Source organism: Thermoanaerobacterium thermosaccharolyticum DSM 571 (assembly GCF_000145615.1).
Taxonomy (GTDB): Bacteria; Bacillota; Thermoanaerobacteria; order Thermoanaerobacterales; family Thermoanaerobacteraceae; genus Thermoanaerobacterium; species Thermoanaerobacterium thermosaccharolyticum.
Window position 1 is genome coordinate 2,460,243 of sequence record NC_014410.1, and the last position, 57,671, is coordinate 2,517,913.

General features: G+C 34.3%; 50 protein-coding genes (1 of these 50 only partly in view). 9 read left to right on the forward strand and 41 right to left on the reverse strand.

From position 1 onward, the window contains the following. Positions 1–95: 95 nt before the first annotated feature. Positions 96–686 (reverse strand): TetR/AcrR family transcriptional regulator, encoded by a 591-nt coding sequence (locus TTHE_RS12200; protein ID WP_013298873.1) that lies wholly within the window; start codon positions 684–686, stop codon positions 96–98. Between the two features lie 23 nt (positions 687–709). Beyond that, a complete protein-coding gene (locus TTHE_RS12205; RefSeq protein WP_013298874.1) occupies positions 710–2,707 on the reverse strand; it encodes an oxidoreductase in 1,998 nt (665 codons plus the stop codon). A gap of 296 nt (positions 2,708–3,003) precedes the next feature. Between TTHE_RS12205 and TTHE_RS12210 the strand changes: the two genes are divergently transcribed. The 4 genes from TTHE_RS12210 to TTHE_RS14715 all read left to right on the forward strand — a co-directional run bounded on the left by TTHE_RS12210 (position 3,004) and on the right by TTHE_RS14715 (position 6,682). After that, positions 3,004–3,510: an RNA polymerase sigma factor gene (locus TTHE_RS12210; protein WP_013298875.1), complete on the forward strand. Its 507-nt coding sequence runs from the start codon at positions 3,004–3,006 to the stop codon at positions 3,508–3,510. After that, entirely contained in the window at positions 3,500–4,606 is a 1,107-nt protein-coding gene (locus TTHE_RS12215; RefSeq protein ID WP_013298876.1) for an anti sigma factor C-terminal domain-containing protein, read from the forward strand. The genes TTHE_RS12210 and TTHE_RS12215 overlap by 11 nt, the downstream gene beginning before the upstream one ends. 419 nt (positions 4,607–5,025) lie before the next feature. Further along, positions 5,026–5,919, forward strand: coding sequence for a transposase (locus TTHE_RS14710; protein WP_231292664.1), 894 nt, complete (start codon positions 5,026–5,028; stop codon positions 5,917–5,919). Next, positions 5,882–6,682 (forward strand): transposase, encoded by an 801-nt coding sequence (locus TTHE_RS14715; protein ID WP_231292665.1) that lies wholly within the window; start codon positions 5,882–5,884, stop codon positions 6,680–6,682. The genes TTHE_RS14710 and TTHE_RS14715 overlap by 38 nt, the downstream gene beginning before the upstream one ends. 114 nt (positions 6,683–6,796) lie before the next feature. Here the strand turns inward: TTHE_RS14715 and TTHE_RS12230 are convergent, their stop codons facing one another. Further along, positions 6,797–7,771, reverse strand: a complete 975-nt coding sequence (locus TTHE_RS12230; protein WP_013298877.1) for a D-isomer specific 2-hydroxyacid dehydrogenase family protein — start codon at positions 7,769–7,771, stop codon at positions 6,797–6,799. Positions 7,772–7,820: 49 nt separating this feature from the next. Beyond that, positions 7,821–8,981, reverse strand: a complete 1,161-nt coding sequence (locus tag TTHE_RS12235; protein ID WP_013298878.1) for a UxaA family hydrolase — start codon at positions 8,979–8,981, stop codon at positions 7,821–7,823. A gap of 329 nt (positions 8,982–9,310) precedes the next feature. On the opposite strand from TTHE_RS12235, the gene TTHE_RS15160 reads away from it, so the two are divergent. Next, entirely contained in the window at positions 9,311–9,928 is a 618-nt protein-coding gene (locus TTHE_RS15160; RefSeq protein WP_196793629.1) for an IS110 family transposase, read from the forward strand. A gap of 61 nt (positions 9,929–9,989) precedes the next feature. Beyond that, the gene (locus TTHE_RS15165) at positions 9,990–10,520 is read left to right on the forward strand and encodes a transposase (protein WP_196793631.1); all 531 of its coding nucleotides are present in this window, start codon (positions 9,990–9,992) and stop codon (positions 10,518–10,520) included. 102 nt (positions 10,521–10,622) lie between these two features. On the opposite strand, the gene TTHE_RS12245 is transcribed toward TTHE_RS15165, so the two are convergent. The 5 genes from TTHE_RS12245 to TTHE_RS12265 all read right to left on the reverse strand — a co-directional run bounded on the left by TTHE_RS12245 (position 10,623) and on the right by TTHE_RS12265 (position 14,021). Then, positions 10,623–10,925: a UxaA family hydrolase gene (locus TTHE_RS12245; protein WP_013298879.1), complete on the reverse strand. Its 303-nt coding sequence runs from the start codon at positions 10,923–10,925 to the stop codon at positions 10,623–10,625. A 24-nt stretch (positions 10,926–10,949) separates the two neighbouring features. Continuing rightward, positions 10,950–11,408 carry a ribose 5-phosphate isomerase B gene (gene rpiB, locus TTHE_RS12250; RefSeq protein WP_013298880.1) on the reverse strand — a complete coding sequence of 153 codons (459 nt, stop codon included), beginning with the start codon at positions 11,406–11,408 and terminating at the stop codon, positions 10,950–10,952. A gap of 21 nt (positions 11,409–11,429) precedes the next feature. Continuing rightward, on the reverse strand, positions 11,430–12,326 hold the full coding sequence (gene gnd, locus TTHE_RS12255) for a phosphogluconate dehydrogenase (NAD(+)-dependent, decarboxylating) (protein WP_013298881.1): 897 nt from the start codon (positions 12,324–12,326) through the stop codon (positions 11,430–11,432). A 72-nt stretch (positions 12,327–12,398) separates the two neighbouring features. Further along, complete coding sequence (locus TTHE_RS12260) at positions 12,399–13,031, reverse strand: bifunctional 4-hydroxy-2-oxoglutarate aldolase/2-dehydro-3-deoxy-phosphogluconate aldolase (RefSeq protein ID WP_013298882.1); 633 nt, start codon at positions 13,029–13,031, stop codon at positions 12,399–12,401. A gap of 27 nt (positions 13,032–13,058) precedes the next feature. After that, on the reverse strand, positions 13,059–14,021 hold the full coding sequence (locus TTHE_RS12265; RefSeq protein ID WP_041587609.1) for an NAD(P)-dependent oxidoreductase: 963 nt from the start codon (positions 14,019–14,021) through the stop codon (positions 13,059–13,061). Positions 14,022–14,143: 122 nt separating this feature from the next. Between TTHE_RS12265 and TTHE_RS12270 the strand changes: the two genes are divergently transcribed. Then, complete coding sequence (locus TTHE_RS12270; protein ID WP_049774936.1) at positions 14,144–14,716, forward strand: transposase; 573 nt, start codon at positions 14,144–14,146, stop codon at positions 14,714–14,716. A 478-nt stretch (positions 14,717–15,194) separates the two neighbouring features. Here the strand turns inward: TTHE_RS12270 and TTHE_RS12275 are convergent, their stop codons facing one another. From TTHE_RS12275 to TTHE_RS12320, 10 genes are all read right to left on the reverse strand, one after another. Then, entirely contained in the window at positions 15,195–15,698 is a 504-nt protein-coding gene (locus tag TTHE_RS12275) for a PTS sugar transporter subunit IIB (protein ID WP_013298884.1), read from the reverse strand. Positions 15,699–15,864: 166 nt separating this feature from the next. Next, positions 15,865–16,749 carry a PTS system mannose/fructose/sorbose family transporter subunit IID gene (locus TTHE_RS14720; protein ID WP_013298885.1) on the reverse strand — a complete coding sequence of 295 codons (885 nt, stop codon included), beginning with the start codon at positions 16,747–16,749 and terminating at the stop codon, positions 15,865–15,867. 15 nt (positions 16,750–16,764) lie between these two features. Continuing rightward, the gene (locus TTHE_RS14725) at positions 16,765–17,544 is read right to left on the reverse strand and encodes a PTS mannose/fructose/sorbose/N-acetylgalactosamine transporter subunit IIC (protein WP_013298886.1); all 780 of its coding nucleotides are present in this window, start codon (positions 17,542–17,544) and stop codon (positions 16,765–16,767) included. A gap of 119 nt (positions 17,545–17,663) precedes the next feature. Beyond that, entirely contained in the window at positions 17,664–18,065 is a 402-nt protein-coding gene (locus tag TTHE_RS12290; RefSeq protein ID WP_013298887.1) for a PTS sugar transporter subunit IIA, read from the reverse strand. Between the two features lie 182 nt (positions 18,066–18,247). Next, positions 18,248–20,905, reverse strand: coding sequence for a sigma-54-dependent transcriptional regulator (locus tag TTHE_RS12295; RefSeq protein WP_013298888.1), 2,658 nt, complete (start codon positions 20,903–20,905; stop codon positions 18,248–18,250). Between the two features lie 736 nt (positions 20,906–21,641). Continuing rightward, positions 21,642–21,854: a hypothetical protein gene (locus TTHE_RS14445; RefSeq protein WP_041587486.1), complete on the reverse strand. Its 213-nt coding sequence runs from the start codon at positions 21,852–21,854 to the stop codon at positions 21,642–21,644. Positions 21,855–22,378: 524 nt separating this feature from the next. Further along, positions 22,379–22,756 carry a hypothetical protein gene (locus TTHE_RS12305; RefSeq protein ID WP_013298889.1) on the reverse strand — a complete coding sequence of 126 codons (378 nt, stop codon included), beginning with the start codon at positions 22,754–22,756 and terminating at the stop codon, positions 22,379–22,381. 601 nt (positions 22,757–23,357) lie between these two features. Then, positions 23,358–24,929, reverse strand: coding sequence for a hydantoinase/oxoprolinase N-terminal domain-containing protein (locus TTHE_RS12310; RefSeq protein WP_013298890.1), 1,572 nt, complete (start codon positions 24,927–24,929; stop codon positions 23,358–23,360). A 14-nt stretch (positions 24,930–24,943) separates the two neighbouring features. Further along, on the reverse strand, positions 24,944–26,029 hold the full coding sequence (locus tag TTHE_RS12315; protein WP_013298891.1) for a DUF917 domain-containing protein: 1,086 nt from the start codon (positions 26,027–26,029) through the stop codon (positions 24,944–24,946). A gap of 4 nt (positions 26,030–26,033) precedes the next feature. Further along, positions 26,034–27,359: a purine-cytosine permease family protein gene (locus TTHE_RS12320; protein ID WP_013298892.1), complete on the reverse strand. Its 1,326-nt coding sequence runs from the start codon at positions 27,357–27,359 to the stop codon at positions 26,034–26,036. 497 nt (positions 27,360–27,856) lie between these two features. On the opposite strand from TTHE_RS12320, the gene TTHE_RS15170 reads away from it, so the two are divergent. Further along, positions 27,857–27,964 (forward strand): hypothetical protein, encoded by a 108-nt coding sequence (locus TTHE_RS15170; protein ID WP_231292763.1) that lies wholly within the window; start codon positions 27,857–27,859, stop codon positions 27,962–27,964. Positions 27,965–28,263: 299 nt separating this feature from the next. Here TTHE_RS15170 and TTHE_RS12325 read toward each other — a convergent pair whose 3' ends face one another. From TTHE_RS12325 to TTHE_RS12400, 16 genes are all read right to left on the reverse strand, one after another. Continuing rightward, complete coding sequence (locus tag TTHE_RS12325; RefSeq protein WP_013298893.1) at positions 28,264–28,560, reverse strand: colicin immunity domain-containing protein; 297 nt, start codon at positions 28,558–28,560, stop codon at positions 28,264–28,266. After that, the gene (locus TTHE_RS12330) at positions 28,557–28,925 is read right to left on the reverse strand and encodes a hypothetical protein (protein ID WP_013298894.1); all 369 of its coding nucleotides are present in this window, start codon (positions 28,923–28,925) and stop codon (positions 28,557–28,559) included. The genes TTHE_RS12325 and TTHE_RS12330 overlap by 4 nt, the downstream gene beginning before the upstream one ends. 67 nt (positions 28,926–28,992) lie before the next feature. After that, a complete protein-coding gene (locus TTHE_RS12335) occupies positions 28,993–29,928 on the reverse strand; it encodes a sugar kinase (protein ID WP_013298895.1) in 936 nt (311 codons plus the stop codon). Between the two features lie 21 nt (positions 29,929–29,949). After that, entirely contained in the window at positions 29,950–30,570 is a 621-nt protein-coding gene (locus TTHE_RS12340; RefSeq protein ID WP_013298896.1) for a bifunctional 4-hydroxy-2-oxoglutarate aldolase/2-dehydro-3-deoxy-phosphogluconate aldolase, read from the reverse strand. A 31-nt stretch (positions 30,571–30,601) separates the two neighbouring features. Then, positions 30,602–31,627 (reverse strand): LacI family DNA-binding transcriptional regulator, encoded by a 1,026-nt coding sequence (locus TTHE_RS12345; protein WP_013298897.1) that lies wholly within the window; start codon positions 31,625–31,627, stop codon positions 30,602–30,604. 132 nt (positions 31,628–31,759) lie between these two features. Beyond that, positions 31,760–33,376 carry an MBL fold metallo-hydrolase RNA specificity domain-containing protein gene (locus TTHE_RS12350; protein WP_013298898.1) on the reverse strand — a complete coding sequence of 539 codons (1,617 nt, stop codon included), beginning with the start codon at positions 33,374–33,376 and terminating at the stop codon, positions 31,760–31,762. 145 nt (positions 33,377–33,521) lie between these two features. Next, on the reverse strand, positions 33,522–34,724 hold the full coding sequence (locus TTHE_RS12355) for an ROK family transcriptional regulator (protein WP_013298899.1): 1,203 nt from the start codon (positions 34,722–34,724) through the stop codon (positions 33,522–33,524). A gap of 182 nt (positions 34,725–34,906) precedes the next feature. After that, positions 34,907–37,021 carry a beta-glucosidase gene (locus TTHE_RS12360; RefSeq protein ID WP_013298900.1) on the reverse strand — a complete coding sequence of 705 codons (2,115 nt, stop codon included), beginning with the start codon at positions 37,019–37,021 and terminating at the stop codon, positions 34,907–34,909. A 149-nt stretch (positions 37,022–37,170) separates the two neighbouring features. Beyond that, the gene (locus tag TTHE_RS12365) at positions 37,171–38,337 is read right to left on the reverse strand and encodes a sugar ABC transporter permease (RefSeq protein ID WP_013298901.1); all 1,167 of its coding nucleotides are present in this window, start codon (positions 38,335–38,337) and stop codon (positions 37,171–37,173) included. 2 nt (positions 38,338–38,339) lie between these two features. Next, positions 38,340–39,860 (reverse strand): xylose ABC transporter ATP-binding protein, encoded by a 1,521-nt coding sequence (locus TTHE_RS12370; protein ID WP_041587611.1) that lies wholly within the window; start codon positions 39,858–39,860, stop codon positions 38,340–38,342. A 64-nt stretch (positions 39,861–39,924) separates the two neighbouring features. Beyond that, positions 39,925–41,031: a D-xylose ABC transporter substrate-binding protein gene (xylF, locus tag TTHE_RS12375; protein WP_013298903.1), complete on the reverse strand. Its 1,107-nt coding sequence runs from the start codon at positions 41,029–41,031 to the stop codon at positions 39,925–39,927. 406 nt (positions 41,032–41,437) lie between these two features. Beyond that, positions 41,438–42,940, reverse strand: a complete 1,503-nt coding sequence (xylB, locus tag TTHE_RS12380; RefSeq protein WP_013298904.1) for a xylulokinase — start codon at positions 42,938–42,940, stop codon at positions 41,438–41,440. 67 nt (positions 42,941–43,007) lie between these two features. Beyond that, positions 43,008–44,327 (reverse strand): xylose isomerase, encoded by a 1,320-nt coding sequence (gene xylA, locus TTHE_RS12385; protein ID WP_013298905.1) that lies wholly within the window; start codon positions 44,325–44,327, stop codon positions 43,008–43,010. Between the two features lie 348 nt (positions 44,328–44,675). After that, complete coding sequence (gene helD, locus TTHE_RS12390; RefSeq protein ID WP_013298906.1) at positions 44,676–46,913, reverse strand: RNA polymerase recycling motor HelD; 2,238 nt, start codon at positions 46,911–46,913, stop codon at positions 44,676–44,678. A gap of 305 nt (positions 46,914–47,218) precedes the next feature. Continuing rightward, positions 47,219–47,809, reverse strand: a complete 591-nt coding sequence (locus TTHE_RS12395) for an alpha/beta fold hydrolase (RefSeq protein WP_013298907.1) — start codon at positions 47,807–47,809, stop codon at positions 47,219–47,221. A gap of 17 nt (positions 47,810–47,826) precedes the next feature. Beyond that, positions 47,827–49,644 (reverse strand): NAD(P)/FAD-dependent oxidoreductase, encoded by a 1,818-nt coding sequence (locus TTHE_RS12400; RefSeq protein ID WP_013298908.1) that lies wholly within the window; start codon positions 49,642–49,644, stop codon positions 47,827–47,829. 138 nt (positions 49,645–49,782) lie between these two features. Here TTHE_RS12400 and TTHE_RS12405 point away from each other — a divergent pair, with 138 nt between their 5' ends. Further along, positions 49,783–50,670, forward strand: coding sequence for a selenium metabolism-associated LysR family transcriptional regulator (locus tag TTHE_RS12405; protein ID WP_041587487.1), 888 nt, complete (start codon positions 49,783–49,785; stop codon positions 50,668–50,670). Between the two features lie 62 nt (positions 50,671–50,732). On the opposite strand, the gene TTHE_RS12410 is transcribed toward TTHE_RS12405, so the two are convergent. From TTHE_RS12410 to pgeF, 6 genes are all read right to left on the reverse strand, one after another. After that, complete coding sequence (locus TTHE_RS12410; protein WP_013298910.1) at positions 50,733–51,413, reverse strand: SGNH/GDSL hydrolase family protein; 681 nt, start codon at positions 51,411–51,413, stop codon at positions 50,733–50,735. A 97-nt stretch (positions 51,414–51,510) separates the two neighbouring features. Beyond that, positions 51,511–52,536, reverse strand: coding sequence for a hypothetical protein (locus tag TTHE_RS12415; protein ID WP_013298911.1), 1,026 nt, complete (start codon positions 52,534–52,536; stop codon positions 51,511–51,513). A gap of 12 nt (positions 52,537–52,548) precedes the next feature. Continuing rightward, complete coding sequence (locus TTHE_RS12420) at positions 52,549–53,502, reverse strand: phosphodiester glycosidase family protein (protein ID WP_013298912.1); 954 nt, start codon at positions 53,500–53,502, stop codon at positions 52,549–52,551. 161 nt (positions 53,503–53,663) lie between these two features. Next, a complete protein-coding gene (locus tag TTHE_RS12425; RefSeq protein WP_013298913.1) occupies positions 53,664–54,833 on the reverse strand; it encodes an iron-containing alcohol dehydrogenase in 1,170 nt (389 codons plus the stop codon). 125 nt (positions 54,834–54,958) lie between these two features. After that, entirely contained in the window at positions 54,959–56,935 is a 1,977-nt protein-coding gene (locus TTHE_RS12430; RefSeq protein WP_013298914.1) for a methyl-accepting chemotaxis protein, read from the reverse strand. An 87-nt stretch (positions 56,936–57,022) separates the two neighbouring features. Continuing rightward, on the reverse strand, positions 57,023–57,671 hold the 3' portion of the coding sequence (gene pgeF, locus TTHE_RS12435) for a peptidoglycan editing factor PgeF (RefSeq protein WP_013298915.1). Its footprint extends 167 nt past the window's final position; 649 of the gene's 816 nt are visible here — the last part of the coding sequence; its start codon lies off the right edge, out of view — the gene reads right to left on this strand; the stop codon is at positions 57,023–57,025.

Below are 57,671 nucleotides of genomic sequence, written 5' to 3' on the forward strand. Positions count from 1 at the left end.
CAACAAAGATTATTACCACACTTTTATTATAACACAAATTTATGACTTGTAAACCAAAAGCAATAAAAAGCAGTCATGAAACAGATATCTTTATTCTATTTCTTAATATAGCTTTCAACCATTCTTGATATAATTTCCTTCATCTCAGCTAAAAGATCAGTCTTTCCGTCTTTTAAACACCAGTCGAATATTACACCCCTTGCTACAATAAACAACTTCTCTGTAATTTCCTCACAGTCCAGAGTGTTGGGTATCTTGCCTTTTTCTTGCTCATTTTTTATTATTTGAATAAGCATATTCTGCATTGAACGGCCATGCGTCAAAAACATCTTATTTGTTGGAATATAGAGATTTTTTGCCATCTCCACCCCATCGTTTATTGAAAGCCGAGCGTACACTAGGAAATATTGCACTAAAATATCTTTACAGTCTTTATACTCATCCAAAATCTTCGGCACTTCCGCCTCAAAGAATTCATCGCCGTGTTTAAATATTTCCACCAAAAGGTCATATTTAGACTTAAAGTAATGGTAATAATTTCCTATAGAAACATTTGCTTTTTCTGCTATTTCTTTTACTGTTATGTTGTCGTATCCATATTTCTTAATAAGTTCTACTCCGCACCTGTATATCCTTTTTTTAGTAGCAATTGCCTGTTTTTCTCGAGAAGTCAAACTTTCCGGCACCAAATTTCTCTCCTATTCTCTATTTAGTCTATATTTTTCGCAACCTCAAAAGCATTCCATATTGCATACATGATGTTAGAAACATTGCGGGCATCGCCGAGAAGATATACGTTTGAAATTTTATCTTTCACTTCTTGATAGATGGAATTAGACGGTGTATACCCAACAGCAAGTATCACAGTGTCTGCTGTAACTTCTATGTCACCATCAGGTGTGCTTACTTTCAATACCCTGCCGTCGTATCCTGTAGCTTTTGAAGATGTAATAGTCCTTATGCCTTTAAATGGTATCAATGCTTTCAGCATTTCACTATTTGCATGGCACAATGGACCATTCACAGCTAAAAGCTTTGGAAGTGCCTCAACTATCGTCACATTCTTGCCCATATCTCTAAGCCACAGTGCTGTTTCGCATCCTACAAGTCCACCGCCAATTATGACCACATCATTTCCTATATCAACTTTGCCTAGCAAAGCATCTTGAGCAGTGTAAACCGGTCCGTCACCCAGCGAAAATACTTTTGGCTTTGACCCTGTCGCAACTATTACGACATCTGCACCGAAATTAATAACATCATCAGCACCTAATTCTGTATTGAGATGAACCTCTACGTTTAGCTTCTTAAGCTCATTCTCATACCAAGCTACAAGCGCATGATCATCTTCTTTAAATGACGGCACGCCGCCGGGAATCAGATTTCCACCTAACCTATCAGTTTTTTCATACACGATTGGTTCATGTCCGCGAAGTGCTAATACGCGAGCTGCTTCACAGCCTGCCACACCGCCACCTACTATCAGGACTTTCTTTTTGTGCTGTGTCGGTATAAGCCGTTCAGAACTTTCGCGGCAAGCCTGAGGGTTTACTGCGCAGTTTAATGCAGAATACTCCTGTATGCGTCCCATACATCCTTCGTGACATGATAAACACGGACGTATAGAAGCGGTATCTCCTGCCTTTAGCTTATTTACATAATCAGGATCTGCCAGAAGAGGACGACCTAATGAAACTATGTCACATGCTCCATCTCTTACAGCAGCTGATGCAAGGTCCGGGTTGTCCATACGTCCTGCACAGATCACAGGGACGTCTACTGCATCTTTTACCATCTTTGCATATGGGATGTAAAGCCCTTTTTCTTGGTACATTGGCGGATGATTCCACCACCATGCATCATAGCTTCCAACATCTACATCCAAAGCATCGTATCCATATTCAACAAGCAGTTTAGCTGCCTTTATTCCTTCTTCAATATCTCTTCCTTTTTCTACAAACTCCTCACCCGGAAGGCCTCCTTCTCGCCAATCTTTAATGAAGCTTTTTACGCTGTATCTAAGCGTCACTGGGAAATCATCGCCGCACGTCTTCTTTATCTCCTCCAAGACTTCCCTTGCAAAACGCAGCCTGTTTTCAAGGCTTCCGCCGTATTCATCGGTGCGGCTGTTGAACATGGATATGGCAAACTGGTCTAGAAGATATCCCTCATGTACAGCGTGGATCTGTACGCCGTCAAATCCTGCTCGCTTCGCATTGTAGGCACCTTTGCCAAACTGCACTACTATCTCGCGAATTTCTTCTTTTGTAAGAGGACGGCATGTCTTGTCAAGCCAGCGATGTGGGATAGGAGACGGCGCTACAGGCGGATGCTCTCCTAAATTTGTAGGAATTGTGACTCTTCCAAATCCTGCTGACAATTGAAGAAATATCTTAGCATCGTATGCATGAATTTTCTCTGTCATCTCGCGAGCAGTTCGTATAAAGTGAACTGGATTGTGCGTGGAACAAGGGCAATTAGGCATGTCATGCTGTTCAACTTTGTTGTCAACAAATGTGACACCAGTAATGATTAATCCTGTGCCTCCTTTTGCCCGCTCAACGTAATAGTCAATGCCCCTTTGGTTGAAACCGCCTTCTGAATCACCAAGGCCTAATGGTCCCATAGGAGCCATGGCAAAGCGGTTCTTTATCTCGCAGCTTCCAATCGAAACCTTCTCAAATAGAATACCATATTTTTTGTCCATAAAAAAGTCCCCTTCTTATTTAAATTTTATTGAACATGTTCACCGAATGCATTCTACGAAACTAGTATATCAGTATGTTAATTAATTGTCAAGAAGTTTTGTGATTTTAAATCATTATCAATCTATAAAAAATTTAGGCGAAATAAACACGATTGAATCATCATTTATAATTTATTTGATAAAATAAATTTTAAAAGTTTGTATACATTTGTTTGTCTAGTTTGTTATATTAATGAAAGAACAAAAACGGCGCCGTTATATAAAATACATCTGATATTATACTTGGGAGGTCAGTCATGAAAGATGAGAGGTTTGAAAACTTCTTAATAAATAAGATGGCCATAATTTACAAATATCTCATTAAAATCGGTGCATCTTGTGAAGATGCAGAAGATATCGTACAAGAAACCATGTGTAAAGCTATTGAGTATGTTGATTCCCTAAACGTTGATAACATCTACCCATGGCTGTTTAAAGTATCATTGTACAGATATTATAATCTGTACAATAAGAAAAAGAAGGAGGAAGTCGGTATTGATGATAAAATTCTCTCAAGTCTGTATTCAGATGGAATGATAGAAGAACATGTGCTTAATGAAGAATTGAAATCAAACGTTCATAAAGTCCTTGGTCTATTAAAAGAAAGCTACAGAACCCTCTTAATTTTCAAATATTTTATTGGATTATCTTATAAAGAAATAGGCGATATATTAAATCTGGACGAGAACAAAGTAAAGACATATCTTTACCGTGCAAGAAACAAATTTAAAGAATTATGGGAGGTATCGAATTATGGCAGATGAAAAAAATATAAACGTAAACGACAATAATGATGAGAAGGAACTTGATGCAATTTTTGAAAGCGCTAAGAAAGATAAATTTGATAAAGCGGTTAAAAAAGCAAAATGGCGCTCTATTTTAAGAACTATAGTTATAAGTTTGATAGTCATAGTGATTGTCTCAATAAGCACTATCTTTATAGGAATCAAAGTAACACAGTTGGAAAGTTCTGATATAAGTTTTGCCCTATCAGTATTCAATGATATCACCGCTCCTGATATGTATATAGGGAAATCAATCAGGTATGAAGGAATTTTTGGAGGCAAAACAGTTTATTCAACTTACAAGATAATAGAAGGTAAGGTAGTTTATACAGGTCAGCAGGAATACAGCTATGGGCTTTTCAACACTGTCGATGTACAGGCTATCAATTCACCAGCTATAGTATGGGGAAAAAGTTTTGATGAAGATGATCTAAACAAACCAACGTACAACGAACTTGGTCAAAGGGAAATGATTTTCTTCTACCCCTACGTAAAATACAGGACATACAAGAATGACTTAAATTTGCTGGAGGACATAGGAAATGACAAATATATAGAGATGGCATTATCTTTTGATAAAGCGTACAGCATCGACGAAGTAAATAAAATGACGCCAAAAAACGTAACTTTAACGTGGTATTGGGTTGACGATCTAAATAGCAAAGAAAAAGAAGCACATAAACCACATAAAAATAAGCAAAAGCTTCCCGATGGAAAAACAATTGATGTAGATAATCCAGCAGATGTATGTTCTGAAAAAGCCGCATACGGTATAAAGGTCTATAACAGCAACGGAGACAAATTAAAAAATCCAGAAGAACTTTTCATAGGAACAATCGAGAACAATGTAAAACAATTAGAAAAGCTTAAAACAGATAACCATAAGGTAAATGGCATCAAGTCGGAGGTTAAAAGGATTTACGACAATTTAAAAGACAAGAATGGAAAAATAAAAAAGGAAAACTTAAAGATACAAGGCGTCGTTGTAACAGGCACTGCGGAAACCTTAAAATCGCTTAGAGGTTTACCTTTTATAAAGGCATCATCATTAGGTGTTGTCACGGATAAGTATTGATAAAGAAACATTTAATTTAAGCCTACCTAAATCACTAAAACAAAGCGATTTGTCAATGGCATATACTTACGGATCTGACCCTTGACAAATCGCATTCACTTAAATTCTTTAATTTGTACGTGCTTTATAGTTTTAATTACTTTCTCTTGGTACTACATGATTCTTTGCTAAGCGTTTCTATAACGAACGTCATACATTTTAATAACTACTAGCTTCAAGATTCTTTCTCATTCTCCTAGTAATTGTTTCAAAACCAAGGCTTTCATAAAATCTTTTTGATTCATTTGTTTCGTAAACTTGCAAATCTATATATTATAAATTTGATTAAGGTGTCAAAAGTATTTTTTCATCCAAGATTAGATGAAATATGGTAAAATAGAAATATAAACAAAAGGAAATAGAAGGAGCGATACATAGCCATGGCATTCAAACCAAACGAATATCAACAAATCACAATGGAGGACAGATTCTTAAACTTGGATGATAGAACAAAAAAGTTTGTTTTAAACTCATGGGCAAAAGACTTTGCTGAAATCATATTTCCAGCAATCAATGAAAAACGCTTTTCCGTATTGTACAGTGACAATCCCGCTTCTCGTCCAAACAGTCCTGTAAACGCAATAATCGGAGCCCTAATACTAAAAGAAATGTTTAATCTCACAGACGACGAACTATTAGCAAGCATCCTATGTGATGTACGTTTCCAATACGCCCTTCACACTACAAGTTTCAAAAGTCAACCTTTCAGTGACAGGACTTTTAGCCGTTTCCGTGAAAGGCTATATCTTTACAATCTAGAAACAGGAAGAGACCTTCTTCATGAAGAAATGGAAGCCATGGCAAACGTATTTGTAAAATACTTTGATATAAATCCATCAGTAAAAAGAATGGACAGCATTATGGTATCATCCAGTTGCAAAAAAATGTCCAGATTAGAAATACTATACACATGCGTAGCAAATATGGTCAAAGCAGTATACAAAACAGGAGAATATGAGCATCTCAAAAACATGGAACACTACCTAGACGAAGACGACAGAAACAAAACAATCTATCATAGAAAAAACGAAGAAATAACAAAAAGACTTCAAGAAATAATTGAAGATGCCTATACACTAACAAAAGAATTAGGAGAAGCATACGCTGAATTACCAGAATATCAGCTATTACAGCGTGTACTAAAAGAACAAACAGAAATAACAGAAGAAGGCAAAATAGTACCAGTAGAAAAAGAAAAAATAAGCCCTGATAGTCTCCAAAACCCAAGCGACCCAGATGCAACATACCGCAAAAAAGCAGGAAAAAGACCATAAAGGCTATGTAGCTAACATAGTAGAAACAATAGACCAAAAAGGCTCCATAATAACCAGCTATGACTATGATGTAAACACACACAGCGATAGCAGCTTTAGCAAAGAAACAATAGAAAAGCTTGGGAAGCAAGAAAAGGAAATAACAATAACAGCAGATGGAGCTTATAGCAGCATTGAAAACATAGAACTTGCAGAGAAAAACAATATCGAACTAATAACAACAGCTCTTATAGGGAAATTACCAGATGAAATACAAAGCGAATTTAAAATAGATGAAGTAACCCATGAAATAATCAAATGTCCAAGAGGAGAAAAACCATATAAAACGAGGTACTATGAAAAAAGTGGATTATACAGAGCATCCTTCAATAAAAAAACATGTGAACATTGTCCACTGAGAGAAAAATGTGGAGCAAAGCTACAGAAAAAATCAGCGTATGTATTAATAACAGCGAAAACAATACAGAGAGCAAGCTATTTAAAAAAGATGTCAACAGAAAAATACAGTGTACTTCAAAAGATAAGAAATGGAGTAGAGGGTATACCATCAATACTAAGACGAAAATATCATGTAGATGTGATACCTGTAAGGGGATTAGTGCGCTCAAAAATCTGGTTTTCATTCAAAATAGGAGCTATAAACGCAAAAAAAGTACTAAAAATGGCAGCGGAGATGGCTGCGACTTTGTATAAAAATATCGAAATCAAATTTATTCTTACAAAAACAGGTAAAAGCCAAGCAGAGTTGTTATTAGTAGCTTAAAAAATGTTTCTTATGACACTTGAATCAGTTTTTATCACTTAATAAGAAATAAACAAATCGTTAAAGAAAGCTATTCAAACGATTAGATTATGACTTCTATCATAAATTTGCTGCTTATTTTATAACACCATCTGGAAGTTCACCTTTTAAAACTCTTTCTATATCTTCTACTACTTTGTCTCCCATCCCTTTTAAGCATTCATATGTGTACGCTGATATATGTGGTGTTATTGTAACATTGTCAAAGGATAGAAGCTCATTTTCCTCATCAATTGGCTCGTTTTCTACAACATCCATTCCTATTCCACCTACAATTCCATCTTTTAAAGCTTTTACTAATGCTTTTTGATCTATTAGTTCTCCCCTTGCTGTATCTACTATATATACGCCTTTCTTCATTGTATTAAATTCTTTGTCTTTTAATAAGTGGTAATTTCCTGAATTCAATGAAGCATTTAGCGATATGATATCTGATATTTTTAAAAGCTCTTCTAGTGAAACAGGTATTGCTCCTCTCCTTCTTATCTCTTCATCTGTAATGTTTGGGTCATATGCTATTACTCTAGCATTAAATCCATTCTTTAATATTTTGCATACTCTACTTCCTATATTCCCGAGACCTATTATACCTACATTTTTACCCTTTATTTCGCATCCTAAAAAGTTTGCTCTTTCATTCCACTTACCTTCTTTTACCTTTATTGACGCAGACTTCACTTTTCTTATAACATCTAATAATAATGCAACAGCAGATTCTGCTACAGCTTCTCGTTCAACTATTCCCTGAACTTTTGTCACTATAGTTTCCTTCTCATTGGCACTCTTTACATCAATATTGTCATACCCTATTCCATGTCTTGTTATTAATAAAGTTTTATCTTTATATTCAAAAAATTCCTTATCATAGTATGGTTTTACACTGGCAATTATAATTGAATATCCCATTAATTTTTCTGCCAATTCTTTCCCTCTCATATCTTGTGGAAATTCAAATCTATCTACATCTCCTAGTGCCTTCAATCTTTCAATATGCTCTGGAAAATACTTACCAAAGCTGCTTGAATTAACAATCGCTATTTTTACATTCATCGTTTTTCCTCCTGTACTTTTAAATTTATTTTTCATATGATTTAGTAGATTAAACTGATAATCCAATCCTGTAAATGCCTATTTCCGAAAAGCCAAATGATTCCGCTTTTGTCTTTTTGCCATTGCAAACACTAATGACTTCTTGCAATATCTCATTACCAGCTTCTTGAATACTTTTTTTGCCATCTAAAATAGATGATACGTCTAAATCAATATTTTCCTTCATCTTATTATACGTGTTTTTGTTACCGGTAATTTTAATTACAGGTATTATAGGATTGCCTATGGGAGTACCCCTACCGGTTGTAAATACGCACAATTGTGCACCACCTGCTGCCATTCCAGTGACAGATTCAATATCATAACCCGGAGTATCCATTATAATCAAACCTTTTTCCTGCGGTATTTCAGCGTATTTCACTACTTCGTTAATTTTGCTTGTACCACCTTTGCTGATTCCACCTAATGACTTTTCTTCTAATGTAGTTAATCCACCTTTTATATTGCCTGGCGAAGGATTAGCTCCTCTTACGTCGACATTTAATCTAATAAATTCATTTTCAAGATCAGAGACAATCTTTAAAATCTTATTTTTAACATCTTCATTTTTTGCCCTCTTAGCTAAAATATGATCAGCTCCGATAAATTCTGTAGTCTCTCCTAACATAACGGTTCCGCCGTTTTCTACTATTACGTCGCTACAATATCCTAATGCGGGATTAGCAGAAATCCCTGATGTTGCATCAGAACCTCCGCAGTTTGTTGCCAATATCAAGTTCGAAATATTTACTTCTTCTCTTTGTATTAAAGACATTTCCTGTACCATTCTTTGAGCTAATATTGTACCTTTTTCAATAGTCTTGAGGGTTCCACCTTCATCTTGTATAATCAATACTTCCAAAGGTTTGTTACTTCTCTTCTTTATTTCCTCGTATAATCTCATTGGTTGTGTTGTTTCACAGCCTAATCCAACTATTATAGTGCCGTATATATTAGGATTAAGGGACAAACCCATCAACGTTCTAAAAGTCTGTTCGGCATCTTTTCCAACTTGTCCACATCCTCTTTGGTTTGTTATACAGATTGTACCAGGAACTTGATTAGAAATAATCCTCGCTGTTTCGTTAGAACAGCTTACTGTAGGCAAAATCAATACTTTATTTCTTATCCCATATTTCCCATCAGGTCTTCTATAAGCATTTATCTTCATTTTTATAATCATTCCTTTCGCTTCGCTCAAGGCACAAAACGTAATGAAATGTGCCACTTCGAGCTAATTTTGTTCTATAATTATGTTATAGGGATACCAGCAAACTACAAATCACGTGGAGGTGAGTGGTTTGCTACACCTGCGTAGTGACCGCATTTTTATATGTGTAGATTGTCTTTTCAAGCACAAATAAGTGTGCCACTGAGCACGTAACCTTATCTTTGTTTAAACATTCTCGTTTAACGCTAGACAATCAGTCAATGCTGCCTATCTCTTTAATTTTTAGAACCTACCGGTTTAGAAAGGAGTTCCCTATGGCTTTAAAAATCGTGTATAAAATCTGTTGTGGAATTGATGTACACAAAACCTTTGTGGTTGCATGTATTGCTTCCACTGATTCTAATGGAATTACCACCTATAAAAGCCATCGCTTTTCTACCTACACGAAGGGTTTAAGAGAGCTGTTACAATGGCTTTTGGACAATAACTGCAAGGATGTTTGCATGGAATCTACCGGGAAATACTGGATTCCTGTGTTTAATATATTAGAAAGCTCCTGCAACATCATACTTGCACATCCTAAATATGTTAAGGCTATTCGTGGTAAAAAAACTGACAAGAAAGATGCAAAATGGATTGCTGACCTGTTTAAGCATGATCTTGTTGCCGCTAGCTTTATGCCTCCTGCTGATATTAGACAACTTCGTGACTTAATGCGCTATCGCTTTAAGCTTATTTGCTTTATGTCTAGCGAAAAGAACAGACTCCAAAATTGTCTCACGGTTTCTAACATACAGTTAGGAAACATTGTTTCAGACACTTTCGGCAAAAGTTCTCAAAAGATAATTGATAAGCTTCTAGAAAATCCTCTTGATACTTCCTTTGATATTGGATCTTTAATTCATGGTTCTATGCTAAAAAAACTCCCTGAGCTTTATCGCTGTTGATGGTTATATTACACCTGAACAAGCTGGAAAATTAAAGATCATCAAAGGGCATTTTGAAGATTTGGAATCCCGGAAAGCAGAGTTAGAAAAACTAATTCTTGCGCTCGCTGCGCCTTATCAACAAGAACTAGACATAATTCTAACCGCTCCATCGTTTAAAAATATTTTCTCGGCTATTACTGTAATATCTGAAATCGGTGTAACTATGGAGGCTTTTCCTTCAGCGAAACACTTATGCTCATGGGCTGGACTCACTCCAACCAACAATGAGAGTGCAGGCAAGAAAAAATCTGTCCGGGTTTCCAAAGCAGGATGTTACATTAAGCCGCTTCTTGTGCAGTGTGCTACTGCCGTAGTTAAAAGCGAAAAACACCCTGAAATTCGTAACCGCTATTTGCGCATTAAAAAGCGTCGCGGCCACAAGAAGGCAATCATTGCTATTGCAAGAATGCTTCTTACAGCATTATACAACATGTTGAAGAAGAAAGAACCATATAATGCTGAATTATATAAAAAATCTGATGCTTTTCCCGTAGAACGCGAGATTACGGTAGAGCAGGCTTATACTATTAGCTCGGTTTCAAGGCTATAAAATAAAGCCAGCTACTTAGCCTTAACTTTACTTCAATATTTAATTTTTAAAAAGTCATCAGAAGATGGCTTGTTTGCTATGCCCTTTTATTCTTATTGCAATTTATACTTTTAATTTCAACCTTACCCTCACACTTTCTATATTAGATACATGTGCAAGTTGACCCGCCATTATATTATCAACCGCTTTTCCTATTACTTCTCCGTATTTAATTATTTCATTCCCTTTATTTATATCTTTAATTGCTATTTTATGGTACAAATCTATATCATCTAAAGCAATAATCTTTTTAATATTTTGATTGTTAAACATAACATTCACTTTATCATTTTTCTTAATAGTATCTAATACAGTAGCAACATTGTCATTAATATTTATAAGAATCGCATTCTTATAATCATCCATCTCATTTCACCTTCTTAAAACTATTCATTTTGTAATATTGCAATATTTCCTTTCAATATTAGTGATTTTATTAATGCGTCTTATGCGCTTATCTTCACCCTTGAATTCTGTATTTAACCACGTATCAATAATCATTAATGCTAATCCAGAGCCTATAACTCTCGCTCCTAAGCAAATTATATTTGCATTATTGTGTTCTCTGCTCGACTTTGCAGAAAAGACATTTTCAACTAATGCAGCTCTAATTTTGGGAACTTTATTTGCCGCGATTGACATGCCAATTCCGGTACCACATATCAAAATACCCCTTTCGCATTCATTATTCGCGACAGCTTCCGCAACAGGTTGTGCGATATCCGCTGTATCCGTTGGTGTCTTATCAAAAGTGCCAAAATCTTTATATTCAATTCCACGCTGGTCTAGATATTCCTTTATGATTTCTTTTAATTCAAATCCAGCGTGATCCGAACCTATAGCTATCATATTTAACGCTCCTTTATAATCTTATTGTTTTTCTATCTTGTGCCCACCAAATTGGTTTCTCAATGCAGCAACAATTTTACCTGAGAATGTGTCGCTCTCTAATGATCTATATCTCATAAATTGCGATAGAGCTATAACAGGTACAGGTACTTTATTTTCCAAAGCTACTTCTATAGTCCATTTGCCTTCCCCAGTAGAATTCATAATACCTTTTATTCCAGATAAATTCTTGTCTTCAGACAGTGCATTATATAATAATTCTATCAGCCAACTTCTTATCACAGAACCGTGGTTCCATACTTTAGCAACCTTGTCAAGTTCAAAATTAAAATCGCTTTTATATAATAGTTCAAATCCTTCAGCAATTGACTGCATCATACCGTACTCTATTCCATTATGAATCATTTTGCAGAAATGGCCGCTTCCAGCTTTTCCTGTATACAAGTATCCATTTTCAACGGAAATATCTTCAAATATTTTCTCGCAGTATTCAAAAACTTCCTTATCACCGCCGATCATTGAACAAATTCCATTTAATGCACCACTTACACCACCACTTGTTCCGCAATCAAGAAAGTCTATATCTAACTTCTTAAGCATTTCATAACGAGCAATTGAATCTTTATAATTTGAATTACCGCCGTCTATAATAATATCATTTTTATCTAAATATTTAGTTAATTCCTCTATAACTTCATCAGTTGGCCTTCCAACAGGTACCAATAAAAATATTATCCGCCTTCTATTTAATTTCTTTGCCATATCCTGAATGCTATCGGCAAATATGGCTCCGTTTTTATCTAAATCCTTTAGATTATCTCTATTTATATCATATACAACCGTTCTATATTCTTTAGATAACAAGTTAAGTGCTAAATTATAACCCATTTTCCCAATTCCTATTACACCTATTTCCATTTTCAAACCTCCGTTTAATAAATAAAACAAGCAAAATTAGGTATAAAGCCTAATTCTGCTCATAATTGCAAATTAAATTTGATTTACTAAGTTTACAAACTCTTCTGCTCTTTTTGTTATTTCATCAAACATGCCCTTCGCAATTAATTCTTTATCTACTAATGCTCCTCCTAATGATACACCTTTTGCACCTGCTAAAATAAAATCTTTAATATTATTTTTGTTAATTCCACCCGTAACAAAAATAGGTATTTGTTTGAGCGGTCCTAAAATTTCTTTCAAGTATTGTGGACCAAATACACCTGCTGGAAAAACTTTAATAAAATCTGCTCCTGCTTCATAGCCTGCTAAAATCTCTGTTGGTGTCGTGGCACCGGGAATTACAGGTATGCCATACCTATGACACAATTCTATTACATCAAGTCTCATAACTGGTGTAAATATAAACTTTGCACCAGCTATAATTGCAGCCCTCGCTGTCTCAGCATCTAATACTGTTCCTGCACCAATAAAATATCTATCCTCTTTATTTAATTCTTTAATTACATCTAAAGCACCTGGAGCTTCAACAGTTATTTCTAATGCTTCAACTCCACCTTTCTTTAATGCATCTGCTAATGAAAACATTGTATTTATATCGCTATTTCTAATTACAGCTGTAATTTTAAGTTGTTTAAGTTTTTCAATTATCTGTTGTTTTTCCATTTTGCATCCTCCTAATTATTTATTTTTTTAATTTATTTTTTTATAAAGATACTTCGGTTCCATACCTTCTAATACGCTGATAAGCCCTTCCACCGCCATTATTCCCATCCTGTCTGTCGCATCTTTGGTAGATGCTCCACAATGGGGTGATAAAATTATATTATCTAATTCCAGCAATTTGTTGTTTAACGGTGGTTCTGTTTCAAAAGCATCTAATGCTGCTCCTGCAATTTTTTTACTTTTCAATGCGCTATATAGTGCATTCTCGTTTATAATTCCTCCACGCGAAGTGTTTATTATATACGCTGTATCTTTCATCATATTTAATTCTTCTTCATCTATAAAATGATACATTTCATCAGTTAACGGTACATGTAGTGTTATGAAATCCGATTTCTCCAATAACGTCTTTTTATCGACGTATTTCATGCCTATTTTATCTGCAAAATCATAATCAGGATATTTATCATATGCTAATATTTCCATATCGAAACCTGTGGCTCTTTTGGCAACACATTTACCAATACTTCCTGTGCCTATTATTCCTATGGTTTTGCCATATATTTCACATCCAATTATTTTGTTCCACTGATTGTTCCTCACTATTTTGTCCAATTTTATTATATCTCTGCTTAAGCCCAACATCATTGTAAAAGCTAGATCTGCTACTGATTCTTTGTTTGCTCCTGGCGTATATGTGACTTTTATTCCTAATTTTTCAGCATAATTAATGTCTATATTATCTAATCCAACTCCATATTTTGTTATAACTTTTAGCTTTTTTGCATTTTTTAATACATCTTCTGTTATTTTATCTAATCCAACTATTACTCCATCAACGTCTTTTATCAGTTCTTTTAGTTCATCTTCCTCGTAGGGTTTTCCTGTCTCATTTCTTATAATTTCATAATCGTATTTCTTTAGCATTTCAAATGGTATATTGCTTGTTTTGCCAAAAGATCTTGGCGTTATCAATACTTTCATTGTCATTTTTGCCTCCATATTTATTATTTTAGTTTTACATGTATATTCAAGTAGGATTTCCTCCGCTTTTGTCGAATTATATAATATAACATTATTATTAAATTCTAACATAAATGGATGTATCCTACATGAATAAGCAAATTTCATTTTTTAATTTTATTGATAATTTTAATCAACTTGTAAAAACCGGTAAACCACGTTTATTAGATCTTTTTGATCAGTTTACTGATATTGATGAACTTATACCATTATCTTGGCTTAACCACTATTACAAGGATACCGGTCGTCCACATGCTAATTCTCTATATTTTATTGTTTCATGTTTGCTTTTCCAAATATTGTTATATATTCCTACTGTTGAACTTTTAATTACTTTTCTAAATTTTTCTGAAGAATCAAGAAATTTTTGCTGCCTTAACTCTGTACCTGATGCATTTTTCTTTACTACATTAAAGCAAGATTATGCCCATGATATCGAGTCTTTTTTTCATAAGCTTGTTGATATTACTGAACCTATATGCCAGGAACTTGGTGAATCTATGCCTGAAAAACTGGACGTAGATCCATCAAAACTTTATATCATTGATACTATTGGTATTAAATGTTTTGTTAAAGAAAACAATCCTAAGTTTTTTAATACCCTCATTAAAAGACTTAATATCCTAACAAAGATAAATCCAAAGAGGACATTTATAAAATAGCCTATAAACTTTGCTGAGTATAGTACTCCTACATGTCCTAAGAATCCTGAACTTCCAATGAAATATGATAGCTCATGTAAAGGGAAAAATCGCTCATTCAGAAATAAATTTATCTGTCCGAAAACTAAGAAGTTATCTTGCAGTAAGTACGTCTGCTCTTGTGAAGACCCATGTACTACATCATGTTGCGGAAGATTTATACTTACCCTAAAGATAATTATCGTACCCACACTCCAACCTCAGAGGCACTAATGAGTGGGAGAAATATTCTAGTTTTTGCTATATTATTGAGCAAGTTATATCAAGGCTTAAATTTCCTTTACAATTAGGTTCTTCATTCCAAAGAGATCGCAAAACCATTAAAGCTGATTTTTTCTTACCAGGTGCTTGATTTTATGAGGCAAAACCCAAGTAGTTTTGCCCCACTTCTTAATTTAAAAATATACAACTATTAATTTTTATCCTTATGAAAATATTTCTATTTATTTAAGTCAAATGCATCTAATGCAGCATCTAAATTGACTTTCTTGCTTTCTGGTACTGTCTGGAAGAATACTTCGACTCCGTAATTCTTTTCGAGTTCTAAAAGCATTTCTGCTTCTTCCCTATTTAAACTAACTGTTGGAATTATGAACTTTCTATCTGAGCTTTTTGCAATACCACCTATATTTAATTTTTTTATTGGTAAGCCTTTTGTAATTGTTTCTTTTACAGTTTTAATATTTTTAAATAATAATATGACTTTAAAGCCGTCGAACTTATCTTTCTCCCATAGTGCTATTGACTCATCTACTTTTAGTATTTTTAGTGTAATATTAGCAGTTGAAGCCGACATTATATAAATATTTTTCATAAACTCATCTTTAGCAAGTGGGTCATCAATGACAAAAATTGAATTACAATTGTATCCTTTTGCCCATTTGGTCATTACTTGACCATGTATCAGCCTATCATCTACTCTTGCAAATATTATTTCACCCATTTTATTCACTTCCCTTTCTTTTCAACTAATTTTTAAATTAGTAAAAATTAAAAATTATATGTTTAGCTGCATTACCCTACTTAATTAAGAAATTATCAATAAAAAGGTAACAACAGCTAAACTGAAATATACATGATTTTTTAAGATTTTTATTTAGTTAATACTATTAGAGTAATCCTATAAATCCCAAAACTACAAAAATAACTATTAACCCTAGAAGCACTTGCACAATTTTCAAACCTTTCTTTGAGAAATACCAATATACTAATAAAACAGTTAAAAGTGGTAACAATCCAGGTAAAATTTTATCTAATATATCCTGAAGTACAAATTGCTTTCCAGAAATAGTCCACTTTAATGGTGTGCTAACTTGTACATATAATGCAGCCATAATTCCCATCATAAAGGTTCCTAAAACTGATAATCCATCTATTATTTTTCTTATGCGTGTACCACTAACTATTTCAGCAACAGCAGTACGTCCTAATCTATATCCTAGCTGTGTAAAGTAAAAACCGTATGCAAACGTTAAAGCAACAAATAAAATCCAAGGTACCAATGCTCCTAATGCGCTACCTGATTTTGCCCATGGAAGAAATATTGCTATTAATATATATTGAACAGTTCCTGAATCTATTGCATCTCCTATTCCAGCAAGTGGTCCCATCAACCCAACCTTTGTACTATTAATTATTTCAGGATCTAATGCCTCTTCTGCTTTTCCTTCATTTAATTTTTTAGCTCTTTCTTCTTCTAATGAAGCTGTAATACCAAGTATAGTACCACCACCCCATATTGCTTGGGTATTGAAAAACAAAAGGTGCCTTTTGTATGCCTCTTTAAGATCCTCACTTTTTTTGTAAATCTTTCTTAAAATAGGCATCAAGCCGAACAGAAGAGAAGGTGCAACCATTCTATCATATGTGTGAGGAATTTCATTTGCATACCACCATCTAAACCAAGATAACAGCAAGTCTTTTTTTGTTATCTTTTTGCTTGTGTCATCGGTTTGAGTGCTATCTACGTTATTCTTAGTTTCAATCTGTTCCATCTGTGTTTACCTCCTTTAAATTTGTTGGCTGTCAGTTTCTTTACTTGTAAAAATAACATACAAATATGCGATTATTCCTCCTAAAATCGCATATGTTACTGTATTAACATTTAGCGACTTTAATATTACCGCCATAAAATAAGATAAAAGGAAGAACACAACAAATTTTCTCTTTCCTATAACAACCAATGTCAAAGCAATTCCTAGTGCTGGTAATCCTCCACCAACGACAGTTAGAACATGGAAAAGTTTACCTGCAGTAACAGTTTTAATTAATGTCGCTATTAAAGGTGTCCCCTTATAAAGTGTAATAAATATCACTGGGAAGTATAAGATTAAACTTATTATTATTGGCAATATAATAATTGATAGTGTCAATCCTCTATCATTAAGTTCCTCTGCATATTTATCTGTTAAACGAAGAACAAATGTATTAATGAGAAATCTAAAAGAATAAAGATAAGAGCCTAAAAGACCTATAGGTACAGCTATAGCAACTGCAGCAGATGGAGTCAGTTTAGCTAAAATTGCAACTGGTACAGCTATAGAAGCAGCTACAGCTGGTTCGCTAGGTAGCGTTCCTCCTGGCGCAATTAATCCCATATAAATTAACTGAATCGCTGCTGTTACAATCATAGCCTGTGGTATATTATGCATAACGATACCTACTACCAATCCAGTCATCATTGGTGTAAAACGGAGCATTAATGTCGAATAACCAAGTGCACGTCCTTCAACAATAGCCACCCATAGAGCTATCATTGCTGCCTGTGAAGCACTAATACTGATTTGCATATGAAATCCTCCTTTGTTTAATTTAATTTTTATTTTAAAGATAACTCTTTTGCAACTAAGTAAAGGTATAAGAGCTATCTTTTCAACATGTGGAAATAAATAATATAAAGGTTAACAAATTATTTATTAAGAATTTCTTTATTCATGTTTCTAATGCCTTCAATGCCAGTTTTATAGCACATATCAGCTAATAAATTAACATCACAATTATGCCTCGATGATAAGGCTTCAATCAACATTGGTAAATTTACTCCTGTTAAATAGTTAAATGTTAATTCCTTTAAATTTGCTGAAGTCACATTAAACGGGCTGCCTCCAAACATATCAGTTAAAACCAATACGCCATCTCCTTCATCTAAATCAATAATCCCCTGTTTAACTTTATCTTTTAGTTTTAACACATCATCTCCTTCGTTTAATCCTAAGCATAATACGTTTTCTTGTTTTCCTAATATTAGTTCTGCACTCTTCAATAACTCTTTACCAAATTCTCCATGTGTTACAACTAATATTCCTATCAAGATTATCATCCTTTCAGGTAAATTAAAATTTCTAAGTTCTATATATCTTTATATGCAAAATTTATGCCAAAAATCTAAAGCTTATAAACAAGGCAAATTTAAACATCATTTAACAAAGTGTGTCGCAAAACACAACAAAGTGTTTCATAACACGCTTTGTTAATGTAAATGTTTTTATCTAATCAAATGTGTGTCAAATCCCTCAAACTTAGTGTGTCAATATATGTGTCAATCATCTCCGCAACATATGCAAACTCGCTGTCTGGAATTTCAATTCCAAACAAATTCTCAACCGCTTCAAAGTGTTTTTTTATTAAAGTGAATGAACCATTAGGATTATTTTTAATAAGATCCAAGTCACTATTTGGCAAATATTCCCTCCTAATGGCTCTCTCAATCATGCAGGCACAGTGAAATAAAAATTTTACCCATATCTCATCTTCAATTTTTCTATTCTTTTCAGACAGTATACTATTTAATACATCTTTTAGTATAGGATAGACTTTATCAGGATTCAAAAAATTTAATGACTGACCTAATAGATCCTTCAAATTCTTTTCATAAATCGATAAATTGCTAGTATTATCTGAAATCTCATTAAAATAATTGTCGCTATTCAGCAATGGATGTAGCGATATTATTTCATCCACCAATTTGTCAAGATCCATGTCTGGCGTTAACGCTTTTCTTGTCGCTTCAAGCACTATCGGTGTGCTGACCATCTCTATTGTTCTTGTTTTAATTCCTGTTTTCTCAGTAATCATGTCTGAAAAAGTTCTTAAAAGTCCCATATCGACAAGCATCAATACGCCTTTGCCTTGATCAATTTCTTTTATTATATTAATTGCTTTATTAAGCGTCACTTCCGGCTTTTCCTCTAACGGCATATCCAAAGCTCTTACATGATCTGTACCAAGAAGTCTGTTTGTCACATCTGCTATACTGCTAGCCGTGCTGTTGCCATGCGCCATAACTAATATTCCAATTTTGTTATTATTTTTGCCATATTGCAGTGCTTGTAAAAACATCGCTAGAAACGCAATTTCATCTTCCGGTATGTCAACATTTAGCTTTTCTTCTAATCTTGTCTTTACTTCCTTGGCTGCATCATACGCAACTTTGTAACTTTTTGCTATACTTTCCCTATCCGGATGTAAAATAACTATGCCCATCTTTAATCTCTCTAAAAGAGTTTTTATGTGAAGCGACAATAAATATATTACCTTCTGTGTAATTACCCCATTAAAGCTATCTTTAATGCCATTAAAAGCATACTCAACAGCATTTAAAATATACGGATCAACAAACTTAAATAAGACGCTGCGATTAACGCCATCTGCATCTTGTTCCACTGGATACAAATAATTCTTGTAATATAATTGTATTTGATTTTCTATATTTTCTCTTATATTTTCTGATGACATCCCTTGCTTATTAAACTTTTTCCAATTGTCCATAATAAAATCATACAAATCATCATCTGCATTATAATCACTTTTTAAAAAACTGATATTTAATTTATCTTTTACATCGTTGGTATTTTTGTCAAATAATATATCTCCATTATTGCTAATTTCTTTGAATACTATTTCATCCCGCAAATTGTGAATTTTTAAAAGACCTTCTTTGACATTCTGCGGCAAAGTAGATAGACTTACTTTTACTATTTCGCCTTCTTCTATGATATAATCCAAAAAAGCTCTTGCACAAATTAACTTTATATCACTTCTCAACTGTCCAATATTACCAGGACAGTCGTACAACATTATCGCTTTTAGAGCATCATTCTCAAGACTAATTGGAACTTTTAAACGCTTATATTCTTCATAAAAAAATTGATATATAAATAAAAAGCGTTCTATTAATGTCCTTTTATCTAAGCTGGGCAATTGAATCACCATCGGTATGCGCCTTAAGAATGTGTGGAGCAATGCAGAATGAGGATTTTCAGTCGTAGCAGCAATTATCAACACCTTTACACTTCTAACATTATCTGTCTCACCCAACTTCCTATATCTCCCGTTGTCAATCAACGTAAATAGCATTTCTTGACCCTCAGGAGGCATACGATGAATTTCGTCCAAAAACAAAATACCTCCATCGGCCTCTTCTATAAGTCCTCTTTTTTCTTTTTCTGCTCCAGTAAAAGCTCCTTTAACATGCCCAAACAGTTGAGACATCAATAGTTGAGGATTTTGAGCATAATCAGCACAATTAAACACTATAAATGGAGAGCCTTCTTTAAACACTTTCGACTGCACTGCAAATTTGTACATCATTTCAGCAAATGTAGATTTACCAACACCAGTTGGTCCAATTATCAGTGTGTGAAGTCCATTCGGCGGATACAAAATTGCTGCTTTTGCCTTTGAAACTTGATCTCTTAAACTGCTTTTAGCACCAATAACGTTGTCTAGAATACTATCAGCAAATTTATTACTTGTCTTTTTTGGATTCTTATACTTATTTATATCGAATTCATGATTAAAAAGCGCTTCCTTCCTAACAATTCCGCCCTTTACTAAAATATTCATAAAGTCTTGGCGGTTTTCAAAAACAGATCTTGTTATTTGAAAATTGTAATGTTCTTTAAAATAGATCTTATCTAAATACAGAACCGGCTTACCCTTTATCTTTATAACTTTCCCCGATCTTAATAATTTATTAAGTTCTCTGCTTGTATTACTTCTTGAAATATTCAATAGTTCTCCAATATATTCCGCATCAAATCCTAAATCACCTTCAATCTCATTTATTTGTAAAGCTTCTGTCAATTCTTTTAGCTTTATATATACCTTTTCTTCCCTTTTTAAATTTTGTTTATTATTCTTGTAATCCATCGCCTTAACAGCCCCTTTACAAATTTTGAATATCTAACTTGCACAAGAAATTTGAATATTCTATTGAGTAAATGTTTCTACAGAATTTTTAAATAATTATAACTATTTGTAAACGCTGTAAACAAGTCTATGTATTCTTTTATATTTAGTTTAACACCTGCCATATCTTTAGTGCTATATCAGGCTTTTATGTTATCTCCACATTTTCCCACACTTCAAACCATATATGAAACTTTCGCTTCATACACTTTCCAGCAACCGATTTTCATTAAGAATTCAGGATTTATCGTCACTTACACTATTGCCTGACTGCAATAACTCTCTCTTATGATTTATCTAATAGATAAAATCAAGTAACTACTTGAGATGTCCATCATTTTTAATCTTGCTTTTTATATCGCCTCCTTATGGTTTATTACTTAAAATACTGGTACTAATGTTGTATTACATTATGTCTTTTCCTTTAGAAACTTCCAAAATTAGCCTTTCGAGAATTATTACGGTTTACTAATCGTCTAGTTCCATTTAGCCTTAGTCTGTATTTTCACAGCATAGGCTAATATGTGCATTCGACTTTCTGTATATTTCATAAAGTCGCTGCATTCAAGTACAGGTTCTCCTGCATTCCAACTCAGCTTACCCTTATACGACCTTAGTGTTAATTTTGTGTAGCAGAGAAACTCCCATTCAGATTTCAGTAAATCAGTTATCACTCACAAAGAACGCGACGTTTTCCCTACCTCACTGTGGCAGGATTGTCGCACAAGCGCAGCGCACTCTTGTTTTTAATTTCACTCGCTAATTGTCTTATGGTAGATCCTCCACCTTTAAAGTCATATTCTTCAATAAATCTATGATATATGTGACTTGCTGTATGTCTCTGCTTTTCCGGAGCAAATCCATTTTCTGTGAGCCATTTTTGAACTATTGGTCTTATTGGATCTATCACAGGAGAATTGTAATGTGTTTTTTGTGGTTTCCATGGTATATGTTCACCTTTACAATATTTTCTAACGGTATTCTTTCTAGATATATTCAGTTTTTTTCTATAGCTCTTTGTGATAGTCTTTATCTTTTATATAGATATCTGATATACTAATATTGGTCTACATTAATATTCATTTCATCCTCCTGTATCAAGTTTTTTATTCCACAATACAGTTTTTTTGATTAATATGGATCACTCTTTATCATTACTGGTATTTTATTTGGCTCAATTTTATTTTAGCATTTATAACTACTGTTAAAAAAATTTATTTACAAGTTATAATATTCGCTTTAAAAATTATAACTCTTCATATTGAAAAACATCCATAAAAAGCGACTAGTTCTTAATTATATTTTTTATCCCAATTTAAAACCCTGGAATTTTTTATCTTGGAAAGCGTGGTCAAGTTATAATCATCAATATTAGTAAAAATGCTAAAATTAAAAATTCAAATATAGGAAAATTAGTAAAGCACATGTATATCATTAACACATAAGGGATAGCCTGTAGTCTTCTGCTAAAGCAATTGAATGAAAATGATACATCAAAACTGTAGATATTATAAATATTGCACATCCAACACCTACTAGAATATATCTACAAGAAGTTAAATAATATAAAACTCCTGTAGAAACTGTCATATCTGCATAAAGATCATGCTCGCCAATCCAATCTCTAATTTTCACTTTTAAAGACCTAGCTAAAAAGCCACTAGCTACATCGCTAAACCATACGGCAATAAGAAGTAACGCAACATTTTTTAAAGCAAGCTTCCCTTTTAAAATCCCTAAAAGCCCAATAATAACTTCTATTCCAGCTCTTCCTATTGTCAGCATATTTGCTGTTATTTTTAAGGCCGGCAATTTTCTCACCTCCACTTGCTTCTCTAACTTAGAGATATCACAAAAAAAATAATAAATTTCACCACTTTTGGGTATTAACACAAGTATTAGTAGGCTATTTTTCTATAAGAATTATGCTGTAAATTACGTGCATAGCATAATCTTTTTTTGTTTTATTTTACTATTATTATAGCATATTTAATTGTTTTATTACGTTCCTTTATAAAAAATATCTGCTCTTTTACAGATATTAATATTCTAACATTTTCCATACCTTTTAAATTTTAAAGCATAATGCTCTAAACTGTCATCCTTAAAATATTCAGCATTAATATGTTTTGCGGCAATTGTTATAAGGACATTTTCAACGCATGTATACGGCTTTAAAATACTCTTTCCACACTGTATTTTTTCATAGTAGAATTTTTTGATAATATAGAATATAGAAAATTATTTAATCATTATTAATCCTTTATCTTGCTTAATTTTATATTTCGTGAAATAAAAGGTTTATTTAGATTAAAATTAAGAGACTATTTCATACTAACACTATGTTAGTTATGCAATAGCCTCTTTTCAAAAAACATATATATTTTTTGAAGTCAAATTTAATAAATTAAAATTATAATAAGTCACCTACAGCTTTAACACGAATTCTTACAGCATTACCTGGAAGATAAGCAAGTGGAACCTCTTCAACATAAACAATATCTACTGATTTTTCATCTGCTCCAGCTTTAACAGCTTCTGCAGTTGCTATTTTCTTTGCGTCAGCCAAAGCATCTTCTCGCGACATATTGCTTAAAGAATAAATACGGTCTACTTCTCCACTTACTTGTGCAATAGCTGCACCTAAAGCATTTGCCACACCAAAACTTTGAGGACGAATTATCTGACTTGCTCCATTAATTTTATCACCAACAAGAATACTACCTCCACCAACTAGAATGAGAGGTTGCGGTTGTTTAGTTGTTTTTATTTTATCAATTGCATCTTCAATCATATTCTGCATTTTAATATATGCTTTTTCAGCAAATTCTAATGGCAAATCTTTAACTTTGTCTCTATCTCCAATATCAGCTAACCCCAAACGCACTATTATGTCGGTAGCTGTTATTGTCTTTCCGCCAAAAACAAGCGCTTCTTCGGTTATTCTATAACCAACACTATTAGGTCCAATTTTAATTTCTCCATTATCTTCACGAATAATAGTCCCACCGCCAAGTCCAATTGAAATTAAATCTGGCATCCTAAAATTCGTTCTAACTCCACCAATTTCTACAGCAATAGAAGATTCACGGGGGAAACCCTGATTAAGAATACCTACATCACTAGTAGTACCACCTACATCACTAGTAGTACCACCTACATCTAATACCATAGCATTATCAAAATTACTTAAAAAAGCTGCTCCTCTAATACTATTTGTAGGCCCGCAGGCAATAGTCAAAATTGGATAGCGCATTGCATATTCTCTTGACATTAATGTACCATCATTTTGACAAAGGAATATTTTTGCATTTGTTATTCCTTCACGATTTAACGCTTCTTTAAAGCTATTTGCTATTGTCTTTGCAACATCAACTAAAGTTGCATTCAATATAGTAGCATTTTCTCTTTCTATAAGACCTAAAGAACCAATTTCGTGAGAAAGAGAAATTGGTATCGGACCAAGTATTTCGCGTATAATTTCCTGTGCTTTTAGTTCATGCTGATTATTTACTGGAGAAAATACAGATATTATTGCAATACTTTCAACTTTATCTTTAATATCTGAAGCAATTTTTCTAAGTTCGTTTTCGTTTAAATCATTTATTTGTCTTCCGTCAAATTCGTGTCCACCTTCAATAAGATAATAATAAATTCCTATTGCCTCGACTAAATCCTCTGGCCAACCAACCAATGGCATAATAGCCTCTGTTGCAGGATACCCTATTCTAATGATTGCTGTTTTGCAAAGCCGCTTACGTTCTACAATAGCATTTGTTGCGTGTGTAGTACCAAGCATAGCATACTTTATCTTATCACGATCAACTTTACTTTTTTCTGCAACTTTTGCCATTGCTTCTAATATTCCACTAGTAACATCCTTTGTTGTTGGTATTTTCACACTTTCTATTAATTGTAAATTTTCATCGACTATTACTGCATCAGTATTAGTACCACCTACATCAATTCCAATACGATATTCCATTTCATAATGCCTCCTCAACAATTTTTAATCAATTCTTCGACAGGAACATAATCTATATCATATCCAAAATAGCGTGGCCCAACAGTTGCTATACCTTTTTCGCTTCTCCACTTTTTGTCACATGGAATACCAAGAATACATATTCGTTGTCCATAACGTAATCCTTCAGTTGTAATAGGTGTTGCTGTATGTGCATCTACTGTGCATATAAGATCAGGCACTGTTGCTACAACTTTTCCATTTCGACGAGCAATTAAATTTTCATTCTGGAAATTTATTGTCATTGTTTCACCCTTATATTGATCAATACCTTCAATATGAGCTTCTCCACGAACAAATCCACCTGTAGTACGTCGTATAACGTCATTGATTTTACCTTTAAAAAGAACATAACTTTCTATTGTATTTAAAAGTGTTTCAATGGGATCATTTCCATTTTTTCTAGCTTCTCTAATTGATTGTCCAATTTTAGCTGATTTAGTGACAATATTTCGAATTCCTGCCTTTTTTAAATCTTTACCACGCATTGGATAAATAGCTACCATTACAGAACCGCCCATAACTACCGTCGCATTTCTTGCAATATTTTCTGTCCAAAAATTATTTATAGTATTAAGTAATAATGAATTACCTTTTTCATCAGCTAAAACCATTGGTGTTGCAGATACTCCATATAAATGGAATGTAACCATTTGTAGTTCTGGAAATGCTCTTCCCATTCCATCAGCATCTATAAGAGGAAGTTTTTTTTCAGCAGCAACTGCTATTGGAATCATTGAATTAACACCGCCTGCTTCAATTGGAAGAACCGCAAAAATTTCATCACCAAGATAACTTTTTAAACTATCAAAAGCCTTAAAAATTTCTTTGCCAGATGGTATTTTCTCTACTAATACTGTTGGAGCTCCCATCATTGCTGCTGGAACTATTAATGCTTCATCAGGCACTTCGTCTATATCAATCAAATTTACTGGGCCATTTTTCTTCAAAGCTTGTATAGCCATCAACTTGCCAACATACGGATCTCCCCCGCCACCAGTTCCAAGAAGTGCAGCACCGGTAGCAATATCTTCAACCATTTGCACATCAATTTTTTTCATTTCGTTATTCTTCCTTTCCAATTATATTTTCTTGAATAAATTTTGCTCCTTTATCCGGCATAAACATCATATATGCCTTCATCAATAAATAATATAAAATCATACCAGATAGCAATGAATTTAATGTTTGATTTAAACCACCTTTGAAGAAGTATCCAATTAGAAAAGCTGCAACTAAACTAATTATAGCAATTGGATTCCAATCTTCTACAACTTCTGGCAATTGCCCCTGTTTTCTTGATTCTATTAACTCATTACGATATCTTCTTAAAATAAAATAATCTACTACCATAATTCCTCCAATAGGTGGAATTGCGATACCAAGTATAGTTAAAAATGCAACAAACTTATCCAATATTCCTAAGATGGAACCTAATGTACCTAAAAGTCCAATAATAATCGTTAAAAAAGCTCTATTTATCTTTATGCCAAATACAGCATCTAGAAAATTAGAAATTCCTAACGAAGCTGCATAAAGATTCAAATCATTTATTTTAACAGTTGATAGTATAACTAATGCAGCAGCAATCCAGCCACCAAGATTGAGAATTATAGTTACAACATCTGCACTCTTAATTGCGTGAGACATTAGAACTGCTAGAAATGTTACCGAAAGTTCTCCCGCAAAAATACTTAAAATTGTCATCCAAAAAACATCTTTCCCATTACGATTATACCTAGACAAATCAGGTGTTATAACAGCACCTACCATAAATCCACCAGCTACTACTGTAATAGCAGTCCCAAGACTCAGGTGAGGACCTGGTGGCATTGAATTCATTAGTGTATTTATATCATACTTACTCAATAATTTATAAGTTGCAATGCCAATTGCTATTATGAAACCTGGTACAGCAATACTAGCAGTATAGCTTAACATTTTATAGCCGTAAACCACTAATAAAGTAACTAATATTCCTGTTAAAAACATCAAAATTTTAACATTAATAATACCACCTAAAGCCTGATTTACACCTTCGGCAAAAACAGAATTTTGAACTCCAAACCACCCTATACATGAAATGCCAATAATTAAACCAATTAAACTTGAACCTAATCTACCGAAACCACTCCATCGCGTTAATAGTGAGGTAGATAATCCTTCCCACGCTCCAGCAACTCCACATAAGAAACTTATAATTTCTAAAAGCACAGCACCAAGTAATGTGGCTATTAATGTCTCTTTTAATGTCATACCATATCCAAGTTCAGCGCCAACAATAAATTGAGAAAGAGTAACCACAGCTCCAAAACGAATTAAAAATACTTCCCACATAGGGCGACGTGCCTCAGCAGGAACTCTTGATAAAGCAAAGTCTTCACCTTTCATTAAATGACAATCCCCCTTTAAGTTAAATTTTAAACAAGAAATAAAATAATTATTAGCTTAAATTCCTTATCCTTATAAGGTATCCATTTATAAGAATTTTTTCAAGAAAATATATTTGCTTTATTAAGATATTTTAATATATAAAAAAATTATTATATTTGCTATAGATGAGAAAATTCACTAACATAAATTGCCATAATAAACTTACATGAAAAAATTTAATAAAAATAGAGACAAATACTCGCTTCTATGGTATTAACATGTTTTTACCCTATAACAATATTAATCATAGGAGTGGAGCAAATGTCTCATAATAAAAGAACAGAAAATTCATCAATAATCCAGTACTCAATGAAATTAAATTTTGCCGCTATGAAGGAGCCTTAAATGGGATAGATAATGATGTAGTAGTATTGTGCTAGCCTGAGAAAGCTTTTAAAAATCAAAATGCTCTACATGCATTTATTTGTACTGATACTGAATTAGACACCAAGACAATTCTAAATTACTATAATCAAAGATGGCCTATAGAAATATTCTTCAGGCAAACAAAAAACAATCTTGGGCTAAATACGTATCAAGTACGCTCAACAAAATCAAAATAGATAAATTATTATAGCTTATATCATTGACATACCTGTATTGTACGACTTCGGGCAGCGAATATTGTAAATTGGGGCAAGGAATAAAAATGGTTCGTAAAGAAGTACAAAATCATCGTATTCAATGGATACATGAACAAGTTAACAATAAAGCACCTATTGATAAAATTTAGAACAACTACAATCAGCATAAGCGTAGTGCATCTATTTGATGATAATTTTGTTATCAATTTTTCTCATCTATAGATATTTGAACATAAAAATACCGCCTCGACCTATTACGTCTTAGCGGTTTAGTTTATCTATGCAGTTTTAATGCTAATATTTTTAAGTTTTTCAAGATTTATTTTGACTTTATGATTTAATTCATCATCACCGATTAAATACTTGGTTTTTTCTCTAATGTTTGCATCCGACTCATAATATGCTATTGCTTCCCGTATATTATCTAATACATTATAAATTTTTTTATCATAATCATAGATAGCTTCTTCCGTTTCATAGAAATATGACTCGAACTTCTCAGAAAATGATTTTGCATCTATCTCACCTATTAAATATTTATTAGCCAATTCAACTAAACACTCTACCGCTTTCATTCAATCTCCCTCCAATCTGGTTTAGGTCTCTTTCTCGCTATTACGGTTTTAATATCTCCATTATCCTTCGCTATATGCACTGATAAATTATTCTTAAATCTAACAATCGTGCCATCAGGTTCTTGATATTTTTTGCCATTTGTTAAAGTATCTAAAACATCCTCTATAGAAAATATTTTACCTTGTCCCATCCGACCTAATATTCTATTTAAAGCATGTTCAGTAAAATTATATCCATTTTCTTTAAAATAATTATAAGTCTCAACTAATTTCGCCTTATATTCTTCCGAATAATTCTTCCCTCTTAACATTATATCACCGTTTTGCTTCTCCATAAGTTCATTATACTGCTTTAATATATTCACGTCAATTTCTAAGCATCACCTATATAGTAAAAAAGCCTTCTCAGACTACTTTTGAGAAGACTCATAATCAATTTTCCTTCATGAATTTCTCTAATGTCACTTTGTCCGGCAGTCCATCGTTGTCGCCTGGTGACATAATTATTATTGCTCCTATTGCATTGCCTCTTTTTACTGCATCACTAAGTGTAAGCCCTTCTAATAGTCCGCTTATTACACCTGTTGCAAATCCATCTCCAGCCCCTACCGTGTCAACTACTTTTTCAACTTTATATCCGCTTACAGTAAAGCTTTTATCTTTTGTCTTAACATATGCTCCTTTATCTCCGATCTTGATTATGACAGCTTCTGCTCCTTTTTCTAAGTAAAAATCAGCTATGGCATCAACCTCTTCTGAACCTGTCAAAATAAAACCTTCTTTTATACCTGGCATGACTATATTACACCTTGATGCGATGTCGTTTAACGTAGACACCATCTCATCTTCGCTTTTCCAAAGGCTCTTTCGTATGTTGGGGTCAAATGATATCCTTATGCCATTTTCTTTCCCAATCTGAATCATTCTATACACCGTATCTAATGTATCATTTGAAAGGGCCGCTGTTATGCCTGTAATGTGTATGTGCTTAAGCTCACCTAGTTCGCAGTCAATGTCATCTGGTGTCACGTGTGATGCCGCTGAACCCTTTCTAAAGTAAAATATATCCGGATCTCCCTTTGATGTCTTCGATTTAAGCATGAACCCTGTTGGATATTTATCGGTAAACTTTATAGATGAAACATCAATTTCTTCTTCCAACAATTTTTCATAAATGTACTTTCCGAAAGGGTCATTGCCAAGCCTCGTAATGTACTTTACAGTATGCCCAAGCCTGCTTAAACCTATTGCAACATTTGCTTCTGCTCCTGCCAATGCCTTTGTAAACTTGTTTACTCTATCAAGCGTCCCTTCTTCCTCAGCTATAAATAATGCCATAGGTTCTCCAACCAATAAAACTTCTGCCAAAATATCACCTACTTATCTAATCTACTTTACTGCATTTACGAGCCTCTTTGCTCTTTCCTCTAAAAGGTCCAGGTTGTCAAAGTTTATTCCCTTTGTCAGATATCCTCCAACACCAACCGCATATGCACCGTTTTCAAACCATTCATTAATATTCTCGTCATTTACACCGCCTGTAGGCATAAATTCAAGAAATGGAAAAGGCCCTTTAAGAGACTTTATTATCTTTGAATCTACGAATTCGCCTGGGAAAAGCTTTATAACTTCTGATCCCATCTTGTAAGCTTTATACATCTCTGTCGTCGTTGCAGCCGCCATTGAGAAAAATACATCATTTTTCTTGCAGTATGATGCGACTTCTTCAACAATACAAGGAGTAACAACAAAATCTGCTCCATTTCCTACAGCTTCCTCTGCCTGGCTCAATTCCAATACTGTTCCAGCACCTACTATTTTATCAGGATATTTCTTTTTTAGCTCCTTTATTAATTTCCCAGCGCCTTCAACGGTATATGTTATTTCTATTATGTTTATACCGCATTCTATTACCTTTTCTGCCATCTTCATTCCCAATTCATAGTCTTTACACCTTATAACTGAAAATATCCCACCTTTTGTCTTTTCTTTTATCTCTTTAAAACTCATAAAACTCATCCTTTCATTTTAATATATTTATTTAATGAGATCTGGTAGATCCCCTTACTACTAGCTCTGCCCTAAGGACTAGCTTCTGCGGTTTAATCTCATCACCACCATTTATCCTTGCTATTAACCTTTTAGCGGATTCTTCCCCAACTTCGTATGACGGCTGCGATATAGTAGTAATACCCGGAGGTATAAGTGATGCCCAACCCCAATCATCATATCCGCACACAGCAATGTCATCAGGTATCTTTAAATTCAGTTTATTTATAACTTGTAGCACATTTAAAAGCACAACACCATTTACAGCAAATAATGCCGTCCTGCACTTCCTGCAATCTTTAATCATTGATACTATATTCTCTTCAATTTTGCTTAAATCATCGTCTACTTCAAATATCAAATTGTTGTTATCTATTCCGTATTTTTTGCAAACGTCTAAAAATGCTTGTTTTCTTTCCGTACGTGTGCTTATATCACCTATCCTTTCGGTAAAAAAACCTATTCTCTCATATCCATTTTTTATTAGGTGCAAAACAAGTTCCGACGTAACTTCGTAGTTGTTGACAACAACGGTATCAAATACCGTATTTTTTATGCTTCTATCAGCCAATACTACAGGTAAGCCTTTTTTAAACAGTCCTATCAAAAACTCGTCATTGCCTCCAGCGGTGTTTATTACAAGCCCGTCTACATTGTTGTCTAAAAGTGATAAGATGTACTCTCTTTCTTTTGTAGCATCATTATCTGTGCTGGCTATTATTAAATTATACCCGTTTTCTTTTAAGACTCTCTCTATACCCTTCACAAGGATAGACGAAAAATGGTTGCCTATGTCAGACACAAGAACACCTATAAGGTTTGACCTATTCAGTTTTAAACTGCGAGCTAAATTATTAGGTCTATAGTTAAGTTCATCTATGACCTTTTTGATGTTTTCCTTTGTTGCATCCGACATGTACTCATAGCGACCATTTAAAAACCGCGAAATGGTCGTCTTTGAGACGCCAGCTTTTTTCGCTACATAATCAATCGTAATTTTAAAGTTATCATTGCTCATATCATCACCAACATTTGTTTTTTAGAAACCAGTTTACGAAACCGGTATATATAATATATTCTACATAATTTTTAAAAATCCTTCTTTTTATTATCAATTACAATAAAAAATGCGCACTATGGCGCATAGTAATTAGCTAAACCTTCTTTTTAGCCTTGTTAAAACATCAGACAATGTTGCCAAATCTCCATTGACTTCTTTGATTTTACCTCTATTTTTGCTTATTATATCTTTAAGCTTTGTCAATACTTTCTCGTTTTCATCTCTCAATTCTTCTATCTTATTCAATATCTCATCTTCAGAAGGCAGTGCTATTTCAGCTATATTTATCGTATCTGCATCAAAGTCGTAAGTATCATACTTGGACGGAATAACAGTATCGATATTTAGCTCACCTCTTATTTTATCTGAAAACACTTTCTGTGCTTTGTCTTCGCCGTGGACAATAAATACTTTCTTAGGCTTTCTCTTAAATGAGGATATCCAGTCTATCAAACCTTTCTGATCCGCATGTCCTGAAAAGCTATCTATATTTTCAATCTCTGCATTTACCGTTATCTCTTCTCCAAAGATATTCACTGTCTTCTCACCGTCTAATATCCTCCTGCCCAGTGTACCTTTAGCCTGATAGCCTACAAATACTATGGTGCTGTCAGCCCTCCAAAGATTGTGCTTTAAGTGATGTTTTATGCGCCCAGCTTCACACATGCCGCTGGCTGAAATGATGATGACAGGTTCTTTAAGGTCATTCAATGCCTTCGATTCTTCTGCGGAATGAGTAAAGTGCAAATTGGGAAAATCTAATGGATAATCTCCATTTTCAACATACCTTCTTGCCTCTTCATCAAAATAATCTAAGTGTTTTCTAAATACGCCTGTAACAGATGTAGCAAGAGGACTGTCAACATAAACAGGTACCTTGCTTATGTACTCTATCTCGTCCTTATAAAGTTCTTCATCAAGCTTATGTATTTCATATAAAAGTTCCTGTGTCCTTCCAACAGCAAATGATGGAATGACTACATTGCCTCCTCTTGATATGGTCTTTTTTATGATCTCCATAAGCTTTTTTGCCTTGTCACCAACATCTTCGTGGAGTCTGTCACCGTATGTAGATTCACACACAAGATAATCAGCTTCATCTATAATAGTGGGATCTCTCAAAATCGGAATATTTTTGTTTCCCAAATCACCTGAAAATACTATCTTTGTCTCTTTATCTCCCTCTTTTACCCAAATTTCAAGTATAGATGAACCCAGCATGTGGCCTGCATCATTGAATCTAACTTTCACATCTAAAGACGGCTCTATTATCTCATCATAATCGACACCGCAGAAAAGCTGCATAGCTGCTTTACCATCATCAGCAGTGTAAAGCGGCATCCTCAGCGGTTTTCCTGCTCTTTTCCTTTTGCGGTTTTTCCACTCATTTTCTATCTGCTGTATATGACCGCTGTCCTGCAGCATGTATTCACAAAGATCTACAGTACCTTTAGTTGCATAAATCTTCTTTTTATAACCTCGTTTATATAGAAGCGGAATCCTTCCGCTATGATCTATATGTGCGTGTGTCAAAAGCATAAAGTCGATTTCATCTACATCAAATGCAAATTCCTGATAGTTGAATTCATCTTCTATCTCACTTCCTTGAAACATACCACAATCTACCAGAAATTTCGTACTTTCAGTTTCTACAAGATAGCAAGAACCTGTTACTTCTTTTGCAGCACCTAAAAATGTAATCTTCATCGTATCTCTCCTCTCGTAAAAAAGCTTCAAATTGATAAAAATATTCATCTTTTTAATAATAGTCTTAATTATATTATACAATACTTTTTGTAAATCTTTTAATAAAAAAAAACAGATCTAAGCTTAAAAAGCCTAAATCTGCTTTTTATAATCCTGGATATGAAAAAAGTTCTGATATTACAAGCGTCACAGCGCCTATAGCCCGATCCAACATTCCTAATTTTGATATTTCAACTGCAACGTCGTTGTATCTCGATACAAGACATTTGCTATCTATATACTCTCTTATCATCTTTAATAGATAGTCGCCAATTCCAGACAGCGTATTTCCTACTATGACCAGGTCCGGGTTAAAAGTATTTACAATATTTACTATGCCTATACTTAAATTTCTTGATATCTCTTCAATCGATCTTTTTGCAAGGCTACTGCCTTTTTCTGCAATATCTATAATATCATTTATATCTAATTTATCTAAATCATCAATTTTTAAATACTCATCCTTTTCGCCGGATTCTAACTTCTCCTTTATATAGCTGAATAATGATTTTTCTGATGCATAATTTTCCCAACATCCTCTATTGCCGCAACTGCACAGATGATCATTTATATCAATCGTCATGTGTCCCATCTCACCAGCTAAGCCAAAAGATCCTCTGTACAATTCATTATTGATTATAATTCCTGTGCCAATCCCTATACCAGCACTTACATAAACAAAATTTCTGGCATTTTTACCTACACCGAACCATTTCTCAGCAATCGCACCTGTATTAGCTTCATTATCAATATAGACATTTAGATGAAACTTTTCCTCGATAATCTTTTTAAGCTCTACATTTTCCCATTTTAGATTTGGAGCTTTTAGCACAATTCCTCTCTTGTAGTCTGTAATTCCAGGTACGCCAATACCTATTCCCAATACGCCTTTTACAGTCTTTGGAGAATTCGATATAGCCTCATCTATGAGGTCAATTATCTTACCTATGATATCTTCTTTCTCTTCGCCAATCTTTAGATTTATACGCTTTTGCCACAATATATTTGCAAGTATGTCTGTCAAGATCACAAGTATATAATTTACATCAAGGTCAATGCCGACAACACAGCCAGCCAGGCTGTTTATCATGAGCATTATAGGCTTTCTGCCACCCTTTGACTCACCGGGACCCTCTTCTTCTACAAAGCCATCTTTTATAAGCTCATCGACTAAAGATGATACGGTTGATTTATTTAAACCTGTTATATTCGCCAAATCAGCTCTTGATATTATGCCTTTTTTGCGTATTGTATTAAGAACAATAGATTTGTTAATTTGCTTAATTAATAGCTGGTCACCTGTTATCATCAAATCACCTTACATTACTTCGTTTTCACCAACAACCTAATTTCATATTATACCATATTAAAGTGCGTTTACTCAATGATATAATCTTGACATAATAATCAAAAAACGCGTCTAAAAGTTTAACAATTTGACGAAAATTTTCCTATGAAACTGCACTTTCTTTTTATCTTCATTAAAAATTTTTATAATGTTACCTTCCCCATTAATAAATCCTTATTTGAGCTGCTGTTACCGATGTAAACTTCATAATCCATGTGCTCAAGTTCCCATTCATTTGTATCTGGGTTAAACCACTTTAGCTTTTCGATTGGGCATCTTATTTCCACTGCCATCTTCTCACCTGGATTTAACGTAATACATTTAAATCCTCTCAAAAGTTTTACAGGTCTATCTACAGATGAGTTTTTAAATCCCACATACATCTGTACAACTTCATCGCCTTTCATACTACCAGTATTCTGAACATCGCACGATGCAACAACTTCATCCCCATCTACACCAAATTTTTCATTCGAGAAGCTAAATGTTGTATATGAAAGTCCAAAACCGTAAGGCAGAAGAGGTTCTATGCCTTCTTTCTCCAGTTTTGCATATCCGTGATAGTATCCATAATGTTGCTCTTTAGTATCCCAATCTACATGAGGAAGGTCGCTTTCCCTGTATGGGACGACAAATGGCAATTTTCCGCCTGGATTTACATCGCCAAAAAGCGTCTTTGCTATGGCTGTGCCCCCTTCCATTCCCGGATAATAAGCCATAAGTATAGCAGATACGTCATCCTTCCATTCGTTTATCATAATCATATTGCCACCAATCAAAACGACGGCTGAATTTTTGTTTATAGGTCCTACAGCTTTTATAAGCTCTATTTCATCTTTGTGAAGGCCCAGCGACTTTACTCTATCCCCGCCATATCCAGTCTCAGAGCCTACACTTATCTGGCCCCCTGCCTCTTCTACTGACTTCAACATAGGATCATCTTTGCCAAGTATCTCATCTGCAATAGTATCAGAGTACTCACCTTCATCGTGAGGACCATATCCAACGACGAATATTACTGCATCAGACGACTTTGCTATCTCCTTTGCTTTCTCTAAGTCATCGCCGTCGTAAAAGACTACTTCAGAATCAGGCAAAAGCTTCTTTATACCTTCTAATGGTGTAACAACGTATTTTGGATATACTCTGCTGGAGCCGTAATCGCCAATGTTCCCAATATTTCCTAGCCTTCCAAGAACAGCTACACGCTTTGACTTATCCTTTGAAAACGGAAGCACGCCGTCATTTTTCATAAGTGTCATGCATTTTTCAGCAGCTTCTAAAGCCAAATCTATATGTTCTTTACAGCTTATCACATCTTTACTGTACTCTTTATCATCTGCTTCAGTAAATGCCAAAAGCGTTCTAACAATGCGTATTGCTGCATCGTTTATCCTGTCTTCACTTACCTTTCCTTCTTTCACTGCCTTGATTAGCTTATCTCCAAAGTACAATGTATGGCACATCTCTATGTCCATACCAGCATTTGCTGCTTCTACAGTGTCCCTAACACCTAGGAAGAAATCGCTAATCACAAAGCCATCAAAGTCCCATTCGCCCTTTAATACTTTGTTTAAAAGGTAATCGCTGTGGCCACAGTGTTTGCCTTGATAGAGATTGTACGCACTCATAACAGAAGCAGCCCCTGCATCAATGCAGTCTTTAAAATGCGAGAGGTATACCTCTCTTTCAGTCCGCTTGTCTGCAGTGACATTTACTTTAAACCGCGACCTTTCCATGCTGTTAAAAGCAAAATGCTTTATGCATGCAATGACATTCTCTTCCTGAACACCTCTTACAAGTGCAGATCCCATCTGTCCTATGTGAAAGGATTCTTCACCGTAAGTTTCCTGGCTTCTTCCCCACCCAGGATTATAAGGAAGATTTATGCAGACACCGCCAAAGAGATTCCCGCCATGTGCTCTAATCTCTCTTCCAATTGCCCTTCCAATGCGCTCTTCTAGATCTGTATCAAATGTAGCACCCCTTGCCATTGACACAGGAAAACATGTGCTATTCCCCTGCACTGCTCCTCTTGGTCCATCGCAAAACTTCATCTCAGGCACTCCAAGCCTCTCATTTCCACCAGCAGGATATGGTACATAATTGTAATGATTGCCATTTGCTTCATCATTAATCAAATCCTTAAGGCTTACTTTGCCGCTCATAAGATACACTTTCTCTTCAAGAGTCATCTTTTCCACTATCTTTTTTGCCCTGTCTGTATAAGACAATCTGTATTCCTTTGTGCACTTCATATTTCTAGTCCTCCTCTCATTTCTAAAACAATATCATTCTTCACAATAATTAAGAGTTCACCTCATATAAAGGTTAAGAGGTGAACCTGTTTTTTGAAATCAAATCCTTTATATCAATATCTATAAACTATATAAATTTAATTCCAACGTTATTCTTTATTTTTCGAGGCTACATCTACATAAACAGCTAATAGTAATATCAATCCCTTAACAACATATTGCCAAAATGGTGCGGAATTAAGTAAGCTCATTCCATTGTTGATACTTGCCATAACTAATGCGCCTATTATAGCACCAATAACTGATCCAACGCCTCCCATAAGGCTTGCTCCACCAATTACACAAGACGCGATTGCATCCATCTCCGCATTCTGACCTGCAGATGTTGATCCAGCATTTAAAGTTGATGTAAGAACAACGCCTGATACTGCTGCAAGCAATCCATTAATTGCAAATAAAATAAGTGTTATCTTCTTAACATTGATACCTGATAATTTTGCAGCCTCGATATTACCACCTAATGCATAAACTCTTCTCCCAAAAACTGTCTTTGATGCAATATAAGTAAATATTGCAACTAAAATCGCCAAAATTAATACTGAAAAAGGAATTCCATTATAGGAATTTAGCGTGAATACAAATAGTCCAATCAATACAATCATAAGTATTATTTTAGCAATATCTAAATAAAAAGGTGAAACTTCTAACCCATACTTAATTTTTGATTTCCTTTGTGAATATATAGTATAGGCTCCTACTAGTAATACAATTATACCGAGTAAATAGCCACTTACTGGAGTTAAATAAGCTTGACCTATAAACTGAAAATCACTACTCAATGGTGCTATAGTATAACCATTAGTTATACCAATCAATATTCCTCTAAATACCAGCATGCCTGCTAACGTTACAATAAACGATGGAACATTTTTATAAGCTACCCACCAGCCATTCCACGTTCCTAAAATCAAACCAATCGCTAACGCAATAATTATTGAAAGGATGCCATTAATATGAAACCAGACATTAGCAATTGCAGCTATACCACCAGTCAGACCTAAAAGCGATCCAACTGAAAGATCAATCTGACCAGCTATTATTACAAAAACCATCCCTATGGCTAAAACCGCCGTAGAAACCATTTGCCTAAAAAGATTTGACATATTTCTAGAAGTTAAAAAGTCACCTTTTGTAGCAATTGCAAAAATAATCCAAATACCGACTAATGCTATTATCATCGTATATAATTTTAAATTAAATGAAAATTTTTTATTTATCGATACATTATTTTCTTTAAAACCTTTCGAATTCACCATTGTTATTTACCTCCTATCGCACATTGCATTATCATTTCTTGAGTGACATCTTTATTGACAAATTCACCCTTCTTTTTACCTTCATGCATTACGACAATTCTATCACTTAATCCTATTATTTCTGGCAGTTCTGATGATACCATTATTATTGAAATACCGCTTTTAACCAATTCATAAATTAATTTATATATCTCATATTTTGCACCGACATCAATTCCACGAGTAGGTTCATCTAATATCAATATTTTAGGATTTCTTAATAAATTTTTAGCCAAAACCACTTTCTGTTGATTTCCACCGCTTAAATTTTTTACTGCTAAGTCAAAATGTGAAACTTTTATTTTCAACATTTCGATATATTTTTTAACATCCACTATTTCTTTATTTACGTCAACTGAGCCAAAGTTATTTTTATAACTTTCTATATTAGATAATGTCATATTATCTCTTACAGATAATATATTTATTAACCCTTGACCTTTTCTATCTTCTGGAACCATTGCAATTCCATAATCCAAGGCTTCATCAGGATTTCTTATATTAATTTTTTTACCTTCTAAATAGATTTCACCTTCATGTCTTCCTGGATATGATCCGAAAATACTAGAAACAAGTTCAGTTCTTCCAGCTCCAATAAGGCCTGCTATTCCTAATATCTCACCTTCTTTTAAAGTAAAGCTGACATTGTCTACAATTTTTTTGCTAGATGATTTCGAATCATAAACACTGAAATTTTTTACTTCCAATATTTCTTTTCCAATTTGATGTTCCTCTTTTGGGAAAAGATTCGTAAGTTCACGCCCAACCATCATTTTTATAATTTCACTCTCTGTAAGATTTTTTGTATCTTCTGAACCTATTGTTTTTCCATCTCTCTGAACTGTTATCCGATCCGTTATTTCCATTACTTCATTTAATTTATGAGATATATATATACATGTAACACCATTATCTTTTAACTGTCTTAATATATTAAACAATATCTCAACATCAGCATCTGTAAGAGATGATGTTGGCTCATCCAATATCAACAAGCTAACATTTTTAGATAAAGCTTTGGCAATTTCAACTAATTGTTGCTGTCCAATGCCCAAATTCTTTACTGGTACATTAGGATTAATATTCAAATTCAATTTATCAAGTAAGATTTTAGTTTCATAGTACATCCTGTCAAAATCAATTATCCCATTTTTATTAGGCTCATTCCCAATAAATATATTTTCACTGACAGACAATTCTTTAACTAATGACAACTCCTGATAAATTATACCTATCCCTGCATCTTCTGCATCTTTAATATTATTTAATTTTAATTCTTTTCCATCAAATATTATCTCTCCAGAAAAAGTACCATATGGATATACACCGCTTAAAATTTTCATAAGTGTTGACTTTCCCGCACCATTTTCACCACATAGTCCGTGTATTTCTCCTTTTTTGACTTTCAAATTCACATTGTCTAAAGCTTTAACACCGGAAAAATCCTTTGTTATATTTTTCATTTCTAGTATGAAATCACCCATATCCATCCCTACCTTTTTTGATTAGGGGAATGAGTTTTTCACTCCCCTAAATAATTTTTAATAACTATTGTTTTGGCCATTGATCTTTAGGAACATTTTTATAAACTTCATCAAGGCTATGGAATCCGTCTTTTATGATAGTATCTACCATATTGTTCTTATCTACGGCTACAGGTGTAAGCAATACAGATGGTACGTCAATTTTTCCATTATTGACCTTTCCGTTTGCATTGATGTCTTCACCTTTTGCTAAGGCAACCGCTACATCAGCACCTTTTGTTGCTTCTTCCTTTACTGGCTTATACACAGTCATTGATTGTTTGCCTTCAACAATCAACTGACAATTTGCTAGATCAGCATCTTGACCGGATATTGCAACTTTTCCAGCAAGATTTTGTTCTTGTAAAGCCCTAATCGCTCCTAAAGCAGTACTGTCATTCGCATCAACTACTGCATCAATTTTATTGTTATTAGCTGTTAGTGCATTTTGCATAATATTGTAAGCATTTTGTGTAAGCCAATCTTGCGCCCATTGCTCTCCAACTATTTTTATATCGCCTTTATCAACTAACGGTTGTAAAACCTTCTTTTGACCTTGTTCAAACAATTTAGCATTATTATCTGTAGGTGAACCTTCAAGTAAGAAATAATTTCCTTTTGGTACCAGTTTTGTTATTGCTTCAGCTTGTAATTCACCAACTTTTTCATTGTCAAACGACACGTATGCATCTACATCTGCGTTCATAATTAATCTATCGTATGCTAAAACCTTTACTCCAGCTTTATGAGCTTCTTCAACGATTGGTGCTATTGCACTTCCATCATGTGGAATTATTACTAAAACTTTTATGCCTTGCGCTATTAAATTTTGACATTGCGAATATTGTGTTTGTGAATCACTATTAGCTGACTGTACTAATACATCAGCTCCTAACTCTTTAGCCCTTTGAACAAAATAGTCTCTATCATGTTGCCATCTCTCTAGATTTAGAGTATCAAAACTAAAGCCAATTTTAATTTTGCCTGAGTTGTCAGATGTATTGGTCGTTTGGCTTGTTTGATTATTAGATTTTGATTGATTAGGATTTGTTGTAGCACACGCCGAAAACGTAAACAACATACTAAGTATAAGTATCACCGACAACAAAGCTTTTTTTGCATTTTTACCCATCCTTAAAATTCCCCTTTCTTATCAATAATTTTTTGCGGTAGTCAAAAACTCTTATGTTATTTTTAAGTTTTAAAAGACATTAATCTATATTATCCATCTAACACCCCCTTATATTGGACTTATCGTAAAAAATTAAATAAAGTTTTTGGATTTATCAATTATTTTTGTAAGCATTTACTAAATAAAGAATTTTATTATTAGATATAATTACTTTTATTTATTAATTTTTTAAATAAACATAATAAAGGGAAGTACAAGGAACAAATAATTTATACTATTATTTTTGTTTTTTTATCCAATGTTGATTGAACTACTTTACTACTAATAATTCAAACCGAAATCTATCTAGTTATTATTAATGTCCCTTGTACTATGATGAATTTTTTCACTATCAAATTTCTTTTTTTTAACTTAACTTCGCTATCTCTTCAAATGTACCTTTTAATTTTGAATACAAGCTTACGTAAACCGGATAAAGCTTGTTGTATTTTTCAACATTTTCTTGTATCGGGTATACACTGTCTGTTACTTTTATAAGCTTGCTACAAGCTTCATCCACATCTTTATAAAGCCCATAACCTACAGATGCCATTATAGCAGCGCCAAATGATGGTCCTTCTGTAGCATTTATCATATCTATTCTTACATTGAATATATCTGCAAGGATCTGCCTCCAAAGCTTGCTCTTTGCACCGCCACCGCTTACTCTGACTTCATTAACAGGTATATTAAGATCTTTAATGAGCTCAAGAGAGTCCCTCAACCCAAATGCAACACCTTCCAATATGGACCTTGTCATATGGCCTCTATTATGTGTTATGCTTAATCCTACAAAGCTTCCTTTTGCATAAGGGTCGCTGTATGGTGTACGCTCGCCCATAAGATACGGCAAGAACACAAGCCCATCACTTCCCGGCTGTGCTTTTTCTGCTTCCCCAAGAAGTCCATCAAATGTCATAGCCTCGTTGCTGTAATTATTTACATTGTCGACCCACCATTTAAGGCAAGATGCTGCTGACAGCATTACACCCATCACATGCCATTTGCCATTAGCGTGGCAGAATGAGTGAAGTCTCAATTCTTCGTCTGCTGCATACTTGTCCTGTGATGCAAATACAACACCAGATGTGCCTAAAGCAACTGACACTATACCACTTTTCACCGTTCCAGTACCGACAGCACCGCTAGCCTGATCGCCACCTCCACCTACAACAATTGTACCTTCTTCAAGTCCTGTCAAATCCGCCGCTTCTTTTGTAACATATCCAGTTACATCAGTCGATTCATAGCACTTAGGAAGCGCATTTTCAGGTATATCAAATGCGTCTATCATATCCTTTGACCATCTTCTATTGCTGACGTCAAATAGGAGTGTTCCTGATGCATCAGAAACCTCTGTCGCGTAATCACCTGTCAATTTAAACCTTATATAGTCTTTAGGCAATAGAATGTGAGCAATTCTGCTGTACACATCTTTAAGGTGTTTTCTTACCCATAATATCTTTGGAGCAGTAAATCCTGTCAATGCCTTATTACCTGTGTACTTCAAAAGACCTTCTTTCCCTATTTTCTCTATAATGTAATCACATTCCTCTTGTGTCCTCTGATCGCACCAAAGTATAGCAGGTGTGATGACATTATTGTCTCTATCAAGAAGCACTAACCCATGCATTTGTCCACTTAAGCCTATACCTTTTATATCGCCGCTTTTTACACCGCTTTTTGAGATTAATTCATTTATCCCATTTTTTGTCGCATTCCACCAGTCCTCTGGGTTTTGTTCTGCCCACCCAGGTTCCGGATAATACACAGGATATTCTTTTGAAACGCTAGATACAACGCTTCCGCTGTCACTCATCAGTATTATCTTAACTGATGACGTACCTAAATCTATCCCTAAAAAATACATATATTTACCTCCATAAAATGTTATAGAGGGTGGGAATAATGAAACATTTATCCCCCCTCATGTTTCATTATTCTGTAAACAAATACTGATTGAGTATTGATTCAAGCATTTCTTGTCTACCTGATTTGTTAACAATCTCGCTATGCTCTAATGCATATTTCTCCAAGCTCTTGAAATCTGCTTTACCACTTACAATATCTGCGCCAATGCCATCTTTGTAGCTTGCATATCTCTCTTCAATGAACTTGTCAAATACGCCATCTTTTACAAGCTTATAAGCCACTTTGAAGCCTTTTGCAAAAGCATCCATACCTGCAATATGTCCTAAGAAAAGATCTTCAGGCTCAAATGAGGCTCTTCTGACTTTTGCGTCGAAGTTGAGTCCACCTTTGTCAAATCCGCCCATCTTTATGACTTCGTACATAGCAAGTGTCGTCATGCGTATATCTGTCGGGAACTGGTCCGTATCCCATCCCAAAAGCATGTCGCCTGTATTTGCATCAATTGACCCTAATACTCCGTTTATCCTTGCGTATCTTAGCTCATGTTGGAAGTCGTGAGCTGCTAATGTTGCATGATTAGCTTCTATATTCACTTTGAAATATTTATCAAGGTCGTATTTTCTTAAGAATGCCAAAACATTTGCTACATCAAAGTCGTATTGATGTTTTGTAGGTTCTTTCGGCTTCGGCTCAATCAAAAATTGTCCTTCAAAGCCGATTTCTTTTGCATAATCAACTGCCATGTGTAGAAATCTTGCAAAATTATCAAGCTCTAACTCCATATCTGTATTAAGGAGTGTCTCGTATCCTTCTCTTCCGCCCCAGAATACGTAGTTTTGTCCTCCAAGCTCCTTAGTAATCTCAAGGGCTTTTTTGACTTGCGCTGCAGAATATGCAAAAACATCAGCATTGCAGGATGTTGATGCGCCATGTACAAATCTCGGATTTGAGAATAGGTTTGCAGTGCCCCACAAAACTTTCGTCTTGCTGGTCTTCAAGTAATCCTTTATCATGGCAACGATGATATCCAGGTTTTTATTGGTCTCTCTTAATGTATCACCTTCTGGTGCTATATCTCTGTCATGGAAGCAGAAGAAAGGTGCATTAATTTTGTCAAAAAACTCAAATGCCGCTTCAACTCTAGCCTTTGCTATGTCCATAGGATCTGTAAGGTGATTCCACGGCCTTTGCATTGTTGCTTTTCCGAATTGGTCTGTCCCATCTGCTGTAAACGTGTGCCAGTAAGCTATAGAAAAGCGAAGATGTTCCTCCATTGTCTTTCCATCGATTACTTCCTCTGGATTGTAGAATTTAAATGCATAAGGATTATTTGATTTAGGTCCTTCATATTTAATTTTTGATACTTTTTCAAAATATTTGCTCATCTTATGTCCTCCTTTTTATTGTTTGTTTAGCCAACAAACTTATATATTATATATTCTACACAAAATTGAAAAATCCTTCTTTAAAATAAAAAATTTTAAAAAAAATAAAAGCCAGTCAAACCAATGCGATTAATCATATTTTAAAGTTTCAAACTTTATTAGATAATTTATTTTTTCATCATCAATTGTAGATTTATCTGGACATATCGATTTCGCTAATAGAAGGAAGTTTTAATTCCATTAACAGAAATGGCACCATTTATCTGTTTGATATCATTATAGACCATTAGCCAACATCTGGGAAGGTACTAAATTAGGTCAAAATTTGTTTGCTTTTCGATCATATATTTAATTATAAAGGTTCATGTAGTATAATTTAAGTTTGTGAAGTGGTCTCGTTATTGCAACGTAAAACAATTTAAGCTCTAGTTCTGTATCATTGTATGAATCTGCATCAGGTATAATCACTCTATCGAATTCCAATCCTTTAGACAAATACGATGGTATCACGATTTTCCTGCCTTTATATAATTCCGTTTTATCGTTAATCAATGTAATATCATCTATATCCTTTTTTAAGCTTTCATATATCTTTTTCGTCATTTCATCTGTCTTACAAATTATCGCTGTCGTAAGCTCATCATCCTGCAAATTATTTAAAATATCATGAATCAGTTCGTCATAGTCTCTTATTCTAACAATCTCTGGTACATCACCGTGCCTCATAATAGGCTCTGCTTTTACTATGCTTTTATTCTTGCTTTTGTCAATTACACTATTGGCGTATTCCATTATTTCAACAGTCGACCTATAGCTTTTCTTAAGCATCTTATACGTCGCCTTGCCATTTAACACATGATTGTTTAAGTCATCCCAAGATTTTATTCCTCTATACGAGTATATGCCTTGTGCTGCATCGCCAACTATCGTTATAGAATCACCTTTTACTATTTCCTTTAACAAATAAAGTTTAAATTCACTAAAATCCTGTGCTTCGTCAACAACTATATGAGTAAATTTGCCTGCATCATCTAAACCAAACAAATACTTATGTATGTACAAAATAGGCGCTAAATCCTCGTTTTCTATTTCGTCTTTGTCAAGCATCGCTTTTGTATAATCACATATATACGAGATTTTTTCGTCTTCGATTTTACCATGCGAAAGTTTCTTAATGGTCTCAAAATTCATTATATCTCTGTAAATTTTAACTGTATCTAATTGGGTCCATTTTTCAGAATAATCACAAATTGCTTTGTCGATTTTAACTGGTATATCTCCTATTTCTTTATCCCTAAGATCATACAGTTCAATTACCTTAGACTGCCTTACCTCATTGTCATTAATATTATCCTTGACAAATCTGATTTTTTCGCTATACTCCTTTTCAATACCATCTGCAATTAAATCTTTATTTTTCTTTAGTCTGTTCTTCAAATACGAAATAAACTGCTCTTTTCTTTTCTGTAATGGCAGGTAGACAAAATTTTCAATAAATAACTTTTTAAGCTCTATTGATGTAAAAATAATGTTTCCATCAATATTTATATCACAGTCAGGAATGTACTTATATAAAAACTGTTTAAAATAATTATCGATAATTGCTTTAAATAACAAGCTTCCCTTGAATCTTGACACCATAATAGTCTTTCGCTTTTCGTCGATGGGCGCATCTCCTAAAAGATATGATATCTTATCATTTGCCACTTTTAGCTTTTCTTTTATTCCTGTAATTTTTAATGCATAATCTTCAAATGTCGTCTGCAGGACATCGTCAGCACCAAGATCCGGCAAAATATCAGATATGTAATTAAGAAAAAGTTTGTTTGGAGCTATTACCATGTAATAATCTTCTCTTCCTTTATTTCTCTGATTTTGGTAAATAAGATATGCCATCCGGTGAAGTGCAATTGTTGTCTTCCCACTTCCTGCAACACCTTGTATAATCAAGGCCCTATCTAATGGTGCCCTTATAATATCATTTTGCTCTTTTTGTATCGTTGCAACTATGTCTTTAAGTCTATTATCAGCACTCTTCTCAAGAGACGACGTTAAAAATTCGTCATCCAAGATCATCTCTTTTAATTTCTCATCAAAAATGTTGAGAAGTTCACCTTCTTCTATTTCGTACCTCCTCTTTAACTTTATTTCACCAGATATTTCGCCACTTGGTGATTTGTAAGATACCGCACCTGCCTCACCGCTGTAGTAAATATCTGCAATAGGAGATCGCCAATCGATGACGACAGGTTCATCGCGCTTTTCATCGCTTAAACCGTATTTGCCAATATAGAGTTTTTTTATCTTATTATCACCGTCTTCCTTAAAGTCGACACGCCCAAAGTACGGTTTGCTTTTCGATTCTTTATACCTTATAAGTTTTCTTTCATTGCTCATCTTAAGCTGCTTCTGTAAAACTATCCTTTCATCAAGTGCTGACTTCACTTCATTTCGAGTTTCAGATATCTTTTTCTCTAATATCTTGCCTTCCTCTTCACTTTTTGCTATCTCACCTTCGATCCATTCTATTGTTTCATGAAGCTTCTGTTTTTCTTCGTTGTACGATGGATGCTCTGATGCTTTCATTGTCTTCCCTCCTAGCATAACGGCAAAAATTATTTTATCGCAATATCTTTTAATTTACAAATGTATTAATGCAATATCACATGTTTTCCATCAAAAACAATTTTAATAAGCTGCTTTTCTCTCAAATTTGCATCTTTTATCTTGTCAAATAACCGATTGTGTGATAAAATTATGTTGTTTAGTGTAAATAAAATTTATGTTTATATTTATGAATATTAATGAATAAAATTAACCTGTCCTTGTATAAAGAACAGGTTTTATTATATTATTAGTTTAATTTTGTTTATAAATATACGTATTTGCATTTAATCTTGATTTAAAAACTTAATTAATTCATCAGTAAATACATCAGGTTTATCAAAGTAACAAGTATGACCTAGATCGTCAAATGTATACAGTTTTGCATTTTGTATATTTTGTTTTAGCATTGTCGCAAATTCATACGGTGCTATGTCATCTTTTTTACCCCAAATAATCAATGTATTAACCTTTATCTCTTTAAGTCTATCGACGTATTTATCGATGTTTATACTATCTACAATGATAAGGGATCTAATCATTTCCTGATACTTTAATGCAAACCTTATTAATATTTCTCCACTGAAGGATGGACCAACAATATTAACTTTATTGATATTTAATATACTAACAAATTTCATTAGGAAATCCTCATACGATATATCTAGGATTTCCGATTTGCCATAACCAGGCAATTCCACAGCGATTACCCTATATCCTTCTTCTGCAATATTATCAACTATTCCATATTTCACCCAATCATCTATAGTGAATCTTTTGCCATGAAGCAGAAGGACATCGCCTTTATCACCATGCCCGCTGGTTAAATAGTGAACCATCGCTCCATCGATATTGACATATTTATTATCTGCCGTCATAATCGTCACCTTCTTTTTCAAATTATCAATGAAAGTTCTGCGCCATCCCTTATTGCCTCTACTGCTGTTGCTACATTTTTACAATCTCCAATGAAATAGTATTTATCATCTTTTTTAAATTCTTTAAAAGTATTGTCAGGTACATTGCCAATGGCAACTACTACATCATCAATGTCAATGATATTATCATTACCATTATTATACACCAATTTACCGCCTGTTATCTTTTCAACTTTTGCACTTGTTATAATTTGTATTTTATATTTTTTTAATCTATTAAGAAGAACTTTTCTAAGCATAGGAAACATATTTTTGCCAACATCATCGAGTGCTTCTATAATTATAACACTTTTACCCTTCTGTACAAGATATTCCGCAGTTTCAAGACCTGTTAAACCGCCACCTATTACAGCAATGCTTTGGCCTTGTGGTATTTTTCCATCTAAAACATCTATAGCTTTAAGCGGCACTATATCCATTTCAATTTCTAATTTTTTCGGCATAGAACCCGTTGCAAATATTACCTTATCATAATTCATATTTTTTAATTCATGACATGTCACTTCATGATTTAGATTGACTTTTACACCGTATTTTTTTAAATCAGCTTCAAGATAATGTATTACTTCACCTATTTCAGACTTGTGTGGCGGAACTTTTGCAACTTTTAGCTGTCCTCCAGGTGAATCTGACTTCTCAAATAGCTCAACATTATGCCCTTTTCGTGCCAAGTATATAGCAGCAGACATGCCAGCAGGTCCGCCTCCTATTACTGCTACATTAAGCTTCTCTTTTGCAGCCGTGTCAAATTCTTTTTCCCTGCCTACAGTAGGGTTCATCATGCATGATACAGGAAGTCCTTTTTGTATATATGCAATGCATGCTTGGTTGCAATGGATGCAGTACTTTATCTCATCAGCCTTTCCCTCTATATACTTACCAACACAGTCAGGATCTCCTATGAGTCCTCTTGCAATACCTATGAAATCAGCATAACCTTGTCTTACTATGCTCTCCCAGTCAGCTGCAACACCAAGTTTGTCAGCCGCTATAACAGGAATAGAAACGCTATCTTTGATTTTCTTTACATGAGTTATAAGAGGCCTATCATCTATACCCATTGGCGATATATGGTACTCTGACGTTGAGCCTACGCCTGATGAAACATTTAGTGCATCTGCGCCGTGTTCTTCCAAAAGGCGAGAAAGTTTTATGCTTTCATTGATATCAAAGCCGCCATCTGTATAGTCGCTTCCATTAATACGACATACCACAACCATGTCCGGCACTTCACTTTTTACATTCTTTAATATCTCTAAAGCAAATCTTGCTCTTCCATCGAAATCTCCACCGTATTCATCGTCTCGTGTATTTACGTTTGGAGATAAAAATTGATTTACAAACCATCCATGTGCAAAGTGCAATTCTATTGCATCAAATCCTGCCTTTTTTGCTCTTTTAGCAGCATCTACAAAATCTTTTGCAAACCCTTTTATGTCTTCTACAGTAAAATCAGACGGCTTATACTTAGGGTTGTGCATAGCAAGCTGAACTGCAGCCTTTGCACCATTTCTATGGAGGACATCCGCTAATCTCTTAAGGCCTTCAATCTTGTCATCATCATCTATTCCCAACTGGTTTTTAAAGAACTTTCCAAACTTATTTACATAACATGCTTCAACTATGACCAAGCCCACATCTTTCGATCGCCTGTCATAATAATTTATTTCCTTTTCACTAACAAAGCCATCATTTGATAAATTTGTGACAGTCGGCAACATTACAAATCTGTTTTTTAAGCTGATATTTCCTATTTTTCCTTCATTTAAAAGCATAACAATGCACTTCCTTTTAATTTTAGTGAAAATTGTCGTTGTTATTTTCTATACTATATTGTAATGCTTGTTTTTATATAAGTAAAATAATATAATATTATAAAATATATAAGTTAAAGCTTATGATTGGTGATGGATATGAATTTCAGAGAACTAAATATTTTTTTGTCAGTTTGCGAATTAGGCAGTATGTCAGAAGCTGCAAGACATCTTTATATGACTCAGCCTGCTATTAGCCAGGCAATTTCAGAGCTTGAAGGAGAGTACAACATAAAACTTTTTGATCGAATAGGTAAAAAGCTTGTATTGACACATGCAGGTGAAATTTTGCGAGACTACGGCAAGAAAATCAATCTTTTGCTAAATGAAGCAGAGAATACATTGCGGGATATTTCTGACATGAAAATGGGAAAACTTAAGTTAGGAGCCAGCAGGACTGTTGGAACATATCTACTGCCGCAACTTATAGGCGAGTTTTTAAAAATCTATAAAAACATAGAATTACCGTTTTACATAGACAACACATCTGAAATAGTAAAGATGATACATGAAAATGAGATAGATCTTGGAATAGTAGAAGGTCCTATACACTCTGATAACATTGAAGTCAAGTACTTTTTAGATGATGAGCTGTACCTTATATGCTCTAAAGACCATAATTGGGCAAAAAAGAAAATCATCAATAAGGATGATTTATCTTTAGAAAATATCATAATTAGAGAAGTCGGCAGTGGAACAAGAGAAGTATTTGAAAACACCTTGAAAGCACATAATATTGAGTACAACATTAAACTTGAACTTAATAGCACTGAAGCTATAAAGAGAGCAGTTGAAGCAAATCTAGGTGTTTCGGTAATATCAAAGCTAGCAATTAAAGAAGAATTAAAAAGTTCAAGGCTTGTTAAAGTAGAGATAGATGGAGTAAAATTTTTAAGGCAACTTAATATAATCTATCACAAAGATAAATACTTATCTGAACTGTGCAAAAAGTTTATAGACTTCCTCTATATCAGCACTAAAACATAACGCTCGAACTGTCCCTAAGTTTTATTTTAATAGAAAATCATAGTATGTTCTGACATAATCCTTTATCTTTTTGCTATTGCTCTATGACCTTCTTTATTGGGATGTATGCCGTCTTCACATATAAGTTTTCTATAGTCAGGTCTATCTAAAAATGTACTTCTTATGTCTATTATTTTCGTCTCAGTACTTGATGCTATGCTTAATATGGCAGAGTTATATTTCTCCTGCCACCAGTAAATTTTTGTGACGCTTCCAAGCCATGTCAATATATTTTTTGCCATTTCTTTATTTCCTTTGCTTATCCAGTTAAAATATTTATCTGCATCAAGAGGCGGAAGTGTAAGTAAAACTGGAACGATGTTTGCCTTTTTCAGCGAATCTATAAGATCTTTTAAAGTTTCTTTAAATACGTTAAAGTCTGTATTTGGAGCATGGTCTTTGTATGGGTCTTGAGCCACTTCATCCCAATTAAAGTCACAGTCATTGCCTCCGAACTCGATAAGCACAACATCAGGGCTTGTCTTGTCAAGCTCTCTTGCAAGTCTATCCTTTCCTTTGAGTATTGTACTGCCAAATTTTGATATGTTTTTGACCGTCCCTTTTAAATAGCCATTTAGTAAATTTGTGTATGAATCTCTTAGAAGTACGTATTTATTTTTGATTTTATCAAGAACGACACCTCTTGATATAGAGTCGCCGCACACGAGAAAGTTGTAGCTTTCCTTTATATTGAGCATTTCCATCATTGCACCTCCCTAACCTTTTAGTCTATTATACCACAAATTAACATCTTTTAATAAACCACCGGTCTAACCGGTGGTTATTCTTTTGAACTCAGCACTATTCTAATTTTAAAATCACATCATTGTTGTTGGTGTACATTATATAGTTTGTATTGACTCCTAATATATCGCCAGTTCCAGTTATGGTTTCTCCCGTATTTACGTCAATTAGATCTCTTCCATCAAATGTTACCGTCAAAGCATTGTCCTTTGGCAATATAATCACTTGATTAGGGGTAACCGCGTGATTAAGCTTTATGTGATTCCAATCTTTAAAACTTTTATCTATTGAGCCATAGTATATTTCCACAACTTTTTTGTCATTGTCTAACTTGCCTACATACACATTGTCATTGCTGTCAGTACCAATAAGCGAATATCCACTGCTTAAAAATGTGTATCCTCCACCATTTTTGATTACTCTTATAATGCCATTTGATGACTCATACAAAAGTACGTCCTTTCTTTGAAGTTCATACATTTTAGCTATTCTTTTTATTGGAAGCTTTAGATTTGCAATTTGTCCCATTATATCGACGCGGTATAAATAGCTATATCCATTCGAATCCACAACATTTATATATATCATGTTTGTAAGAGGCGACAATGTAACATCTTCTATATGGCTGTTTCTAGGCGCATATATAAGCTTGTCTATCTTGATCTTATTGTTTATATCAAGGTCATAAGCTTCTAACTGTATTGCCTCACTTCCGCGGCTATACGTCTTGTAAAAATATATGATTCTATTTCTGTCATTAAGCCATGTATAGTATTCAATGTTGTTGCTGGCTGAAATAACCTTCTTAATACCTTGAGTCTTTGTATCTATTACAATTATCTGATGGTTTAAAAGATATGAAACATAGCTTCCATCGTAAGATGCCTCTACGCTGTCAACACCACTTGGTATATTGACTTTTATTGTTTTCTTTAATGTATTTATATCTGTCTCAGAATTAATCTTCTTTATGTGAAACGTAGTTGTCGTAGATAAATAAACGTTATTTATATAGAAAAGCACTCCCATTTCTAATATCAATGGGAAAACTATCCACGTAAAAATTCTTCTTATAGCTTTCATAATACCTCCATCTTATTTTGCATAAAATATTGTAGGAACCATCCTCTCCCCTAAAGGATTTGATGGATTATTTATAACTTTTCCTTTGTAGTACATAGTAGTAGATGAACCACCATCTAAATTTGTAGCATTTACAGCACCATAATCCAGCATGATATTCTGCACATCCTTAAGTGTCGCTCCTACACTAGATATAGCTCTTCCATCTATAACTAAAAATATCACCGTTCCATCGGCCTTCTGCCCTATTGCAGTCCTTGGTGCAATCCCCCAGCCACCATCACCACTTTTTATCATAGGCTTTCCATTTACAACAAGGGCCGGACCGAAACTTACTGCTTCTTTTATGTCCAAATTTTTAATCTCATCTAAAGTGTATTTTCCTACCAGCAACTTGCCATCGCTTGTAAATCCTGCAAGGTCAATTTTGCCGTCTTTGCTATATGCATTGTTGTAAATAAGTTTTCCATTGTGTATGATGATTCCACCGGGTGTTCCTCCGTTTCCTGTCCATGCTCCATCTACATACCCGATAAATCCACCAGCATTTATAGCAGCTATTGCTCCATTTTCTTTCGCTATCTCGCTGACTGTTTCGCCTTCTTTTGGAAGCTTGCTGGATATGCCGACTTGTACCCTTGTCGGGTCATGTATAAGAATTACCTTCCCTTTAAATCTGCTGCTGCTTATGTCATTTACTTCAATCGTAGTGTCATGATTGTTTTTAAAGTTTAAAAGACTGCTTTTACTGCTGTCTGATGAAATACTGCTCATTTCTTTCATTATAGCGTCAATCTTGCTTTGTGGTAAAAACAGCGTTGCGATATATTTATGACTAAATGTAGTCATTGCGGTTGTTACCAATGTATTTCTAATATTCGTAAATGGACCGTAAAAAATTAACACAGGCAATATTATAGCAGCCAAAAATACCTCAAATATTACATAAGCTATTATCTTCTTCATAAAAAACTCTCTCTCCCATTTTTGTACCTTATAATTTTACACATATTCTATTATACAAGAAAATTATTAATATTTTATTAAAAAAATCATAAATATATAAAAAAATATATCCTGATAGCTATTTTTATAGCATTATCAGGATATATTTTACATCTATTGATTTATCTTGCAATATTGTATATGTTTATTATATCTTCTTTCCCTAGCTTCACAAACTGTCCTACAGTTGCTGTCCCATTAGATGTACATTTATTTGCCATTTCTTCAAATTTATTGTACGGTATATTTGCATCCTTCAATGTCACAGGAAGACCTATACTTCTGAAGAAATTCTCAAGCCTTTTTATTCCTTCCAGTGCGATTGCTTCTCTATCAGTATAAGTTAAATCTACATCCCATACTTTTACGGCAAACTGGACGAATCTATCCAAATCATGTTTGTATACATACTTCATCCATGCAGGGAATATTATTGCAAGGCCTGCACCGTGTGCTATATCATAAATGGCACTTAGTTCGTGCTCTATCCTATGGGATGCCCAGTCGCCAATTCTGCCTGTGTCTAATAACCCATTGTGGGCAATTGTACCTGCCCACATCACTTCAGCTCGAGCATCATAATCAGTTGGATCTTCAATAAGTTTCGGCACGTTATTTATGACAGTCTTAAGCGTCGCTTCACACAGCCTGTCAGTTAAATCAACATTCTTTACATTTGTAAAATACCTTTCCATTATGTGTGCCATTATATCTGCTGCACCCGCCGCCGTCTGATACGCAGGAAGTGTGTACAAAAGCTCTGGATTCATTATGGCAAATTGAGGCCTTATGAGATCCGAATGTATTCCTTTCTTGTACCATCCGTCTTCATTTGTTATGACAGCGCTGTCGCTGGCTTCACTTCCTGTTGCAGCCAGTGTCAATATTACACCTACTGGCAGTGCCCTTTTAATCTCAGCTTTGCCTAAAAAGAAATCCCATACATCACCATCGTACAGAGCACCTACGGCAATAGCCTTTGCAGTGTCTATTACGCTGCCTCCACCAACAGCTAAAATGAAGTCAATATCATTTTCGCGGCATTTATTTATTCCTTCGTAGACTAAGCTAAGTCTCGGATTTGGTTTGACGCCGGATAACTCTATGTATTCAACATTATTCTCGCTTAATGACTTTACAACTTTATCATAAAGCCCCGTCTTTTTTATACTTACGCTGCCGTATACAAAAAGTACTTTTTTCGAATACTTTTTGGTCTCTTCTCCAACTCTATTTTCAGTTCCTTTGCCAAAGATTATCTTCGTTGGGCAAATAAAATTAAAATTCTCCATAAAATCACACCCTTTTATTGAAAATACTACTACAGAAATAATTATATCACTACTTCTTCAAAAAACATATTAGGCAGCTATAATTTGAATAAAAAGAACAGGTAATTGGCCTGTTCTTTTTTAGTTTAATCTATTTTAAACTTCTTAAATGACTCCATCAATTCATCTGCATATCCTTTTAATTCATTTGCAGTTGTTGATAGTTCTTCGACTATAGCGGTTTGCTCTTCTGAAGATGCCGAAATCTCCTCTGTCGATGCGGCAGTTTCCTGTGATATAGCCGCTATATCCTGTACAGAATCAACTATCTTGTTTTTGTTTACTTCTATTTCTTTTAATGAATTATTAAGATTGTTAATCATCTCTGTCACAAATTTCAATGCTTCTATTATACCTTCAAATATTTCCTTTGTATTGTTGACAGAATCGCTTTGCTCCATCACAATGTTATTGGCATTCTCTACGGTTGCAACTGTATCATTGACGTCATTCTGAATCTCAGCAATCAGCTCTGATATGCTTTTAGCTGCAGCGCTGGACTCATCTGCCAGTTTCCTTACTTCGTCAGCAACGACAGCAAAACCTTTGCCTGCCTCTCCAGCCCTTGCAGCTTCGATGGCCGCATTTAAAGACAGTAAATTCGTCTGATCTGCTATCTGCCTTATAGTATCAACAATCTTTCCTATTTGATTGGATTTCTCCCTCAAAAAGAGTGTAGATTCTCTGACTTTATTGTTAGATTCGATGCTTTGCTGTGTCTTTGCCAGAAGGCTTTCGATTATTTCATTACTGCTTTCTGAGATCATATTTATATTTGTCACTTCATCTAAAATATTGTTTGAATCATTCATAGCTGCATCTATAAGTTTCCCAAGCTCCATTGTAGCTTTAGCACTATTTTGCGCATTTTCTGCCTGATTTGATGAGCCTTCAGCTATCTGCTCTATTGCACGAGCCACATCCTGCATTGTCGCCGATACCTGCTCTGACGATGATGCAATATTTTTGGAAATATTGTTGACGGACTCAGCAATATTTCTAATTTTGACAATCAAAGACCGTATACCTTCAATCATATCATTATAGCTTTTCGAAAGTAATCCCACTTCATCTCTGGATCTTATGTCGGTACTCATTACAAGCTCACCACTTGCTGCCTTTTCCATCGTCTTTGATATTTTCCGTATCCCATTGGTTATATTCGAAATAAATATAAGAGCCAATAACAAACCCAACACCAAGCAGATTATTATAACAGTAATCATGGTGTTTCTTATGGCATTTGTGTCACTATCTAATTCTTGAATAGATGTAGTTACTACGCCGATCCATCCAAACTCATTTAACTTTTTAACGCTGGCAAAATTTTTTTTATTGTTAAGGGTATATTCAATCGTCTTGTTGTCCAGCGATAAAAGCTGTTTCCCAAAGCTGTACTTTGTCACTTTCGTAAACAACATGCTTTTATTTGGATGCGATATAACAGTACCATCTTTTGTCATTAAATAAAAATGCCCTGTATTCCCTATCTTTATACCGCTTATGGCATCAGAAAGTTTAGATAAGTCTATATCAACTCCCACAACCCCAACAATATTTTGGTTGTCGTCAAATATAGCTTTTGATAGTGTTATCTCAGGTTTCCCAGATAAGATGTCTTCGTAAGGCTCAGTTGAAGCAATGGCTCCACCTGATTGCAAAGCATCCTGATACCAAGGCCTTTTAGTAAGGTCAACACCACTTACATCCTGAACAGGATAAATGACTGTCTTTCCATCTGCCAAAGTAAAATATGCATTCATAATGATGGGGTTATTATCTTCTACACCTTTCAATTTGTCCAGTAAGCTACTACTGTCGCCACTTTTTATGTAATTTTTTAAATCACTGGAATTTGCAACATCGTTAAGTGAAATTTCTGCATTTTGCTTCACCATATCTACATAATTGTTAAGAACTTCAAGTGCCGCCTGATTCGACTTATCAATTCGATACTTGAGTATTGTCTGCGCTTCATTCATCGAATAATAGCCTGTGATTAATAGTGGTACAACAATAAATACAGTTAAAAGTATGAATATTTTGATCCTTATGCTCTTCATCTGCTTCATCACCTCATGTATTAATTTTGCTCATATTAAGTAAATCGGCTATTATTACTCTAATATTAAGCATTTTTAATATTTTTCTTATTTTAATTCCATAAATGCTGCCATGCTTCCGGTCTTTCCCTTGTCCCTTCTGTAAGAATAAAACTCATCAGCGCAACAAGAGGTGCAAAGCCCTGAAACGGTTATATTATCGTCTTTAATACCACATTTTATGAGCTCAAGGTAATTTGTCATCTCAAGATTTAACATCCACTGCCCATTGCCATTATCTATTAGAACTTTATCTAAATCTATGTCAAGTTTTGATACCTCATCTACCACGTCTTTGCCAACTTCATAACAGCATACACCAATCGCAGGGCCAATACCTGCAAGTATATCTTTTTTATTTGAGCCATAAGTATTTACCATAGCTTCTACCGTCTTAGGTCCTATTTCTTTTACAGTACCTCTCCATCCGGCATGGGATAATGCTATGACGTTTTTTACAGGATCTAAGAAATAAAGAGGCGTGCAGTCAGCATAAAATGTAACAAGGGGTATGCCTCTTTCATTTGTCATAAGAGCATCCGCATTTTTTATATCGCTTAAGCCGAAATTTTTACCTTTATCACTGCTGGTTACCATTCTTATACCATCTGAATGGACTTGATTTGAAAAGACCATGTCATCGTATTTAATATCAAGGACTTTGCATACTCTTCTAAAATTTTCATAAACGCCTTCT

Bases quoted from the DNA above. Each gene is read 5' to 3' on its own strand.
- TTHE_RS12205 (WP_013298874.1), bottom strand. From the start codon at position 2,707: ATGGACAAAAAATATGGTATTCTATTTGAGAAGGTTTCGATTGGAAGC.
- TTHE_RS12210 (WP_013298875.1), top strand. From the start codon at position 3,004: ATGAAAGATGAGAGGTTTGAAAACTTCTTAATAAATAAGATGGCCATA.
- TTHE_RS12215 (WP_013298876.1), top strand. From the start codon at position 3,500: ATGGCAGATGAAAAAAATATAAACGTAAACGACAATAATGATGAGAAG.
- TTHE_RS14710 (WP_231292664.1), top strand. From the start codon at position 5,026: ATGGCATTCAAACCAAACGAATATCAACAAATCACAATGGAGGACAGA.
- TTHE_RS14715 (WP_231292665.1), top strand. From the start codon at position 5,882: ATGCAACATACCGCAAAAAAGCAGGAAAAAGACCATAAAGGCTATGTA.
- TTHE_RS12230 (WP_013298877.1), bottom strand. From the start codon at position 7,771: ATGAATGTAAAAATAGCGATTGTTAATTCAAGCAGCTTTGGTAAGTAT.
- TTHE_RS12235 (WP_013298878.1), bottom strand. From the start codon at position 8,981: ATGAAGATAAATGCTTATAGAAGACCTGATGGGAAATATGGGATAAGA.
- TTHE_RS12245 (WP_013298879.1), bottom strand. From the start codon at position 10,925: ATGGATGATTATAAGAATGCGATTCTTATAAATATTAATGACAATGTT.
- rpiB (WP_013298880.1), bottom strand. From the start codon at position 11,408: ATGATAGCTATAGGTTCGGATCACGCTGGATTTGAATTAAAAGAAATC.
- gnd (WP_013298881.1), bottom strand. From the start codon at position 12,326: ATGGAAATAGGTGTAATAGGAATTGGGAAAATGGGTTATAATTTAGCA.
- TTHE_RS12260 (WP_013298882.1), bottom strand. From the start codon at position 13,031: ATGGAAAAACAACAGATAATTGAAAAACTTAAACAACTTAAAATTACA.
- TTHE_RS12265 (WP_041587609.1), bottom strand. From the start codon at position 14,021: ATGACAATGAAAGTATTGATAACGCCAAGATCTTTTGGCAAAACAAGC.
- TTHE_RS12270 (WP_049774936.1), top strand. From the start codon at position 14,144: ATGAATAAGCAAATTTCATTTTTTAATTTTATTGATAATTTTAATCAA.
- TTHE_RS12275 (WP_013298884.1), bottom strand. From the start codon at position 15,698: ATGGGTGAAATAATATTTGCAAGAGTAGATGATAGGCTGATACATGGT.
- TTHE_RS14720 (WP_013298885.1), bottom strand. From the start codon at position 16,749: ATGGAACAGATTGAAACTAAGAATAACGTAGATAGCACTCAAACCGAT.
- TTHE_RS14725 (WP_013298886.1), bottom strand. From the start codon at position 17,544: ATGCAAATCAGTATTAGTGCTTCACAGGCAGCAATGATAGCTCTATGG.
- TTHE_RS12295 (WP_013298888.1), bottom strand. From the start codon at position 20,905: ATGGATTACAAGAATAATAAACAAAATTTAAAAAGGGAAGAAAAGGTA.
- TTHE_RS12310 (WP_013298890.1), bottom strand. From the start codon at position 24,929: ATGGAATATCGTATTGGAATTGATGTAGGTGGTACTAATACTGATGCA.
- TTHE_RS12315 (WP_013298891.1), bottom strand. From the start codon at position 26,029: ATGAAAAAAATTGATGTGCAAATGGTTGAAGATATTGCTACCGGTGCT.
- TTHE_RS12320 (WP_013298892.1), bottom strand. From the start codon at position 27,359: ATGAAAGGTGAAGACTTTGCTTTATCAAGAGTTCCTGCTGAGGCACGT.
- TTHE_RS12325 (WP_013298893.1), bottom strand. From the start codon at position 28,560: ATGAAAGCGGTAGAGTGTTTAGTTGAATTGGCTAATAAATATTTAATA.
- TTHE_RS12340 (WP_013298896.1), bottom strand. From the start codon at position 30,570: ATGAGTTTTAAAGAGATAAAAGAAAAGACAAAAGGTGGGATATTTTCA.
- TTHE_RS12345 (WP_013298897.1), bottom strand. From the start codon at position 31,627: ATGAGCAATGATAACTTTAAAATTACGATTGATTATGTAGCGAAAAAA.
- TTHE_RS12350 (WP_013298898.1), bottom strand. From the start codon at position 33,376: ATGAAGATTACATTTTTAGGTGCTGCAAAAGAAGTAACAGGTTCTTGC.
- TTHE_RS12355 (WP_013298899.1), bottom strand. From the start codon at position 34,724: ATGATAACAGGTGACCAGCTATTAATTAAGCAAATTAACAAATCTATT.
- TTHE_RS12360 (WP_013298900.1), bottom strand. From the start codon at position 37,021: ATGAAGTGCACAAAGGAATACAGATTGTCTTATACAGACAGGGCAAAA.
- TTHE_RS12365 (WP_013298901.1), bottom strand. From the start codon at position 38,337: ATGGTGAATTCGAAAGGTTTTAAAGAAAATAATGTATCGATAAATAAA.
- TTHE_RS12370 (WP_041587611.1), bottom strand. From the start codon at position 39,860: ATGGGTGATTTCATACTAGAAATGAAAAATATAACAAAGGATTTTTCC.
- xylF (WP_013298903.1), bottom strand. From the start codon at position 41,031: ATGGGTAAAAATGCAAAAAAAGCTTTGTTGTCGGTGATACTTATACTT.
- xylB (WP_013298904.1), bottom strand. From the start codon at position 42,940: ATGTATTTTTTAGGGATAGATTTAGGTACGTCATCAGTTAAGATAATA.
- xylA (WP_013298905.1), bottom strand. From the start codon at position 44,327: ATGAGCAAATATTTTGAAAAAGTATCAAAAATTAAATATGAAGGACCT.
- helD (WP_013298906.1), bottom strand. From the start codon at position 46,913: ATGAAAGCATCAGAGCATCCATCGTACAACGAAGAAAAACAGAAGCTT.
- TTHE_RS12395 (WP_013298907.1), bottom strand. From the start codon at position 47,809: ATGACGGCAGATAATAAATATGTCAATATCGATGGAGCGATGGTTCAC.
- TTHE_RS12400 (WP_013298908.1), bottom strand. From the start codon at position 49,644: ATGCTTTTAAATGAAGGAAAAATAGGAAATATCAGCTTAAAAAACAGA.
- TTHE_RS12405 (WP_041587487.1), top strand. From the start codon at position 49,783: ATGAATTTCAGAGAACTAAATATTTTTTTGTCAGTTTGCGAATTAGGC.
- TTHE_RS12410 (WP_013298910.1), bottom strand. From the start codon at position 51,413: ATGGAAATGCTCAATATAAAGGAAAGCTACAACTTTCTCGTGTGCGGC.
- TTHE_RS12415 (WP_013298911.1), bottom strand. From the start codon at position 52,536: ATGAAAGCTATAAGAAGAATTTTTACGTGGATAGTTTTCCCATTGATA.
- TTHE_RS12420 (WP_013298912.1), bottom strand. From the start codon at position 53,502: ATGAAGAAGATAATAGCTTATGTAATATTTGAGGTATTTTTGGCTGCT.
- TTHE_RS12425 (WP_013298913.1), bottom strand. From the start codon at position 54,833: ATGGAGAATTTTAATTTTATTTGCCCAACGAAGATAATCTTTGGCAAA.
- TTHE_RS12430 (WP_013298914.1), bottom strand. From the start codon at position 56,935: ATGAAGAGCATAAGGATCAAAATATTCATACTTTTAACTGTATTTATT.